The following is a 57671-nucleotide window of genomic DNA, read 5'->3' as shown; positions in this document are numbered from 1 at the left end:
GTCGCGGCGCGGCGCGGAGGGCCGCCACGGCACCGACCCGCGGATGCCCGACCCACGGTTCGGCGAGCAGCACCGCGACGACCGGATGGGCGACCCACGCCTGGCGGACGACCGGCGTCCCGGCAGCCGCGGTCATGACTGGGATGACGCCCCGCCGAGCGGAGCGTGGGAAGCCGTCATCGAGGCGGAGCGCGAGTACTACGACAGCGGCGATGACCACCGTGTGCCGTTCCCCCAGTTCTACCCGCGGCGGGTCTTCCCACTGACCGAGCAGCAGATGCTGATCGGCCGGCGCAGCGAGTCGCGGGGAATCAACCCGGAGATCGACCTCTCGGGCGCACCCGAGGACCCGGGCATCTCCCGCGCGCACGCAACCCTGGAGCGGATGCCCGACGGCACCTACGCGGTGCGGGACCCCGGTTCGACGAACGGGACGCGTCTCAACGACGAGCCTGACCCGATCGAGCCCGGTCGCGCGATTCCGCTGCGCGACGGCGACCGTGTCTACGTGGGCGCGTGGACGAGGATCACCGTTCGGGCGCAGTGAGCGCGGTGGATGTTCGGGCACAGTGATCTGTGCCCGGTATGACCGAACCGGCACCCGGATCCGTCCGGGTGCCGGTTCGTCGTTTCAGTGCACTTCGTCGTTTTCAGCGAGCTGCGTTGTCTCCGTGAGCTGCGTTGCTTCCAGTGAGGTCAGCGCCTGCTGCCTCAGGAGAGGTGCCAGCGCTGGCCTTCCGGGGTGTCCTCGATGACGACGCCGGACGCTGCGAGGCGGGAGCGGATGGAGTCCGCCTCCGTGTAGTCCCGCCGGGCCCTGGCCGACGAGCGCAGATCGAGCAGAATGCCCATGACGCTGTCGAGCGCCGGGCGCAGCTCGGCGCCGGCCGTGGGCCACTGCTCCACCGGGTCCAGGCCCAGGACGGTGAGCATCCGACGGGTCACGTCGACCCAGCCGGCCAGCTCCCGGCTGTGGGCCTTGGAGAGCACCTGGTTGCCTCGGCTGACCGCCCCGAACAGTGCGGCCAGCGCCCGGCCGACGGCGAGATCGTCGTCCATCGCCGCGGCGAACTCCGACCAGACCAGCTCCGGCGTGAGGTCGCCGTCCGCCGCGGCACCGGCCACGGTGCCTGGGCCCGCTGACCCCACCTGGCCCGCCTCGGTGCCTGCCAGCGCCGCGGCCTCCGCCGGCCCGCCCAGGATGTCCAGAGCGTTGCGTACGAAGGTCTCGACCCGGTCGTGCGCCGCGCCGGACTCGTCGAGCGTCTGCGGGCTGTACTCCAGCGACGAGCGGTAGTGCGCGGAGAGCAGGTGATAGCGCAGCACCTGCGGGCGAACCGTGGCGAGCGCGTCCGTCACGAAGAAGGAGTTGCCCAACGACTTGGACATCTTCGTCCCGCCGGTGGTGAGCAGGCCGATGTGCATCCAGTAGTTGGCCATCTCGCCGCCGGCCGGCCCGCCGGCCGCGCACACCGTCTGGGCCCGCTCGTTCTCGTGATGCGGGAAGACCAGGTCCAGCCCGCCACCGTGGATGTCGAAGACCCCACCGAGGTACTTGCCCGCCATCGCCGAGCACTCCAGGTGCCAGCCAGGGCGCCCCGGGCCCCACGGCGAGGACCAGGACGGCTCCCCGGGCTTGACGGCCTTCCACAGCGCGAAGTCGCGCGGGTCGGCCTTGCCCGGTTCGGCCTCCGGGGATGGATGCATCGAGGCGGGGCGCTGGTGCGAGAGCGCGCCGTAGTCCGCGAACGCGCCGACCCGGAACCACACCGACCCGGCGCCGGGGTAGGCGAACCCGCGCTCCACCAGCACGGAGATCATCTCCAGCATCTCCGGGATGTGCCCGGTCGCGAGCGGAGAGATCGTCGGTGGCAGCACGCCCACCGCCCGGTATGCCTCGTCGAAGGCTCTGGTCTGACGGGTCGCGAGCTCCCAGACCGTCGTCCCCGCCCGATCGGCATTGATGATGATCTTGTCGTCGATGTCGGTGACGTTCTGGACGAAGGTCACGGACAGCCCGCTCTGCGTCAGCCAGCGGCGCAGCAGGTCGAAGGCCAGCCCGGTGCGGATGTGGCCCACATGCGGCGGTGACTGGACAGTGGGCCCACATACGTACACACCCACATGACCGGGGCGCAGCGGCACGAACGGCCGCACGCGCCGGGTGCGCGTGTCATAGAGGCGAAGACCCATCTGTCAAGGGTAACGGCCTCGGCCATCGCCACGCCGAAGGGAGGCCCTCGAAACGGCTGCGGCGCCACCCATCCGGCGCCGCCATCCCGCGACCCGCCCAGGCTCAGCCGGTGGTGAGAACGCGCTCCGCGGCGACGCGGATCACCAGCCTGACCTCGTCCGGCCCATCCCAGCCGTACGGAGAGCCGTTGTACTTGACCGACAGGAGATCGATGAGCTCCTTGCCGCCCTGCTCGGAGAGCGTCGCGACACCGCGGATCTCCACATAGCTGTACGGGTCCTGCTGGTCGAGGAACATCAGCCCGACCCGTGGGTCCCGGGCGATGTCGCGTTCCTTCGCCCGGCCGCGCACCGTCGAGAGCAGCAGGTCGTCGCCATCGCGGGCGATCCAGAGCACGGTCAGACGAGGCGACCCGTCCGGCCGGATGGTCGCCAACGTCACGTACGTCGGAGCATCCGCGAGAGCCCTGACCGCCTCGGGAAGACGCGCCGCCATCACACTCCTCCGGGACTCGCTCACCGGGCACACCCTCTCATCCCGCTGGCACCAACCTACGTCTGATGCGGGTCAGGCATGCCCGAGTATGCGACAAAACGGGTGCCCACGGTGAGGCGCCCCCAGGGAAAGGCCGAAACCGGGCCGTCGGCGGATTCAGCCGCCCCGGGAGCGTCGGCCACCCGGGACCGTCAGAGCCGGGCCACCAGCGCCGTGGCGACCGCGGCGAGCCCTTCACCCCGACCGGTCAGGCCCAGGCCGTCTGTCGTCGTCGCAGAGAGGTTCACCGGTGCGCCCAGGGCCGCCTCCATCGCCTCCTGCGCCTCGAGACGCCGCGCAGCCATCCGTGGCCGGTTGCCGACCACCTGGACGGCAACGTTGCCGATCTGCCAGCCGCCCTCGGCGAGCAGGCGCGCCGTCTCGCCGAGCAGCGCCGCGCCGGACGCGCCGGACCACTCGGGACGACCGGTCCCGAAGACCGCGCCGAGATCCCCGATGCCCGACGCGCTGAGCAGCGCGTCGCACGCCGCGTGCGCGGCCACGTCGCCGTCGGAGTGCCCGGCGAGACCCGTCTCACCGGGCCAGAGCAGGCAGGCGACCCAGCAGTCGCGGCCCTGCTCGAAGGGGTGGACGTCCACGCCCGTGCCCACCCGGGGCAGCGCCGGCGCGGTCACCGGTGCCCGTCGCGGGGCAGGGAGTGCGCCAGCAGCGCCTCCGCCAGAACCAGATCAGCCGGCCGGGTCACCTTGAACGCCTCCTCGGCGCCGGGAATCGTCGTCACCGGCACACCCAGAGCTTCGACCAGACCCGCGTCGTCCGTGACGGGGAGGTCCCGGTTCGCGTAGGCAGCCCGCAGGATGTCCCGCCGGAAGCCCTGTGGGGTCTGCACCGCACGCAGGCCGTCCCGGCGCGGGGTGCGCACGACTCGGCCGTCCGCGTCGATCTCCTTGATCGTGTCCGCCACCGGCAGCACGGGGATCACAGCGGGATGACCATCGAGGACCGTCGTCGCGACCGCGTCCACCAGCTTGGCCGGGGTCAGCGGGCGCGCCGCGTCGTGAACGAGCACGACGCCGATGTCGTCATCCAGCGCGTCCAGCGCGACCCGGACGGAGTCCACCCGCTCCGCGCCGCCTGGCACGACCCGCACCCCGGAGCCGAGGAGCTGCCCCACCACGTCAACGAGGGTGGGCGGCGCCGCGACGACGACCTGGGAGACAAGCGTGGACGACAGCAGTGTCTCGACTGCTCGTAGCAGCATCGGGCGACCAGCAAGCGGCCGCAACGCCTTGGGCGTGCCACCACCGAGGCGCTCGCCCCGGCCCGCTGCCGGCACGACCGCCCCAACCCGAGAGTTCACCAACTAAGGCCTCCGCGGCGCCATGGATATATCGCCGCCCGGCGGTCCCGGGCGGGTGAGAGGCCCCCTTTCGGGGGCACTCCCACAGGTATGGATATCCGCCGCATCCAGGATTCGGTCGGAAACATCAAGCCTTGCGCTGACATCGAACGGTGCGCAATACCGCCCGGGTGTCACCGACCACACATGCCGGAGGTGGCCGGTATCAACCGGCGAGAACCTCGTCGAGCATGGCCTCGGCCTTGTCTTCATTGGTGCCCTCGGCGAGCGCCAGTTCGCTGACAAGAATCTGTCGAGCCTTGCTCAACATGCGCTTCTCACCCGCGGAAAGACCACGCTCGCGATCACGCCGCCAGAGGTCACGGACAACCTCGGCGACCTTGTTGACGTCACCGGAGGCAAGCTTCTCCAGGTTCGCCTTGTAGCGCCGCGACCAGTTGGTCGGCTCCTCGGTGTGCGGCGCGCGCAGCACCTCGAACACACGCTCCAAGCCGTCCTGACCGACGACGTCACGCACGCCGACCATGCCGACATTGTCGGCTGGAACACGGACAGTGAGGTCGCCCTGGGCAACCTTCAGGACGAGATAAAGTTTCTCTTCACCCTTGATGACGCGCGTTTCAATCGCATCAATCAGAGCAGCACCATGATGCGGGTAAACAACGGTCTCGCCGACTTGGAACGCCATGTGTCACGTGCCCCTTCCGCCTCTACCAGCGTAACACGCACGCATCGCCGCAGGTCAGACGCGCGCTGCAGGCGAGGGCGGGGAACAGCGCGATCGTCGTGTTCCGGCCACCCTCCGAGACGGACAGGTACAGCACGCGACCGGGCCGGCGCGCAGGCCGACCGGATCCCCGCAGGTCGGGGCCTATCAAGCGACCGAGGTGTCCGGCCGAGCGAAACAGATGGTGATGCGGCGGAAGTTGTCCGGTTGTTGGTATCAAGGGCGTCGTGACACTACCGCCGGCTGCCGAACGGTCGCGCTCGACCCGCCGTCGGCCCCGCGCGAGCCGCCCACGCCGCCGGGCGTGTCGACCACGGATCGCCCGGCCCGCCCGCTCCGCGGGCTCCGTCCACCGCGTACGCCCGGGAAGCGTCATGGACCGCCCGGTCGGCGTCGCACCGGCCCAGCAGGGCACGAAGGTCCGGCCCCGCGGCCGCGGCCTCCCAGCACTCTCCGGCACCGGCCGGCGGGGTACACGACGGACCACAGAAGGCGCGACGACGGCGTTGATCGCGGACGGCGGCGGCCCTCGCCGCGGGGTGGCCAAGGGCCCGCAATCCCTAGGCATTGCTGCCTTTTCCAACCGGACCGGCGGGGGCCGGCCGGCCTCCCCCGCGAGTGCCAGGCCCGCCTGAGCACCCCCGTCCGACGTCCCACCTTGGCCCGGCGAAGCGAGCCAGATCATGCGGCCGCCGGACCACGGCATCCGCATCGGCTTGCACCGGACGGGCCGGAAACGAAATGCTCTCGATCGCCCACCCCCCACGGCCGGCAGCCCTTCCGCCAGTTCCACCCGCCGGCCAGGTCAGCCCGCGGGCTGGTCAGCTCCACCCGCGGGCCGGGCGGACAGCAGCTGGACAGCAGTTGTCCGGGCCACAGCCGCGGGTTCCCGACGGCTCACACCGCTCGGCGTCGGCCGGTCCGGGCCTACGCCGGTCCGGCACGGGCCGTTCGGGCCCGCCGTAAGCCGTCCGATAGGTCCGTGAAGTCGCGCCCAACACGCTGGGGCCGCACATAGCGGGCCGAGGTGGCTAGTGTTAGCCCCGCACCCGCGGCCCGGCCTGGGTCTCGCGGGTGGCACGGGTGCGCTTCCGGTGTGCCATGGACTTTCCGCTGGTCGGATGTGTCCGCGGCCACACCGGCGCGCACCGGCCGCTGCGAATCCCCGCAACGGCCACCTGACCGGTCACGACCGTTCGGCACCGACGCGCAAGGCGCGCCGGTCCCTGCGCAGGAGGAGCCACCGAGCCGTGAGCCGCCGTCTGGGTGCTCGTTCCGCGATGTCCACCTTCGAGGGGACGTCGCCCGCCGAAGCCACCGACACCAGTGGTCCGCTGCACACCACGGCCGGGGCCGACGTAACCGTTGGTCTCCGCAGCCGTGCGCGTCGACGGGCCATCGTCACGTCATCTCTCGCCGCGGCAGCCATCGCCGCGTCCGCCCTCAGTGGGTGCGCCTCCGGGACGGACGCACTCACCAACGCCGCCCGCACCACGACCAACTCGGTGAGCGGGGCCGTCGGCTCCGTCACCCTGCGGAACGTGTACGTGGCAGGCCCCGCGGACAAGGGCGAGAGCGCGCAGATCATCTCCGCGGTGTTCAACGGAGGCGCCGAGGACGACAGCCTCATCAATGTGTCCTCTCCGTCCGCGAGTGGCGGTACCGCACCATCCCCGTCGATCATCCGACCCGGCGGCGGCAACATCTACATCGCCAACGGGTCCGCGCCGACGCTGACCGGCCTCACCGAGGATCTGGTGGTCGGCGACGAGATCCCGGTGACGTTCACGTTCGCCAAGTCGGGCAGCGTCACGCTCGACGTCCCGGTCGAGACGCCGGCCCCCGGCGCCTCGGCCGCGGCGACCGCGCCTGCCACGCAGGCCACCGCCGGGCAGACCACCGCGGCGACGGCGTCCGCCGGGGCGACATCGACCGAGCTGCCCGCCACCGGGGCCACGTCCGCCGCGGCGTCCGCACCGGCGAGCACCGAGGCGACTCCGACCCCCTGATCCACTGATCCGTCCAGCCCGGCCCGGGGTCAGTTCGAACCGGGCCGGGCTGGACCGGTGTCCTGCGTTGCTTCCACCCAGGAGTGGAGGATTGTGGTCGCCGATACGACCGAAATCCTCCACACTTCGGACCACGGCTTCGAGTTGCCGCCGCCGCCGGCATTGCTGATGAGCAAAATCTGAGGATTGTGGTCGCCGGAAAGGCGAAGATCCTCCGATCTTCGCCTTTGGCCCTCGGGTGCTGAGGCAGGGCGGCAGGGCGGCGGAGCGAAAGGGCAGCGCAGGGGCTGTCCGACCCGGGCTGTCGGACCTGGCGGCTACCGTGACGTCATGTCCTCTGTTGGTCCCACGGGGCGCCCGGCTGGTGGTCTCGGGCGGGCATCGTCCCGGAACGGCACGAGCTCCCGCAATCCCGCCGGGGGCTTCCGCTGTTCCGCGTGCGAGGCCGAGGCGGTCCGGTGGGCCGGCCGCTGCCCGCGTTGCCAGGCCTGGGGCACGCTGGAGGCACAGGCACCCGCCCCGCGAAAGCCCGGTGCGCCGATGGGCGGGCTGGGCGGTTCGACCCGGCTGGGCGCGGCCGCGCCGGTGACAGCCCCGGCCACGCCCGTCACCGCCGTCGATGTGACGGCTGCCCGCAGGCGCCCCACCGGCATCGGCGAGCTCGACCGGGTGCTGGGTGGCGGGCTCGTCCCCGGCGCGGTGATCCTGCTTGCCGGCGAGCCCGGCGTGGGCAAGTCCACCCTGCTGCTGGAGGTCGCCGCGCGCAGTGCCGCGGCGGGGTCTCGTGCACTGGTCATCACCGGTGAGGAGTCCGCCGCCCAGGTCCGGCTGCGGGCCGGCCGCACCGGCGCGCTGCATTCGGATCTGTGGCTGGCCGCGGAGACCGATCTCGGTGCGGTGTTGACGCACGTCGAGGAGGTCCAGCCCGCCCTGCTCGTCGTCGACTCGGTCCAGACGATCTCGTCGGCGAGCTTCGACGGCTCCGCCGGCGGGGTGACCCAGGTGCGTGAGGTCACCGGAGCCCTGATCCGCACCGCGAAGGCCCTGGGGCTGGCGACCGTGCTCGTCGGCCATGTCACCAAGGAGGGCGCGGTCGCCGGTCCGCGGCTGCTGGAGCACCTGGTGGATGTCGTCCTGCACTTCGAGGGCGAGCGGCACTCCACGCTCCGTCTCGTGCGCGCGGGCAAGAACCGGTACGGCCCCGCGGACGAGGTCGGCTGCTTCGAGATGCATGACTCCGGCATCCGTGAGGTCGCCGATCCCAGCGGGCTGTTCCTGTCCCGCTCGGGCGGTGCGGGGCCGACCTCCGTGCCCGGCACCTGCGTCACCGTGACCGTGGAAGGTCGCCGGCCGCTGGTCGCCGAGGTGCAGGCGCTGGTCGCCGAGGCGTCGGCACAGGTTCCACGGCGCGCGGTCTCCGGGTTGGACGCGGCGCGGGTGGCGATGATCCTCGCCGTGGTGGAGCGGCGGGCGCGGGTCCGGTTCGGGCGTGCCGACGTCTACACCGCGACTGTCGGAGGTGTCCGGCTCGCGGAGCCCGCGGCGGACCTGGCGGTCGCGCTGGCCACCGTGAGCGCGGCGCGGGACCGTCCATTGCCGGGCGATCTGGTCGCGATCGGCGAGGTGGGCCTGGCGGGCGAGGTCAGGGCGGTGGGCGCGGTCCGTCAGCGCCTGGCCGCGGCGGCCAGGCTGGGCTTCCGGCGCGCGCTCGTCCCGACCGGTTGCGGTGATCCGCCGGACGGGTTGTCCGTGCAGGAAGTACCGGACCTTATCGCGGCCATTGCTCACATGTACGACGAATGAACATGATTTGCAATTGCCGGATATGGTGAGATGGCGCCGTGGCTGCGCTCATCCACACGAGGCCTACCGATACCATCGCTGGTGACGAGCACGACACGACGGGGGCGTTCGACGGTCAGGACGTCGAAGAACAACGAGGGAGCCTGATGGCAGGAGCACCCGGGGATGACATCTTCCGGGCGACACTCGCTGCGGTCGCGCCCGGAACTCCGTTCCGTGATGGTCTTGAGCGCATCCTGCGTGGTCATACCGGAGCACTGATCGTGCTCGGCCACGACAAGGTCGTGGAGGGCCTGTGCACCGGCGGGTTCGAGTTGGACGTGGTGTTCTCCGCCACCCGCCTGCGCGAGCTGGCGAAGATGGACGGCGCGATCGTGCTCTCGTCCGATCTCACCCGCATCGTGCGGGCCGCGGTGCATCTGGTTCCCGATCCGACGGTCCCCACCGAGGAGTCCGGCACCCGGCACCGCACCGCGGAGCGGGTCGCCAAGCAGACCGGCCTCCCGGTGATCTCCGTCAGCCAGTCGATGCACATCATCGCCCTCTATGTGGTGGGCCGCCGCTATGTGCTCGACGGGGCGGCGGCGATCCTCTCCCGCGCCAACCAGGCGCTGGCCACACTTGAGCGTTACAAACTGCGACTCGATGAGGTGGCAGGCACCCTCTCGGCGCTGGAGATCGAGGATCTCGTCACCGTCCGCGACGCCATCTCGGTGAGCCAGCGGCTGGAGATGGTGCGCCGGATCGCCGACGAGATCGAAAGCTACGTCGTCGAGCTCGGTACCGACGGCCGGCTGCTGTCGTTGCAGCTCGAGGAGCTGATGGCCGGCGTCGAGACGGAACGTGAGCTGACCGTCCGCGACTACCTGCCGGTCGGCTCACGTGCGGGCACGGCGGCGCAGGTCCTCGCGGAGCTGTCGGCCATGTCCCCGACCGACCTGCTGGACCTCACCGTCATCGCCCGGGTGATCGGCTTCTCCGGCGGAGCGGACATCCTCGACCGCCAGATCAGCCCCCGTGGCTACCGGATGCTGGCCAAGGTGCCGCGGCTACCCCGGATGGTGGTCGACCGGCTCGTCGACCACTTCGGAACCCTGCAGAAGCTGCTGGCCGCCGGGGTGGACGACCTGCAGGCGGTGGAGGGAGTCGGCGAGGCGAGGGCCCGGGCCGTCCGCGAGGGCCTGTCCAGGCTTGCCGAGTCGAGCATCCTCGAACGCTACGTGTAGCCCGGCCGGCCGGCTTCTTCTCCGGCCGGGCCACACAGCGGGCCCGCAAGCCGGACAATTGTCGTCGCAGGTTTCCGGAATCATTCTTCTCCGGAAACATTGTTCTCGCGACGCGGGAATCCATTGCCCTGAATTTCGATGTGATCCGCTGCGTGGTCACAGCGCGGACGTCATGGCAAAGCCAGCGATGATGAACCGACCTTGATCAGGCGGTATCGACATCCTCTCCGCTCCGAAGGGCACGGCACCCGCGCGCACCCGAACACCTCCGCTACGTCAGGAGGTCAGGCCCGCCCGGTCCCGTTGTCGGCCCGCAGCGCCGCGACCAGCAGCTCGGCCAGGTGCACACCATGACGCCCGGTCAGCGAATCCAGCTGGGTCCGGCAGGAGAAGCCGTCCGCCAGAACCGTGGCCTCGGGTTTCGCGCGGACAGCCGGCAGCAGTTGCTGCTCGGCCACCTTCACCGAGATGTCGTGATGCCCGCGCTCGACCCCGAAGTTGCCCGCCAGGCCGCAGCAGCCGCCCAGCTGCTGGACGTCGGCCCCGGCGTCGGCCAGCAGCTGGGCGTCGGGCGACCAGCCCAGGACCGCGTGGTGGTGGCAGTGTGGCTGCGCGATCAGCGGTCCCATCGACGCGAGCGACGGTGGCCGGTAGTCCGGCGTCGACTCCAGCAGCTCGGCCAGGGTGCGCACGGCGTCCGCCACCTCCCGTGCCTCGGGCGTGGCCAGCAGCTCGACGGCGTCCGTCCGCAGCGCCGCGGTGCAGCTCGGCTCGACGCCGACGACCAGCCGGCCGGCGCGGACATGCGGCAGCAGCTCGGCGACGGTGCGCGCCATCTGCCGGCGCGCACCGGACAGCTGCCCGGTCGAGAACCAGGTGAGACCGCAGCAGACCTGCCGCTCCGGCAGCCGCACCGCCCAGCCGGCACGTTCCAGCACCTCGACGACGGCGTGCGCGGCCGGTGGGCTGAAGTGGTTGGAGAACGTGTCCACGAAGAGCACGACCTCGCCCCGCCGGCCGGCTTCGCCGGCATCCGTTCGGGCTGGCGGAGTCGGCGGGGTTCGCCGAACGGACGACCGGACAGACGACCGGAAGGTGCGTGTCGCCAGCCGCGGCAGCTCGCGGCGGCGATCGACGCCGGCCAGCCAGGCAACCAGCGGGCGCGCCCAGCCCCAGCCCGCCACCGTGTTCAGCACGCCTGCCGTGCCCGGCACCGCAGCCGCCAGCCGCAGCCAGCGCGGCAGCCAGCCGAGCAGGTAGTGCGCGCGGGGCCGCAGCCGGTGGCGGTACTTCTGGTAAAGCGCCTCCGCCTTGTAGGAGGCCATGTCGACACCGGTCGGGCAGTCTGAGGCGCAGCCCTTGCAGGACAGGCAGAGGTCGAGTGCCTCGTGCACCTCCGGCGCGGCCAGCCCCGCCGGCCCGAGGTTCCCGGCCACCGCGTCCTGCAGCACACGGGCGCGCCCCCGGGTGGAGTCCTTCTCCTCCCGGGTGGCGAGGTAGGACGGGCACATGACGTTGCCGGCTCCGGCGGGCCCGGCGATGCAGCGGCCCACCCCGGTGCAGCGGTGCACGGCCATGGACAGGTCGCCGCGGTCGTCGTGGTAGGCGAGCGCGAGCCCGTCACGGCGCGGCCTGGCGGCGGCGACGCGGATGTCGGCGTCGACCGGTGCCGGATCGACGATGACCCCGGGGTTGAGCAGGTTGTCCGGGTCGAACAGCGCCTTGACCCGGCCGAAAAGCTCGATCGCCGCCGGCGAGTACATGAGCGGCAGCAGCTCGCCGCGGGCCCGGCCGTCGCCGTGCTCGCCGGACATCGAACCGCCGTGCGCCGCGGCCAGCCGGGCCGCGTCGAAGAGGAACTCGCGGAACCGGGCCCGGCCGTCGGACCGGTCGAACGGGAAGTCGATGCGGATGTGCACGCAGCCGTCGCCGAAGTGGCCGTAGGGCACCCCGGTCAGCCCGTGGTCGGTGAGCAGCGCGCGGAACTCGCGCAGGTAGCCGCCGAGGCGCTCCGGCGGGACCGCGGCGTCCTCCCAACCGGCGTGCGCGGGCGTTCCGTCGGCGGTCCGGGCCACCAGGCCTGCCCCGTCCTCCCGGATACGCCAGAGCCGGGCCATCTGCGCGGCGTCGGTGATCACCCGATGCTCCAGCGCACCGGCCTCGGCTGCCAGCGCACGAGCCGTCTCCCCCAGCGCGCCGGGGTCGTCACCGGCCAGCTCGACGAACAGCCAGCCGTCACCACGCGGCAGCGGCGGGACGCTCGACGCCCCGCGGCCGCGGCGGACCACGTCGACGATGCTGACGTCCAGCCCCTCGCACGCCACCGGCCCGAACGGGAGGATCGCCGGCACGGCGTCGGCGGCAGTCGGCATGTCCGGGTAGCCCAGTGCCACCAGGATGCGGTGCGCCGGGTCGCGGACCAGCCGCAGCTGCGCCGCGAGCACGATCCCGAGCGTGCCCTCGCTGCCCACCAGGGCACGGGCGAGGTCGAAGTGCCGTTCCGGCAGCAGGTGCTCCAGCGAGTAGCCGGACACCTGCCGGCCGAACCGGCCCAGCTCGGTGCGCACCACGGCGAGCGACTCGCCGATCAGCTCGCGCAGCTCGCCGACGACCCGCGGCTCGCCCGACACACCGGATGAACTGGGCACACCCGGCAAGCCCGACGCACTCGGCGCACTCGGCGCACCTGACGCGCCCGGCACACCCAAGGTCGCGGTCATGCCCGGGGACGCGAGGCCGCCACAGGTGAACCGCTCCCCGGCACCGGTGAGGAGGTCGAGGCCCAGCACGTTGTCCGCGGTCCGGCCGTAGCCCAGCGCCCGCGAGCCGCAGGCGTTGTTGCCGATCATCCCGCCGATCGTGCACCGGTTGTGCGTCGACGGGTCCGGGCCGAACCGCCAACCGGCCGGGATCACCGCCCGCTGCAGCGCCGCCTGCACGATGCCCGGCTCGACGGTCGCGATGCCAGCCTCCGGGTCGACGTCGAGCAGCCGGTTCATATGCCGGTAGAAGTCGAGGATGATGCCGCTGCCCACGGCGTTGCCGGCCAGCGACGTGCCCGCCCCGCGGGAGGTCACCGGGATGGACAGCCTGCGGGCGACGTCGAGAACGGCCAGAACCTCGCCGGCGTCGCGCGGGTGGACGACGACCCGCGGCTCGACCCGGTAGAGGGACGCGTCGGACGAGTACAGCGACCTGGTCAGGGAGCTGTCGTCGAGATCGCTGACGCCGGCGCGGCGCAACGCGGCCCGCAGCTCCGGCCCACCGGCCCCGGTCGTTCCGGCCAGCCGATTCGGCCCGTCGGGCCGGCCACCGGTCGCCGCCTCAACGGTCACCGTGCGCATCAACGCATCCTCCTCCCACTCTCATGACCTCGGGTACCGGCCGATCAGGCAGGCATGCGGCCGGGCCGAGCAGCGTGTCGATGATTTCAGGACGCCAGTGCCCGGGCGACGCCGAAGCTGGCGGCGCGCAGCGCGGGTGCCAGCCGGGACGGGCGGAACCTCGCGACGGGAACCGAGACCGAGAGTGCCGCGACCGCCGCGCCGTCGACCAGCACCGGGACGGCGACGCAGCTCAGGCCCGGCATGGACTCCTGCTGCTCGTAGGCGATCCCGGCGATCTGCACCTGCTCGATCTCGATCCGCAGCCGGTCCGGGTCGCGCAGGGAGCTGGGGGTCAGCACCCGCAGCGGCCGGGAGAGCACCTCGGCCAGCAGTTCCTCGCCGCCGAACGCCAGCAGGGCCTTGCCGACTCCGGTGCAGGTCAGCGGCAGCGCACCGCCGACCTGTGAGGGCATCTCGCGGCGATCCCGGCCGTGGATCTTCTCCACGTAGACCGCGTCGAGGCCGTCCCGCGCCGCGAGGTGCACGGTCTCCCGGGTGGCTTCGAAGAGATCCTGCATGAAAGGGCGGGCGGCGTCCCGCAGATCCCGGCGCGGCGGGACGATCGCTCCGAGCTCGAAGAGCTTGGGGCCGAGCCGATAGCCCGCGGCGACCCGTTCGAGCAGACCGATCTCGACCAGCTCCGCGCTGAGCCGGTGCACGGTCGTCTTCGTCAGCCCCGAGCGCTCAACGAGTTCCGCCAGACGGAACGGTCCTCCGCTCGGGCGGAAGGCCTCCAGGATCCACATGGCCTTCTGCAGCATGCCACCGTCAGCGCTGTTCCGTGTCACGGAATCCAGTGTTGCTGGCGATCACGACGGGCGTCTATACCGGAGGCACCGCACCGACGCGTGAGGAGAACCAATGACCGGCTCGAACGGCACCATCGCCGCCGCGGCTGCCACCGCCGCCACCCGGGGCGACGCCGCCCCGAAGCGCGCCGACACCGCCGACACCGCCGACACCGCGGACGCGGCCGACAGCGCGGTGACGCGGGTCGCCGCGCTCCTCGCCGAGGCCGAGCGCAGCAGGCAGCCGTGTCCTCCGGTGCGCTCACTGCTGCCCGCCGGCGACATCGCCACCGCCTACGCCGTCGCGCAGCACAACGTCGACGCCGCGCTGGCCGCCGGCCGTCGCCTGGTCGGCCGCAAGATCGGCCTCACCTCGCCCGCGGTGCAGCGCCAGCTCGGCGTGAACCAGCCCGACTTCGGTGCGCTGCTGGCGGACACGGCGGTGCCCGACGGTGGCGAGGTGCCGGCCGGGCGGCTGCTGCAGCCGAAGATCGAGGCCGAGGTCGCCCTCGTCCTGGGCCGGGATCTGCCCGCCGGGCCGTACACCGTCGCCGACCTCATCGGTGCCTGCGACTACGCGCTGCCCGCACTGGAGATCGTCGACAGCAGGATCACCGACTGGGACATCACCATCGTCGACACCGTCGCGGACAACGCGTCCAGCGCGCTGTTCGTCCTGGGCGGCCGGCCGGTCCGGCTCACCGACGTCGACCTGCGCGAGGTCACGATGACGCTGCGCGCAGGGGACGAGGAGGTGTCCCGGGGCTGCGGGGCCGACTGCCTCGGCGGTCCGCTGAACGCCGCGGTCTGGCTCGCGAGCACCCTGCACACGATGGGCATCCCGCTGCGTGCCGGCGACATCGTGCTCACCGGCGCCCTCGGCCCGATGGTTCCCGTCACCCCCGGATCCGCCTTCGAGACCACGATCAGCGGCCTCGGCTCGGTCCGGGTCGCCTTCGCGACCTGACCGCGGCATCCGGAGCCTGATGCCCGGTGCCGGAGCCTGATGCCCGGTGCCGCGAGCCTGATGCCCGGTGCCCGCGCCATCTCACCGATCAACCCGGGTGCGGGCCGCGTCCGCGCTCCCGCGCCCCTTCCCACCGGAAGGACTGCCTTGGCCACCGCCACCAGCGGAACCGGAAAGACGAAGGTCGCCGTCATCGGCTCGGGGAACATCGGCACCGACCTGATGATCAAGATCCTCCGTACCTCCGAGGTTCTGGAGATCGCCGCGATGGTCGGCATCGACGCCGAATCCGACGGGCTGGCCCGCGCCCGCCGGCTCAAGGTCGCGACCACCCACGAGGGCATCGACGGGCTGCTGCGGATGCCGGAGTTCGACGACATCGAGATCGTCTTCGACGCCACGTCCGCCGGCGCGCACGCCCGCAACGACGAGCTGCTGCGTGCCCGCGGCCGCCGGGTCATCGATCTGACCCCGGCCGCGATCGGGCCGTACGTGGTGCCCCCGGTCAACCTGGACGCCCACCTGGACGCCCCCAACATCAACATGGTGACCTGCGGCGGGCAGGCGACGATCCCGATCGTCGCGGCTGTCAACGCCGTCACCCCGGTGGCCTACGCCGAGATCGTCGCGTCCATCGCGTCGAAGTCGGCCGGGCCGGGCACCCGGGCGAACATCGACGAGTTCACCGAGACCACGGCCAGCGCCATCGAGAAGGTCGGCGGTGCCGCCCGCGGCAAGGCCATCATCGTGCTGAACCCGGCCGAGCCGCCGCTGGTCATGCGCGACACCGTGTACTGCCTGATCGGCACCGGTGGCCAGGCCACCCAGGGCGCCGTCGTCGCCTCGGTGACCCGGATGGTCGACCGGGTGCGCGAGTACGTCCCGGGCTACCGGCTCAAGCAGCAGGTGCAGATCGAGAAGGTGTCGGCGGACGACCCGCTGCGCCAGCTCGCGCCGGACGGGTCCGAACCCGCCAAGGTCACGGTGTTCCTGGAGGTCACCGGTGCCGCGCACTATCTGCCCGCCTATGCCGGCAACCTCGACATCATGACGTCGGCCGCGCTGCGCGCCGGGGAGCGCCTGGCGCAGACCCTCACTCAGCGGGAAGGAGCGACCGCCCGATGACCACCCTTTCCGAGGGGACGTCCGCGGGGACGTCCACCGCCCCGGACACGTCGCCGGAACGCCCCGCCGAGCCGATCGTCCCCGAGTTGTACATTCAGGACGTCACCCTGCGCGACGGTATGCACGCCGTTCGCCATCGTTACAGCGTCCAGACCGCGCGGACGATCGCCGCCGCGCTGGACGCCTCCGGCGTCCGCGCGATCGAGGTGGCGCACGGCGACGGGCTCGCCGGATCGAGCATCAACTACGGCATCGGCGCGCACACCGACTGGGAGTGGATCGAGGCGGTCGCGGCCAGCGTCACCGACGCGATCCCGACCACCCTGCTGCTACCCGGGATCGGCACCGTGCGCGACCTGCGCCAGGCGCACGCGCTGGGCATCCGGTCGGTGCGGGTGGCCACCCACTGCACCGAGGCCGACATCTCCGCCCAGCACATCAGCGCCGCCCGTGACCTGGGCATGGACGTCGCCGGCTTCCTGATGATGAGCCACATGGCCGCCCCCGCCGAACTGGCGCGGCAGGCGAAGCTGATGGAGTCCTACGGGGCGCGCTGCGTCTACGTCACCGACTCCGGCGGCCGGCTCACCATGGACGACGTACGGGACCGCTTCCGCGCCTACGCCGACGTGCTCGACCCGGCGACCGAGACCGGCATCCACGCCCACCACAACCTGGGGCTGGGCGTGGCGAACACCGTCGTCGCGGTCGAGAACGGCGCCACCCGGGTGGACGCCTCGCTCGCCGGCCAGGGGGCCGGTGCCGGCAACTGCCCGCTGGAGGCGTTCATCGCGGTCGCCGACCTGATGGGCTGGAAGCACGGCTGCGAACTGTTCGGCCTGATGGACGCCGCGGACGACGTGGTCCGCCCGTTGCAGGATCGCCCGGTGCGGGTCGACCGGGAGACCCTCACCCTCGGCTACGCCGGGGTGTACTCCTCGTTCCTGCGCCACGCCGAGGCCGCCGCCACCCGCTACGGCCTGGACACCCGCACGATCCTCGCCGAGGTCGGCCGGCGCGGGATGGTCGGTGGCCAGGAGGACATGATCGTCGACGTGGCCCTCGACCTGGTGGCCCGCGCCGGCGCCTGACCAGGCCCCCGGCCGCGGCCAGGCCCCGGCGGCGGGAGTGGCACGATGGCGTCGATGACGACAACGACGCCAATGACCGCGGGTGCGGCCCCACCGGGCACCGGCCAGGCGCCCGCGAACCCCGTGCTCGCGGACCTCGTCGTGGACTGGTTCGGCGCCCACGCCCGGGACCTGCCTTGGCGCCACCCGGAGGCGGGTCCGTGGGGGGTGCTCGTCAGCGAGATCATGCTGCAGCAGACCCCTGTGCACCGGGTCCTGCCGGTCTGGGAGACCTGGCTGCGGCGGTGGCCCACCCCCGCCGGGCTCGCCGCCGAACCATCCGGCGAGGCGGTGCGGGAATGGGGGCGCCTCGGCTACCCGCGGCGCGCGCTGCGGCTGCATCAGGCGGCGGGTGCCATCGTCGAGCGGCACGGCGGTGCGGTTCCCGACCAGCTGGATGACCTGCTGGCCCTGCCCGGCGTCGGTACCTACACCGCCCGGGCCGTCGCCGCGTTCGCCTTCCGGCAGCGCCACGCGGTGATCGACGTCAACGTCCGGCGGTTCGTCGCCCGGGCGGTGGAGGGCACCGCCGCCGGCCCGACGGCGGTGTCCCGGCGGGACCTGGAACTGGTCGCCGACCTGCTGCCGGCGGATCCGGAGACCGCGGCCCGGGCCAGCGCGGCGTTCATGGAGCTGGGTGCGCTGGTCTGCGTCGCGCGGGCGCCCCGCTGCCCGGCGTGCCCCGTGCAGGAGCACTGCGGGTGGCTGGCCGCCGGCAGCCCGCCCTCCGACGCTCCGGCACGACGTCCGCAGGGGTACGCCGGCACGGATCGGCAGGTCCGCGGACGGCTGCTGGCAGTGCTCCGCGACGCCACCGGACCCGTCGAGCAGGAGCTGCTCGACCAGGTGTGGGACGAGCCCGTCCAGCGTGGCCGGGCCCTCGCCGGCCTGCTCGCCGACGGTCTCGTCGTGCGGTGCGCGCCAGGCGTCTACGCACTTCCGACCTGAGCCGGCGCCGCGGCGCTCCGAAATTCTCCGGCTCGGGAATTCTCCGGCTCCGGAGCTCTCAGCTGGGGTGAGCGCGGAAGCGGTAGCCGATGCCGCGGATGCTCTCGATCAACGGCGGCCGGGTCTCGCCGAGCACTCGGCCGACGGGCCGGCCGGCGGACGGCCCTGCCGGCGGCTCGGGGGCGCTCGGGTCTCCCAGCCTGCGGCGCAGTCTGCGGACATGCACGGCCAGCGTGTTGGGGTCGGTGTCGGGCGATCCCCAGACCTCGGTGAGCAGCATCTCCCGGGTGACCACCCGACCGGCGTGCCCGAGCAGCAGCCGCAGCAGCCGGAACTCCCGCGGCGGCATGTGCACGGTGCGGCCGTCGACGGTCACCTCGTGCGCGTCGACGTCCAGCACGACCGGGCCGGAGCGCAGCACCTCGGAACGCTCGATGGCGGACGGGACGGTTCCGGTTCCGGGCCCGGTCTGGGCCGGTACGGCCGCCCCGGCCCCAGTCCCAGCCCCGCCGACGGTGCCGGTGGCCATGGTCGGCGCCGCACCCAGGCCGGCCGGCCCGCCCACGGCGCCGACCATGGCGAGAACCTCGTGGATCCGGAAGGGCTTGCCCAGGCAGACCGTCGCCCCGGCCTCGAGGGCGGCCGCCGCCTGCTCACGCTCATCCGGGCCGACCGCGAACAGGATCGGCGTGGTGGTGCGGGCCTGCGCGGAGCGGACCGTCCGGACCACGGTCACACCATCGACAACCGGAAGGTTCGCGGTGAGAAGCACCGCGGACGGTGCGAGGCGCCCGATCTCCACCAGCGCCAGCGCCCCGTCCGCGACGACGGCGACCTCGATCCCCTGGTCCCGCAGCGCGGGCAGCAGTTCGTCGTCCGCCTCGTTGTCCGCTATGAGCAGCAGCGGACGGCGGCCGGGATCGGGCTCCGCCAGGATCGGCGCGCCGGCCCCCAGGGAGCCGGCCGCCGCCTGTGCTTCCGCGGATCCGGGAACCCCGGAGGGCCTCAGCCGAACCGCCCGGAGATGTAGTCCTCGGTCCGCTTCTCCTTCGGGTTGCTGAAGATCTGCGACGTGGTCGAGTACTCCACGAGCCGCCCCGGGTCCCCCGTCTTCTCCAGGGAGAAGAACGCGGTCGTCTCGCTCACCCGGGACGCCTGCTGCATGTTGTGGGTGACGATGACGATGGTGTAGCTGGACCGAAGCTTCTGGATGAGGTCCTCGATCGCCAGCGTGGAGATCGGGTCAAGCGCCGAGCAGGGCTCGTCCATCAGCAGCACCTGCGGTTCGACCGCGATGGCACGGGCGATGCACAGCCGCTGCTGCTGGCCGCCGGACAGGCCCGCGCCGGGCCGGTTGAGGCGGTCCTTGACCTCGTCCCACAGGTTCGCGCCCTTCAGCGACTCCTCGACCCGCTCGTCGAGCAGCGACTTCTTGCGCACGCCGTTGAGCTTCAGGCCCGCGATGACGTTCTCGTAGATCGACATCGTCGGGAACGGGTTGGGGCGCTGGAAAACCATGCCGACGTTGCGGCGCACGTTGACCGGGTCGACGCCGGGACCGTAGAGGTCCTCGCCGTCCAGGAGAACCTTGCCCTCCACCCGGGCCCCGGGAAGGACTTCGTGCATGCGGTTCAGCGTCCGCAGCACGGTCGACTTTCCGCACCCGGACGGCCCGATGAAGGCCGTGACGCTCTTCGGTTCGATCGTCAGGTTCACATCGGCTACGGCCTTGAACTTCCCGTAGTAGGCGGTCAGGCCCGAGATCTCGATACGGGTGGCCATTGCTACCTCGACTCAGCTGGTTGTGCGGTCGGTCGGTTCGTTGCGCTCGACGGGTTCTTCGACAGGGCTCCGGGTAGCGGGATCCCCGGGCGGGTGACGACGGCCATCAGGGGCTACTTGACCTTCGTCCGGCTCGCCACGAACCGAGCGATCAGGTTGAGCAGCATGATGATGATGATCAGGGTCAGTGCCGCGGCCCAGGCCCGGTCAATGGCGACCTGCTGGGGCTGCCCCGCCTGCGAATAGATATACAGCGGAAGGGCCGACTGCTCACCATCGAACGGGTTCATGTTGATCGAGTTGTCACCGAACACCGTGAGAAGCAACGGGGCCGTCTCACCGGCGACACGAGCGACTGCCAGCATGACGCCGGTGATGATTCCGGGCAGCGCGGTCGGAACCACGATCTTGAGAATCGTCCGCCAGCGGGCCACGCCGAGCGCGAAACTGGCCTCCCGCAGCTCGTCCGGCACGAGTTTCAGCATTTCCTCGGCCGAGCGCACGACCACCGGGACCATCAGGATCGTGAGGGCGAGCGAGCCGGCGAAACCGGTGAACGGCTGGCCGAGCGCCAGAATCCAGAAACCGAGCACGAACAGACCGGCGATGATCGACGGAAGACCCGTCAGCACGTCGACGAAGAAGCTGATCGCCCGGCTGACCCGACCCGTTCCGTACTCGACGAGGTAGACGGCGACGAGCAGGCCGAAGGGCACCGCCATGAGGCTGGCGAGCGCGACCTGCTCAAGCGTCCCGATGATCGCGTGGTAGATGCCGCCACCGGCGTCCCGCGCGCCGATGCCGCGCATCGAGTGCGTCAGGAAGTCCATGTCGAGGCGCTTGGCACCGCGCTCGATGACGGCGACCAGCACCGCGACCAGCGGGATGAGGGCGAGCAGGAAGGACCCGTAGACCAGCGTCGTGACCAGGCGGTCCCGCGCACGCCGGCCGCCCTCCACCAGGACGGAGGCGACGGTCTGGCCGATCGAGAACAGCAGCAGCACGATCAGCACGAACTGGATCCGGCTGTGGATGGATGTCACCAGGTAGAGCAGCGCCGTGAGGGCCACCGCGCCCACCGCGATGGCACCCAGGACGGGAGTCCGCAGCGTCTGCCCACGCAGGTTCAGCGACTGGTGCTCGGCCGAGGCGGCCGGCATGGTCGTGGCCGTCATGCCGCTCGGCCCGAGAACTCGCGACGCCGCGCGATGACGGCCCTAGCAATCATGTTGACCACCATTGTGACGACGAACAGCACAAGGCCGGACGCGATGAGCGCGCCGCGGCCGATGTCGTTGGCCTCGCCGAAACCGTTCGCGACGTTCGCCGCGATCGTGTTGCCCGCCGGCTTCAGGATGTTCCAGGAGATGTTGAAGGTGGAGGGAAGAACCAGGGCGACCGCGATCGTCTCACCCATCGCGCGACCCAGGCCAAGCATTGAGGCGCTGATGACACCCGGCTTGCCATAGGGGATGACCGCAGTCCGGATCATCTCCCAGCGGGTCGCGCCGAGTGCGAGCGCGGCCTCCCGGTGGGTGATGGGAACCTGCAGGAAGACCTCACGGGAAAGCGCCGCGATGATGGGCAGCACCATGATCGCGAGAACAACGCTCGCCAGGAAGACCGACCGGCCGACCGAGCCGTCGCCGACATCGAACAGCGGGATCCAGCCGAAGTAGTCGTTCAGCCACATCTGCGTCCCGTTGAAGTGCGGGGCGAGCACGAGCAGGCCCCAGAGGCCGTAGATGACGCTGGGCACCGCCGCGAGCAGATCCACGACGTAGCCGAGTGTGGTGGCCATCCTGCGGGGCGCGTAGATGGTGATGAACAGAGCGATGCCGACCGCCACCGGAATCGCGATGGCGAGCGCGATGACCGCGGAGAGCAACGTGCCGAACAGAAGCGCCGCCACACCGAACACGGGCGGCGTGTCGTTCGCCGACCATTCCTCGGTGGTGAAGAAGTTGCCCTCGTTGGCGCTCAGCGCGTCCCAGGCCTTCAGCACCAGGAACAGCGCGATCAGCCCGATGAGGACCAGCAGGCCGATGCCCGCCGTCCTGGTCAGGTTCTTGAAAAGGGTGTCGGCAAGGCCGATCTTCGGCCTGGCGCCCGGCTCCGGCGAGATCTCGCGGGGGGTGAGGTCCCCCTTTGTCTCGCTGACCGCCGCGCTCACGCTGGCTGCCGTTCTGTCGCTGGCCGTCGTGCTGTCGCTGGCCGCGGCGGTCTCGCTGACCGCCTCGCTCTCGCTGGGCGTCTCGCCGGGTGTCACGTCGGTGGACACCTCGTCGGGCTTCTCAGCGGTCGGCTGCGCGGGAACGCTCGACTCCGTCGCGGCCGGGGTGGTCTGAGAACCGGTCCCCCGCGTCCCGGCGTCTGCCGGGCTGTCCGGCTCCGTCGTCATCCCTACCTACCTCGACTCTTCCTCCCTCAGGGGTCGACGCACGAATCACGGCCCGGAAACGGTGATCGACAACCGATGACCAGCGACCGTGGACCCACGACGGCCCGGAGAACCACGGCTTCCGCGGCCGGGGCGTCAGGGCCCCGGCCGCGGAAGTGATGTGCTGTTAGAGCGTCACGCCGGGATGTTGATCAGGCGATCTTCTCGATGACGGCGCGCACCTTCGTCGCGATGCTGTCCGGCAGCGGCGCGTAGCCGAGGTCGGCGATGGCGGCCTGACCGTCCTCGGAGGCGGTGTAGGTCAGGAAGCTCTTCAGCAGCGGCGCGGCGGCGGCGTCGTTGCCAGTGGTGCACACGATCTCGTAGCTGGCGAGGTAGATCGGGTAGGCACCCTTCGTGGCGGTGGCGTAGTCGAAGGTGAGCTTGAGGTCGTCACCGTCGGCAACCTTGGCGGTGCTGATGCCCAGCGAGGCACCGTCAGTGCTCACCGCGACGAACTCGTCGGCAGCGTTACCGATCTTGGCGGTGGACAGACCCGCGTTCTCCGCGTAGGAGAGCTCCACGTAGCCGACCGCGTTGGCGGTGGACTTGACCGTCGAGGTCACGCCGTCGCTGCCCTTGGCACCCTGGCCGCCGGGGGCCTTCCAGTCGGAGCCGCCCTCGAAGGTCCAGTCGGCGGACGCGGCGCCCTTCAGGAACTTCGTGAAGTTGTCCGTGGTGCCCGAGCTGTCGGAACGGTGCACCGACTGGATCGGGGCGTCCGGCAGGCTCGCGCCGCTGTTGTCGGCGGCGATCGCCGGGTCGTTCCACTTGGTGATCGCGCCGGAGAAGATCTTGGCGACCGTGGCCGGCTTCAGCTGCAGGTCCTTGACACCGTCAAGGTTGTAGATGACGGCGATGGGGCCGACGACCATCGGGATGTCAACCGCGGCACCGCCGGTGCAGCGCGCGTCCGCCTTGGTCTTCTGGTCGTCCTTCAGCGCGGAGTCCGAGCCGGCGAAGGCAACCTGCTTGTCGATGAACTGCTGGCGCCCCGTCCCCGAGCTGGAGGACTGGTAGTTGATGGTGGCGCCGCTGCACTCGTCCTGGTACGCCTTGACCCACTCGTCCATCGCGTTCTTCTGCGCGGACGAGCCGCCGCCCGTGATCGACCCGGTGGCGCAGTCGATCGGGCTGGTGGTGGCCCCCGAGGACGGAGCAGCGCCCGTCGTATCCGGCTCGCTGTTGTCGTCCGAGCCACACGCGGCGAGTGAGAGCAGTGCCGCGGCGGCAAGGCCCGCGACTACCTGACGCTTGCCTAGGTTCACGAGCAATCCTTCGTCTTCGCGCCTCGCGGCGCCGATCTGGTCCCGCCCCCCGTTCGGGGTGCCGGCGAGAATCGAAGCGAGGCCGGATGAACGAACGGTGAACGTCGGCGAACATGAACCGCACTCCAACCAGAACACATTCGGTGTACCGAACTGCCCGTCCCGCCGGGTGTGCCACCACCCACACCGCAGGCACCAAAGGTAGTTGGGCGACGACTCGGCGCCACGATCGTCGGCCCCTCAGTGTTTTGGCGACCCGTCCGGCCGGACTTCCCAACACTCACATCGCGCACCAGCAACACCGTGCAACAGCGCCAACCCGACACCGGAACTCGCCGCCGGCACACACTGGATGCCCTTTCCTGTGATGTAAATCACTTTCGACGCGCCCCGTCGACGAGCGCAGGTCATCCAGGCGCTCACCGAATTCACTACGGGGGACGCCGAGCTCGTGGGCCGCGGCCACCTCCCGTTCACGAGACCACGGCCAGACACGATCTGCTGCACACTGCCCACAACCCGTAGCGAACGGATCAATCGGACGTCTGATCACGCAGGTGAACGGGACTTTCGTCCTGCGTCACCGGACGTCCAGCTCTGACCACAGATAGGCCCTTGCCTTCCCCGCCGAGCGATCGTTTGCTACAAAGCAAGAGATCGGTAGCTGACAGCATTGGGTCGCGCCCGAAGAGTCATCGGGTCGCATCCACTGAGTCGGGGAGGTGTTTTCAGGTACGCCCGGAAACACGCCAAGTGGTCAACGACCCAGCGCGACCCGACGCTGCACGGCGCAGCACAGCAGCGCAGCACGGCCGCGACACAGGGCATCCCCCGCAGAACCCCCAGCCCCGCTGGTGAGCCCCACGCGTGCCACTCCGCCGAAATCGGTGACCGCCAGCCACAGGAAGGCAGCCCGCACGATGAACACCGTCGACACCGGCGAGCTCATGCCGGAACCCAGACCCGTATCCGGTGGCCCGCCGCCGTCGCTGGCGGAGGTCGTCACGGTGCGGTCCGGATTAAACGTCGAGCACGAACTGATCCTCGCCCCCGGCGCGACGGCGGCCGACCTGACCAGCGCGATGATCCTGGTCCCGCCGAACGCGTCACTCGTCAGCCACCACGGCGACGTGGATCTCTCGCTCGTCTTCCGGGAGCCGCGGCACCCGGGGCACGGGGAGACCGCCGCCGCACGCTGACCGTCGATCCACTCACCTCTCGGCCCGCCGAGCCCTTGCTCCACTGAGTCCGCTGCTCCACTGAGTCCGCTGATCCGCTGATCCGTCCGGACCGGCCCGTCCACGGGGGGCGGGCCGCGTCCGTCGTTCCGCCGGGATGACGCAATATCGTGGACGACGTGGCTGTTATCACCCCCCGCTCCAACGACTTCCCACGCTGGTACCAGGACGTGATCGAGAAGGCCGAGCTCGCCGACAACGGTCCGGTCCGCGGCAGCATGGTCATCCGGCCGTACGGCTACGCGCTGTGGGAACGGATGCAGGCCGACATCGACGCCCGGATCAAGGCCGCGGGCGCGGTGAACGCCTACTTCCCCCTGTTCATCCCGGAGAGCTACCTGCGCCGGGAGGCCGAGCACGTCGAGGGGTTCAGCCCGGAGCTTGCCGTCGTCACCCACGGCGGAGGCAAGGAACTGGCAGAGCCGGTCGTCGTCCGCCCGACGAGCGAGACGGTCATCGGCGAGTACATGGCCAAGTGGACGCAGAGCTACCGCGATCTCCCGCTGCTGCTGAACCAGTGGGCGAACGTCGTCCGGTGGGAGCTGCGCCCGCGGCTGTTCCTGCGCACCAGCGAGTTCCTCTGGCAGGAGGGCCACACCGCACACGCGGATGAGGCCGACGCGGCCGCCTACGCCCGCCGGATCGCCCTCGAGGTGTACCGGGACTTCATGGTCTCGATGCTCGCGCTGCCGGTGTTCGTCGGCGCCAAGACCCGCAAGGAGCGCTTCGCGGGCGCCACGAACACGATGACCTGCGAAGGGATGATGGGCGACGGCAAGGCGCTGCAGATGGCCACGAGCCACGAGCTCGGCCAGAACTTCGCCCGTGCCTTCGACATCGACTTCCTCGGCGCCGACGGCGGCCGCCACCTGGCCTGGACGACGTCCTGGGGCAGCTCGACCCGGATGATCGGTGGGCTGATCATGGCTCACGGCGACGACAACGGGCTGCGGATCCCGCCCGCGCTGGCGCCGACCCAGGTGATCGTGCTGCCGGTTCGTGACGACGAGGCCGTGGTCGCGAAGGCCCGCGAGATCACCGACGCGCTCACCGCGGCCGGCGTGCGGGTCAGCCTGGATGCCCGGCCGGGGCTGTCGTTCGGCCGCCGGGTCACCGACGCCGAGCTCAAGGGCATCCCCGTCCGGGTCGAGATCGGCCCGCGCGACCTCGCCGCCGGCAACGTGACGCTGGCCCGCCGCGACACCGGGGAGAAGCACCCCGCGCCGCTCACCGAGGTCGCCACCCGGGTGCCGGCACTGCTTGACGACGTGCAGGCAACCATCTACGCGCAGGCGCTGGAGCTTCGGGAGGCCCGCACCGCGGACGTCACCTCGCTCGCCGACGCGGTCGAGGCGGCCGGGACCGGCTTCGCGCGGCTGCCCTGGCGGCTGGTCGGTGAGGACGGTGAGGCACGTCTTGCCGAGGAGTCCGTGACCGTCCGGTGTCTGCAGACCCCCGACGGCGAGCTGCCGTCCGCGGACACGGACGACGCCGATCTCGTCTGCATCGTCGCCCGCGCCTACTGACCGGCGCCGGCGACCGCGCCGGCCGGGACCTCACGTGGCGGTCCCGGCCGGACCCCGTCCGCCACCGCTCAAAGCCGCCGCTCGAAGCGTCGAGGGGTTTGGTCGTTCCGGCGACCAAACTCCTCGAGCCCTGCGCAGATGCAACTTCGGCCGCGGCAGCCGCGGCGATGTACGCCGGTCATGACAATCAGCGCGATATCTTCCGTGCGACCTGATCGCTTGCGGCACGCCCCCACATGCGATACGGGAATATTTTCCCGAAAAGTTGACGCACGGCTCAGCCGCCCAGGTGTCGCCGGCGTATTCCACCGGCTCCACCTAACACCGGGACCTGCCAGCGAAATTCCCGCGGACGTGAGGGCGATTTCCCCGGCGGCGGTCCCCCTGCGCCGCCGCGGTCACCGCCGGGCCAACGGGCCTGGCGGTGACCGCCGGGACACCGGACCTGGCGGAACGCTCATGGAGCGCAGGCTGTGGAGAGCAGCTCGCCGCTCTCGGGGCGCTCTCCGGGCGGGATCTGACGACGCCCCGCAGTAGATCCGCCGACTGATCAATTCCGGCCCGGCAGCCCGTCCCGGCCCCGCCGAGCCAATCAGTTGACTCCGAATTCGGCGCAAGTAGGATTAAGACACGAATGCGACGAGAGCGGTCAGGGCGCAAACGGGTCAGGCGCGGCTTTCCCGTGCCGTGATCCCGATCAGTCCACCTCTGGGCCCGCGTTCGCGAAAAGAGGTCGGGGTGCGGATCTTCAGACGCGATGTGGCGAACGCCTCGGGTGTTCGCCGAGGTCGCCGCGCGCACCTCGCGGAACATCACGAACCTCACCCTGGCTCCGGGCGAGCCAGTAGTGATCACTGACATCAACGAGGAGCGCGGCTGTGAAGCGGTTACTGATCGACGGGCAGCTGGTCGAGACCGAGCGGACGGTCGACTCGATCAACCCGGCCACCGGTGCGGTCGTCGGCACGGCCGCGGACGCGACACCTGAGCAGGTCACGGCGGCGGTCAAGGCCGCCCGGCGCGCGTTCGACGAGACGGACTGGTCGACCAACGTCGAGTTCCGCGTCCGTTGTCTGAACCAGCTCCACGAGGCCCTCGTCAAGCACATGGAAGAGTTCCGTGAGCTGACGATCGCCGAGGTGGGCCACCCGCGGCAGATCACCGACGGCCCGGCGCTGGGCTCGCCGATCGGCCTGGTCAAGTACTACGCGGATCTCCTCGGGGAGTACTCCTTCACCCAGGACCTGGGCGTCGCCGAGGCGTTCGGCCGGCCGAACAAGCGCTGGATCGAGCGGGAGCCGGCCGGCGTCGTCTCCGCGATCGTCGCCTACAACTACCCCACCCAGCTCGCCCTCGCGAAGCTGGCCCCGGCGCTGGCCGCGGGCTGCACGGTGATCCTCAAGGGCGCGCCGGACACTCCCCTGCTCGCGCTCGCGCTCGGTGAGCTGATCCTCAACGAGACCGACATCCCGGCCGGCGTCGTGAACGTCATCACCGCCGTGGACGTCGAGGCCTCCGAGGTGCTGACCACGCACCCGGACGTCGACATGATCACCTTCACCGGCTCGACCGCGGTCGGCCGGCGGATCATGGAGGTCGCGAGCCGCACGCTGAAGAAGACCTTCCTGGAGCTGGGTGGCAAGTCCGCGCTGGTCGTCCTGGACGACGCGGACCTCGACCTGGCCGCGATGATGGCCGCCTTCACGATCTGCTCCCACGCCGGCCAGGGCTGCGCGATCACCTCTCGCCTCGTCGTCCCGCGCGAGCTGCACGACGCCGTCGTCGAGAAGGTCACCGGCATGCTGGCCGCCGTGAAGGTCGGCGACCCGTCCGACCCGGAGACCTACATGGGTCCGCTGATCAGCGAGAAGCAGCGCGACAAGGTGGACGCGATCGTCCAGCGCGCGATCGCGGACGGCGCCACGCTGGTCGCCGGCGGCAAGAAGGTCGACCCGGGCTTCTTCTACGAGCCCACCCTGCTCGCGAACGTCGACCAGGACAGCGAGATCGCGCAGGAGGAGATCTTCGGCCCGGTTCTCGTCGTGATCCCTCACGACGGCGACGACGACGCGGTGAAGATCGCCAACAACTCGATCTTCGGTCTCTCGGGTGCGGTGATCAGTGCGAGCGACGACCGGGCGCTGGCCGTCGCGCGCAGGATCCGCACCGGCACGCTGAGCGTGAACGGCGGCATGTACTTCGCCCCGGACGCGCCGTTCGGCGGCTACAAGCAGTCCGGCATCGGCCGTGAGAGCGGCATCGCCGGGCTCGAGGAGTTCCTGGAGATCAAGACGATCGCCCTCCCCGCCTGAGGTCGGTGCCTGATGGCGGCTGGCGGTGCTCCGCGGAGCACCGCCAGCCGCCACAGCCTTTTCAGCCGCCACAGCACTTCCCGCGATGGCCGGGAGGGCGCTGTCAGGCCGGTGATGTTCCGGACTGGGTCTGGCTGCGGCCGCGTTCGGTGACAGCCGCGCGGCGGGCGGCGACATTGCTGGTGTCCGGGCGCCAGGTCTCCGCCAGCAGCCCCTCCGCCCGGTGCGCGTCGTCGAGCGTCGCCGCGTTCGCCACCTGCCGGTAGTGCGCCACCAGCCGGCGCACACCCCGAGCGTCGTTGCTGACGATGTCGCCGGCGAGCCGCTGCGCGAACGGCAGCAGCTCCTCGTGCGGCACGACATGGTTCACCAGGCCGAGGCGCAGCGCCTCCGGTGCCGCCACGTAGTTGCCGGTCAGCGACATCTCGATGGCTCGCCGAAGCCCGATCGACTGCGCGAGCAGAACGGTGATGCCGCCCCCGGGCATGATGCCGACGCGCGCGTGGGTGTCGGCGAACCGGGCCCGCTCGGAGGCGACCAGGAACGTGCACTGCAGGGCCAGCTCCAGGCCGCCGGTCGCGGCGACCCCGTTGATCGCCCCGATGATCGGCTTGTCGATGACGGGCAGGAACCGGTAGAGCCCGTTGTCGTAGCGCCCCTGCCCCTGGCCGGCTTCCCTGGGCGGCGTGGTGGACGGAGCCTCGCCCGACAGCTCCTTGAGGTCGACCCCCGCCGAGAAGGCCGGGTCCGCTCCGGTGAGGACCACCGCGTCCACATCAGGATCCGCCCCGGCCGCGAGGACGGCGTCCCACAGCAGGTGTAACAGCTCCCGGCTCAGCGCGTTGCGCGCCGCCGGCCGGTTGAGCGTCACCGTCGTGACCCGGTTCTGGGTCTCGACCAACACGACGGGCTCGTTTGCAGCTGGCATCTGAACTCTCCCCGATCAGGTCAGGTTGGTGACCCGGCCTGCGCCACGGCCGGCCCGCGAACCGCCGCGACGACGCCGCCGTCGACCAGTACGTCGATACCACTGACGAACCGGGCCTGCGAGGAGAGGAGGAAGGCGACCACGTCGGCGACGTCCTCGGACTGCCCACGCCGGCCCAGCGGCGTCCGGTCGACCAGCAGCTGCATGCTGCCGTGCTGCTCGGCTTCCTGGCGGCCCTGCGGGGTGTCGATGACGCCCGGGGAGACCGAGCAGACCCGGCCGCCGAGCGGGCCGACCCGCACCGCCTCCTGCTGGGCGAAACGATGCACGCCCCGCTTGGCCCAGGAGTAGGCCCAGCCCGGATCCTCGACCTGCTCGCCGAGCACGGCGCGGATCCGGTCGAGGAAGTCCTCGGCCAGCGGGTCGTCCAGGACGTCGTCGGCGGCATGCTGCCCGGCTGCGATCCCCAGCAGCGGCGCCATCGAGGCGAAGTAGACCGAGGCCGTGCCGGCGGTGGTGAGCGGGCGCAGAGCACGCGCCAGCGCCGCGGTGGCAACCAGGTCCACGGTGAAGATCCGGCGCCAGTCGGCCATCGTCGGGGAGATCCCGGCCGCGTGCGCGACCGCGCGCAACGCGCCCAGCTCACCGACCCGCGCGGCCAGCCGGGCGAGTCCCGCGGTGTCGGTGACGTCCAGGACGAATCCCTCCACGGCGGCGGGGCTCGTCGCGGCCAGTTCCGCCGCCACCGCGGCGATGGACGGGTCCCGATCCACGAGCAGCAGAATGTCGACCGCCGAGGCGAGCCGCCGGGCGCAGGCGAGGCCCATGCCACGCCCCGCCCCCGTCGCGATTCCGACCGTCGTCACGGCTGCACCACCACCCGCAGTGCCCCGGCCTCGCGGTCGGCCGCGACGCGGAAAGCCTCCGCGGCGTCTTCGAGCGGGAAGCGATGGGTGATGAGGGTCCGAGCGATCTCGGGGTCGGCGGCGAGCATCGCGGCGGCGTCGGCCATCTCCCGGCCGGTCTCATGCGCGCAGTAGCCCATCGAGGGCAGGAGCCTCGCCTCCCGGTGGAACAGAGTTCCCCAGTCGACCTCGACCTTGCCCAGCTGGACGCCGATGCACACCACGATGCCACCCGGCGCCACCAGCTCGACCGCGCGTGCCAGGCCGCTCGGCGTCCCGGCCGCCTCCACGACCACCTCGTACAGCCCGACGGGGCCGAGAGTCGCGCCGAGGCGCTCGGCGGCCTCCGCCTGGTGCGGGTGCCGGGCGTCCACGGCCACCTCCGGCGCGCCCTGGGCTCGTGCTCCCGCGACAGCCATCAGGCCCAGCGCGCCCGCGCCGACGACGGCGACCCTGGTGGCCGGCCCGGTTCCGGCGAGCCGCACCGCGTGCCAGGCGACCGAGGCCGGCTCGACCAGGGAGGCGTCGTGGAGGTCGAGCCCGGCCGGGATCGGGACGAGCCGCTCGGCCGGTGCCCGGAACTGCTCGGCCATCCCGCCGTCGGCGGTGGCTCCGAGTGCCCGCTGGCGGTGCGTGTCACAGAGGTTGTACCGCCCGGTCCGGCACAGCTCGCACTCCATGCAGCTCATGATCGCCTCGACGATCACACCGGACCCATCCTCGCGAACACCAGATAGCTCGTGGCCGATCACTCGCTGTAATCCAAAGCGGATATACATGAGGTCCGAACTACAGATGCTCGCGGACGCGATGGTCAACAACTCACCTGATCCCGGCGGCTCATCCAGGTCGACGACCGCCACGGCACCGTCCAGGGCCCGGACAGCTTTCATGAGGACTCCCTCGCGATTGACGCGCTATCTCACGCACGAGGGCGCGAACCCTCGCCCCGCACTTCCGGGAATCTGATTCTGCCATCCCAGAAGCATCTTCTCCAGACTGGGACCGCGCGCTCTGCCGCTCCATGGGCGGGCGGTCATCGAAGTCGACGCGGTCTCCCGGCCGACCACCACCGCACCTGCCGAGGGCCCTCGCGCTCGGGCCACGGCCGAAAATGGGAATCATGAAGCACGAGTACGAAGCCAAGTTCCTGGACGTCGACGTCGCGGACCTCCAGGCGAAGCTGGCAGGCCTGGGCGCCGTCCAGGCGTACGGGCGCACCCTCCTGACCCGGAAGATCTTCGAAGGCGGCGCCCTCGACGACAGCGCGTGGATCCGCCTGCGCAACGAGGGCAGCCGCATCACCCTGACCCTCAAGCAGGTCACCGACGCCACGAAGATCGACGGCACCACCGAGATCGAGACCGAGGTGACCGACATGCCCGCCACCGCCGAGATCCTCCGCCGCCTGGGCGTGCAGGAGGTCGGCTACCAGGAGAACTACCGCGAGGAGTGGCGCCTCGGCGAAGTCGTCTTCGACTTCGACACCTGGCCGGGCCTACCCACCTTCCTCGAGATCGAGGGACCCGACGAGGCGTCGGTCCGCCAGGCCACCGCGCTCCTCGCCCTCGACTACGCCGAAGCCCGGTTCGGCAGCGTCAACGGGATCTACCAGAGCGAGACCGGCCGCGACATCCGCACCGAGCCGACGCTCCTCTTCTCAGACACCGAGAAGCAGGGCTGAGGAACACGACACCAAGCCCGTGTCTCAGCCACGGGCGCGGCACGTTTGGGGCGGGTGGCGGAGATCTCCGTCATGCCAGCGAGAGAGCTGGGCCATCGTCGCGCCGGACAGCGCTTCTGCGAACTTCGGCTCGTACGACATGAACCCTTCCTCTCGTCTACCTGCGCCTGGGCGCGACCGTACTGCAACAGCCGCAAGCACATCGGCCGCGGCGGCTCAGATCTGTCAGCCTTGCGAGTCGCCCAGGCTGCCGCCGCAAGTCATCATGGGCGAAGCTAAGGTTGAGTCGCCACGATGCGTTTCGATGCGGACGGAGGCTGGCCATGGACGCGACGGCGCAGCCGTACCCCGAGCCCCACGAGTGGGTCGATGAACCCGATCCCGACACCAAACGCGCGATCGACGAAGCCCACGAGGACGTCGAGGCCGGCCGCACCGTCTTCTGCCTGTCCGATGCGGCGTTCGATGCCCTCCTGGACGAGCTGGACCAGCTGGCCGTCGAGGAGCACCCGAAGGCAAGCTGACGAGCCGCGCACCCACCACAGGCTCGGAATGATCGACGCACTATCGTGACGGCGTGCCCACGTACGAGCAGGTGGCGCGCTTCGTGGCAGAGTACGCGCGGCTGACCCCCGACCAGCGACGAGCGTTCCGCCGCGCGGTCGTACTGTTCCGCGAAGGGTTGGAGACGGGCCAGTTCCACCCCAGTCTCGGGGTGAAAGGCTTCCGTTCGGAGCCGGGCGTGTTCGAGCTGAGATGGGCGAAGGACGGCCGCGCGCTGTGGGAGTACGGCGATCCCGTCCCTGGCCGCGGCGGTCCTCATGTGCGCTGGCTGCGAATCGGCACCCACGACATCTACAAGAGCCGGTAGGGGCCGCCGCCCGGCGTTCGCGCTGAGGGTGAGAAGGCCCGTGGAGCTCGACGTACACCCACGGGTGAGCCTTGCTGCTGTACATGCGTCAGGGGCATGATCCCTATTTGGGATCATGCCCCTGAACTGGTCGGGGTGGCGGGATTCGAACCCACGACCTCTTCGTCCCGAACGAAGCGCGCTACCAAGCTGCGCCACACCCCGTGACCGTGGCTCAGTGTACTAGACCTGGCGAAGCAGGTGTGGCGGCGGGGGGCCGCAATCTTCTGTCGTCCAGCAGGTGCGGAGAGTCAGCGCCGGCCGGTGAGGGTCAGCAGCGTCGCCTCCGGCCGGCAGTTGAACCGCAACGGGGCGAACGGGGACGTCCCGAGCCCGGCGGAGACGTGCAGCCAGGAGCTCCGTCCGCCCGCCTCGTGCCGGGACAGGCCCCAGGCGCGGGCCCGGTCGATGCCGCAGTTCGTGACGAGCGCGCCGTAGGTCGGCAGCCGGATCTGCCCGCCGTGCGTGTGCCCGGAGAGGATCAGGTCCACCCCGTCGGCGGTGAAGGCATCCAGCACATGTGGCTCCGGGGTGTGGGTGAGCCCGAGGGCCACCTCGGCGCCGGGTTCCGGCGGGCCCGCGACCAGGGCGGTCCGGTCGCGGCGCAGCCTGGCGTCGTCGACGCCGCGCAGGTCCAGCACCCGGCCCGCGATCTTCATCGAGGCCCGGCGGTTCGTCAGCTCCCGCCAGCCGCTGGCCGTGGTGAGGGCCAGCGCGAACGCGTCCCAGTCGAGCGACACACCCCGCCGTGTGGGCGCGCTGTCGCGCTTGAGGTAGTGGTGCGGGCTCCTGAGCGTCGGCGTGTAGTAGTCGTTGTTCCCCGGGACGAACAGCCCGGGGAAGGCGAACAGCGGTTCGAGCGCGGCGATCAGCGGCGCCTGCGCCTGCGGGTACGAGAGCACGTCACCGGTCAGCACCACCAGATCCGGTACCAGCCGGGCCAGATCCGACAACCAGGCGAACTTGCCCCGCTGGTTCGGGGTCACATGCAGATCCGACAGGTGCAGCACACACAGGTCCGGCCGCCCCGGTGCCAGCACGGGCACCTCCCGTCGGCGCAGCGTGTAGGCGGTGCGCTCGTAGACCCCCGCATACAGCGCGGTTCCCGCGCCGACGGCCACGAGCCCCCGCACTGCCCGGCCCGGCCCACGTGCCGCGCGGGCTTGCCCCGGCACCTGACGCCCCGCGGACGCCTGACGCCCCGCGCTCCCCTCACGTCTCGCTCGCATCGCTCCAGTCTCGCCCAGCAACGGGGCGGTCCGGCGCACTGCCTCGCGACGTCCACGACCCGCGTCCGAAAACCGCGTGGCTGCCGACCCGGACGAGCCATAGGCTTCATGACCATGAGCACACTCAAGGAGCGGCTGCGCGACGATCTCACCGGCGCGATGCGCGCTCGGGATGAGCTGCGGCTTTCGACGCTGCGCCTTGCCCTTGCCGCGGTGAAGGACGCGGAGGTGGCCGGGGACGCCGCCCGCGAGCTCGGGGACGCCGAGGTCGAGAAGATCCTCGCCCGGGAGGTTCGCAAGCGCCGGGAGGCCGCCGAGGCGTTCGCCGCGGCGGGGCGGGCCGAGCAGTCCAGCCGGGAGCAGGCCGAGGGCGAGGTGCTCGCCGCCTACCTGCCAAGCCAGCTGGGTGACGAGGAGCTGCGCGACATCGTCGACAGTGTGCTGGCGGAACTCGGGGTCACCGACCTGAAGGCCATGGGCCAGGTGATGAAGGCCACACAGGCCCGAGTAGCTGGTCGAGCCGACGGAAAGCGGGTTTCCGAGCTCGTCCGAGCCCGGCTGAGCGCTTCGTGACCCACCCGGGCCAGGAGCCGACTAGTCAGTAGACGCAGAATCCAGGCAACTGAATCACCGGCCGCGCGACCGGTCCGTGACCGGCCGGGCGGCTGGTCGGGTGGCCGGCCGGGCGACCGGCTGGCCACCCGACCACCCGACCACCGGGCGACGGTCAGCCGGTCAGCCGGTCGCGCATGTCCGGAAGGGTCACCGTCGGCGGCCTGACCTCGCCGGGGCGTGGGTTTATCCCGTTCGGCAGCTGCATCGCCCCGGTGAGACCGCCTGACACCTGAAGCACGATCTCGGTGTCAATCGAGACCTCTCCGCCGGGTGCCGGCGACATACCGACGACGATTCCAGGAGCGGCCAGGTTCGGCACGGTCTGGGACCGGACCCGGAATCCCTGCGCGCGCAACGCGGCCTCGGCGACCTGCTGGGCCTGCCCGCGTACGTCCGGCAGAGGCTTCTTCGGTACCGCCGGCTGGGTGTTGTCCGGCGGCGGAAGCGCGACGACGGGCAGGCCCAGGCCGTCGATCGTCCGGGTCATCGTGCGTGCCCAGATCTGGGCCGGAAAGCCACCGCCGAAAACGTGTCGACTGCCCAGCACGTCGACCAGCGGATGGTTTGTGGGGCTGCGCGGGTCGGCCAGGTTGACAGCGGTGGCGAGCTGCGGGATGAAGCCCGCGAACGACGCGGTGCTGAAGCCTTCCGCGGTACCGGTCTTGCCGGCAGCCGGGCGACCGAGCTTCGCATTGCCCGAGGCCGTTCCATGATTGATGACGCCCTGCAGAACCGAGGCCACGGTGTCCGCGATACCGGGGTCGAGCACCTGCTCGCACGCCTTTCCGGTGTCGAATGCCAACGGCCGGTCCGCGCCACCGACCCGCTGCGAGACCGACAGCACCACATGGGGATCGCACCGGTTTCCGCGGGCGGCCAGCGTCGCGTAGGCGGTGGCCAGGTCAAGCGTGCTGATCTCGTTGGAACCGAGAATCACCGACCCGTCCACGGTGCTGACGCCGTTCACGTTCTTGCATTCGGGGTCGTTCTCCCCCACCGGCCGGATGCGGCAGGAGGAGACCCCCAGCCGGCGGGCCATCTCGGTGGTTTTCAGCACGCCGAGCTGCTCCGCCAGCTGGATGTAGTAGGTGTTGACCGAGTTCCAGGTCGCCGTGCTGAGCGAGTAGAAGCCGTCCTCGCTCGGGTCGGCGTTGCCATAGCAGCCGGAGTCCGGGTTATGCAGCTTCTGCGACGGGTAGCACACCGGCGAGTGGAAGGTCGTCGACAGCGGGAAGTGGTTCTCCAGCGCCGCCGCCAGGGTGAACACCTTGAAGGTCGAACCGGGCGAGAAGAGGTCCTCGTCGACCGGATAGATCTCCTTGGTGTGCACGAAGTCGCTGGTGCGCTCCGGTGGGAGGTTGTCGCTCGGCTCCCCGTACTCCCGGTTCACGGCGAACGCGAGCACGTTCCCGGTGCCGGGCTGCATCATGACGACGCTGGCGGCCACCCTGTTCCCAGCCGGGATCACCTCTGCCGCAGACGTCTGCGCGGCGCCCTGCGCGACCGGGTCGAGGGTGGTCCGGATCGTGAGGCCACCCTCGAACAGCAGGCGCCTGGCGTCCTCGGGGGTCGCGGCGAACTTCCGGTCGGCAAGCAGTACCTCGCGCACGTAGGCGCAGAAGAACGGCGCGGACGAGTCCTGGCAGGCGTCGACCGACCGGGCGGGCCGGTTCAGCACGACATCCTCCCCACGGGCCGACTGCCAGACCGCGGTGTCGATATGGCCGAGCTCGTGCATTCGGGCGAGGACGGTGTTCCGGCGCTCCTTCGCCGCCTGCGGATGCAGCACCGGATTGTAGGCCGTGGGGTTCTTGACCAGCCCCGCGAGCATCGCCGACTGGGTGAGCGTGAGCTTGCTGACGTCGACGTTGAAGTAATGGTGCGCGGCCGCCTGGACTCCGTAGGCGCCATCACCGAAGTAGGCGATGTTGAGATACCGCTCGAGGATCTCGTCCTTGGTCAGGTGGTCTTCCAGGTAGAGCGCGTAGCGGGCCTCGCGGAGCTTGCGGTCCACCGTCTGCTCGGTGGCCTGCGCCTTTTCCTCCGCAGTGGTGGCGGACGCCAGCAGGACGTTCTTGACGTACTGCTGGGTCAAGGTCGAGCCGCCCTGGGTGACCTCACCCGACTCCTGGTTCTTCAGATAGGCGCGGATCATTCCCCGGTAGTCGACACCCGAGTGCTCGTAGAAGCGCGCGTCCTCGATGTCGATGATCGACTGGCGCATGAACTGCGGCACCTGGTCGAGATTGACCAGCTCACGGTCCTGTTCTCCCCGGAGCACCGCGATCTCGTTTCCGGCGGCGTCCAGGATCCGCGACGGCTGCGCCAGCGGGGGCACCGTGAGATTCGCCGGCAGCGAGAGGAAATGGTCGGCTCCGCTCTTGGCGGTCACCCCGGCCAGGCCAACGACAGGCAATGCCAACATGCCGACCACAACACCGGCGCAGGCGCTGGCGGCGACCAGCCCGAGAAGCCGGGTCGGCGTCACCCGGCGCCGACTCGCCGAAGGTGGCCCGATACGCCCGGGCATAGGGGCGATTCCCTGGCTCCGGCCGCCCGCGACGCGCCTTCGCAGCGTGCTCGCCGCACCCGGGCGCTTCACGGGCAGGCCCGGTGAAGGGCGCGGGTCGCCCGATCGACCCGAGTGGGACGTGACGGCGCAGCCCACTCCGACATCAGCGCGGGCTCGACTGTTGCCAAAACACCCGGCAACTGCCCCTCACGGGCTGTTCGGCCTGGTATGAACACTGAGCCGGAATCCTCCGCTCGAGTCCCGCCGCTGCCGTTGACGATGCCTGCTTTCGGCAGGTTTTCGCGCCGGCCGCGACCGAGGCGCTGATCCAGTACTGCGCTGCGCCAGCACTGCGTTGATCCAATACCTGAGCCGGCTCAAGCGCCACCTCATCGAACTAAGACTACGACGCCACAGCAGAGTCACGGCGGCGTCACAGAAGTGACACACAGCTGTCACAGACCGCACTACCGCGGCGATCGGGATCAATGGCCCGGACTAGTCATTTGGACAACCACCCGTGTGGGGTCTGTGCCGTGGCCACGCCACTCCGTACGGTTTCGGTTCAACGCCACGTCACCACCCGCACGGGCCCCTGACCCGGACTCGAGAAGAAAGGCAGGTGGCATGACCAGAAGCCTGACCCCGACCGTCAGCCTGTCACGCCTTACCAGTACGACCCGGCTCGTCGGCTCCACCGCCGACGGCGACTGGACGGCTCACGCCGCCTGTCGTGACCTCGATCCGGACGAGCTGTTCGTCCAGGGGGCAGCCCAGAACCGGGTGAAGACCAGGTGCTTCGGGTGCGTGGTTCGCACCGAGTGCCTCGCGGACGCCCTCGACAACCAGGTCGAGTTCGGCGTCTGGGGCGGGATGACCGAACGGGAGCGCCGCGCTCTGCTGCGCCGCCGGCCGGACGTCACCTCCTGGCGGAAGCTCCTCGCGGATGCCCAGGCGGACCACCGGTCCGCGTCCGCAGGCTAGTTCAGGGCCCCACCCGGGGGTGTCCGACGACAGCGGGGTCGAACGGACACCACCACACTGAGCAACGACGGTAACTCACAGTTGTTTCCATCCGAGTCGTGTATAGCCCGGATGGGCGGTGAAATCTCCACCAGTGGCGCTGGTCCCCTCCAGGATCTCGGACCTCACGCTTCCGTGAGTAGCCCGAATGGGCGGAGGGCCCTTTTGGACCCGGGTTCACATCGCACCGGCGCGATTCCCGGGGCCGTAATCAGATCCAATGATCTTTTCCTGTCTCACGGTCCGCACTCAGGGATGCCGTGAGTCCGCTCAGGTGCCCGCGGCGTCGCGACCGTCACCTGCCAGCGCACGACCTATCTCCCGCAGCCCGGCAAGATCGTGGATGTCCTCGGAGAGTGCCTCGACCTCGACGAGCGCGGTGTCGGGATGCACGTTGGTGAAGCGTTCACGCAACCGGATCTCCCGCTCCGAGAGCCGGGCCCGATCGGCATGGATGCGCAGCACCGCCGCCGCCAACGGATGCTCGCCGTGGTCCGTCAACGTCTCGGCGCCGGCCAGCCCCCGTTCCACCGTCAGACCGGCCGTGTCACAGAAGTGCATCCGGTTGACGATGCAGCCGGCGAGCGGCATCCCGTCCGCGTCGAGCCGATCCACGAAGTAGGACGCCTCCCGCAGCGCCGCCGCCTCCGGTGCGGCCACCACCACGAACGAGGTCCCGGGCGCGGCCAGCAGGCGGAACGTCTCGTCCGCACGGGCGCGGAAGCCCCCGAACATCGTTTCCAGCGCGGCCACGAACTGGCTCACGTCCGCGAGGAGCTGGGCACCGATCACTTTGGTGATGACCTTGGTGAACATGCCCAGGCCAGCACCGATGACCTTCGCGTACGCCCGGCCACCCGCCTTCGCGGGCGCCAACAGCACCCGCAGCAGCCGGCCGTCGAGGAAATCGCCCAGGTGCCCCGGTGCGTCGAGAAAATCCAGCGCGGAACGCGTCGGCGGGGTGTCGACGACGATCAGATCCCAGGTTCCGCTGGCGTCGAGCTGGCCCAGCTTCTCCATCGCCATGTATTCCTGGGTGCCGGCGAAGGAGGACGACAGCGACTGGTAGAAGGGGTTCGCCAACAGCGCCTCGGCACGCTCGGGTGTGCTGTGGGCGAGGACGATCTCGTCGAACGTCCTCTTCATGTCGAGCATCATCGCGTCCAGCCGGCCGCCCGCCGTACCGTCCACTCCGGCGACCTCGCGCGGGGTGTTGTCCAGTGCCGTGAGGCCGAGCGACTGGGCCAGGCGCCGCGCCGGATCGATGGTCAGCACCACCACCTGCCGGCCACGCTCGGCGGCGCGCAGCGCGAGTGCAGCGGCCGTCGTCGTCTTGCCAACGCCACCGGACCCGCAGCACACGATGATCCGCTCGGAGTCGAGCATCGCGTCGACATCCAGGCGTGGCACACCCACGGGATGCGGCCGCGGGCGTGGCCGGCCCGCAGCCGCCCGCCGCGACCGCCGCGCGGCCGCCGACTTCGCGGTGCCAGCCGGCTTCGCCGCACCAGCAGACTTCGCGGTACCAGCAGACTTTGCGGTACCAGCCGACCTCGCCGCACCAGCAGACTTCCCAGCGCCAGCCGACCTCGCCGCACCAGCAGACTTCCCAGCGCCAGCCGACCTCGCCGCACCAGCAGACTTCGCGGCACCAGCAGACTTCGCAGCGCCAGCGGGCTTCGCCCTACCGCCCGGCTTCGCTGCACCGGCCGGCTCGGCTGCACCAGTTGGCTCCGCTGCATCAGCTGGTTTCGCGGTAGCAGTTGGTTTCGCGGTAGCAGCTGGTTTCGCGATACCTGACGGCTTCGCCGCTCCTGTGGGCTTCGCACCACCGGCGGGCTTTTCCGCGCCTGCGGGTTCGTCGTGGGTGGGGCTCACGGGCTCATCCGGTGCGCCCGCAGGATCTCGGCGATGCGGTGGACCGTGCCGACATCCACACCGTCCGCGACCAGCGGCACCTCGCACACCGGCCGGCACAGCTGCGCGATCTGGGCCCGCTGGGCCGACTCCAGCGCGACCCGCTCGGCATGCTGGGCGGCCTCCCAGGCCAGGTTCGCGAGCAGTTCCTCAGTCGGATCGATGCCGGCCTCCTTGACCCCGGTCGCGAGTGCCTCGTAGTCGAGCTGGCCGCGCCTGGCCAGCTCGAGCTCGGCGGGCGCGAGCAGCGGGGTACGCACCATGTTCACCACGACAGCCCCGACCGGGAGACCCACCTCACGCAGCTCGTGGATCCCGTCGACCGTCTCCTGGACGGGCATCTCCTCCAGCAGTGTGACCAGGTGGACCGCCGCCCGCTCCGGTGCCAGCACCTTCATCACGGCCTCCGCCTGGGCCCGGATCGGACCCATCTTGGCAAGCCCGACGACCTCGGCGGACACGTTGAGGAACCGCGCGATCCGGCCGGTCGGGGGTGCGTCGAGCACGACCGCGTCGTAGGCGAGCCCGCTGGGGCGGGTTCCGTCCGGCCGGTTCACGGCCTCCTTCACCTTGCCCGTGAGCAGCACGTCGCGGACCCCGGGGGCGATCGTCGTGGCGAAGTCCACCGCGCCGACCCGGCCGAGCGCCCGGCCGGCCCGACGCAGGTTGTAGAACATCTCCAGATATTCGAGAAGTGCCTCGTCCGCGTCGATGGCGAGGGCGAACACCTCGCCGCCGCCGGGCGCGCTCGCCACCTTCCGCTCCCGGTACGGCAACGGCGGGGTATCGAACAGCTGCGCGATCTGCTGGCGGCCTTCGACCTCGGTGAGCAGCACCCGCCGGCCGCCGGTGGCCAGTGCCACCGCGAGCGCGCCCGCGATCGTGGTCTTACCGGTGCCACCCTTGCCGGTGACTATGTGCAGCCGGCGGTCCCAGAGAGCAACGGCCGTCTCCCGCGGCTTGTCGTCACCGGTCACGTGCTCGACCGTACCCGGGGCCGACAGATCCTGACCGCCGCACCGGCCGCGCATGCTCCCGGACGGCATGCCCAGCTGATCCGGTGCACCCACCCGGGTGCCGGCCCGGTGATGCTCTAGGGTCCATGGTCATGCAGACCAAGTGGGAGTACATGACCGCGCCGCTCCTGATCCACGCCACCAAGCAGATCCTCGACAACTTCGGCGCGGACGGCTGGGAGCTCGTCCAGGTCGTGCCCGGGCCCAATCCCGAGAGCCTGGTCGCGTACTTCAAGCGGCCCAAGGCCCAGTAGGGCGTCCGGCGGTGAGTTCTTCGGCCCTCCCCCCAGACGCCGCTGACACCGCGAAGCCGTCCGAGCGGCTCGCGGAGCTCGGGCTGCTCCTGCCGGCCGTGCCCAGCCCGGCCGGGGCGTACGTCCCGGCCGTCCGCGACGGTGATCTGGTCTGGACCGCCGGCCAGCTCCCCCTGGTGGGCGGCAAGCTCGCGGCGACCGGCCTGGTGGGTGACGAGATCAGCACCGAGCGGGCCGCCGAGCTGGCCCGGGTGTGCGCGCTGAACGCGCTGGCCGCCGCGGCGGCCGTGGCGGGCGGCCTGGACTCACTGGTCCGGATCGTGAAGGTGGTCGGGTTCGTGGCGAGCGCGCCGGGTTTCGCCGACCAGCCGACCGTTGTGAACGGCGCCAGCGAGCTGCTGGGGGCGGTCTTCGGCGACGCCGGGCGGCACGCCCGGTCCGCCGTCGGGGTCGCGGCACTCCCGCTGTGGGCCCCGGTCGAGATCGAGCTGGTCGCCCGCGTCAGAGGCTGAGCCCGACATCAACACGCCCGGCGTGTCTACCATCAGGGAATGGTTGATCATCGGTCGGCCCTGATCGCCCGGTTCGGCGCCCCTCGCCGGGTGAGCTCCGAGGAGGCCGCCTCGTTGGCGCGGCTCGCCGCCGCACCCACGGTCCCGCGGGACGCCGCGACGGTCATCCTGCTGCGTGACGCGCCGGCCGGCGGCGGAGTCGAGGCCTACATGATCCGCCGTACCGTCGCGATGTCGTTCGCCGGCGGGATGTACGCGTTCCCCGGCGGTCGCGTCGACCCCGCCGACAGCGACGAGATGCTCGCCTGGACCGGGCCACCGGTCGATGTGGTCATGCCGGGCCTCGACCGGGATCCCGCCCGTGCCCGGGCGGTGGTGTGCGCCGCGGTCCGGGAGACCTTCGAGGAGTGCGGGGTGCTGCTCGCCGCCCCACCGCAGGCGGCCTCCGACGGGCCGGCCCCCGCCTCACCGGCCGGGGTCGGGACCGAGATCGAGACCGGGACGACGTTCGCCAGCGATCGGCAGGCGATGGAGGACCGCCGGCTCACCCTCGCCGACCTGCTCACCCGCCGATCGCTGGCACTGCGCGCGGATCTGCTGGGCGCCTGGACCCGCTGGGTCGCCCCGGAACTCGAGCCGCGCCGCTACGACACCCGGTTCTTCGTCGCGGCGCTGCCGCCCGGGCAGGAGCCCGGCATCGCCTCCTCCGAGGCGGACGGAGCGCTCTGGATCCGCCCCGCGCAGGCACTCGACCAGTTCTACGAAGGTGCCCTGGCGATGCTGCCGCCGACCGTCTTCACCCTGGCCGAGCTCGCCGAGTTCGACGACGTCGCGGGCGTTCTCGCGGCCGCGGCGGCCCGGGACCTCGCCCCGGTCATGCCACGGATCTCCGTCGCCGACGGGCTCTGGCGCCTGCTGTTCCCTCACCTCGACCGCGAAACCGTCGAGCGATGATCGCTACCCGCGAGGTCACCCGGCTGGCATCCGTCCAGCTCGCGCCGAACCCGGGGCCGATGACACTGGAGGGCACGAACACCTGGATCCTGCGTGCTCCCGGCGAGCCGGGCTGCGTTGTGGTCGACCCGGGCCCCGACCACGACGAGCACCTCGCGCGGGTCGCCGCCGCCGGCCCGGTGCACGCCATCCTGCTGACGCATGGCCACGACGACCACAGTGCGGGAGCGGCGGCGCTGCACGCCCTGACCGGCGCGTGGGTCCGGGCCCTCGACCCGGCGCACCGCCTCGGCTCGGAAGGTCTGGGTGCCGGGGACGTCGTCGCCGCCGCCGGGGTGGAGCTGCGGGTGCTGGCAACACCCGGGCACACGGCCGACTCCCTGTCGTTCGTCCTCACCGGGGACGACCAGCACCCGGCGGTGCTCACCGGGGACACCATCCTCGGGCGTGGCAGCACGGTGGTCGCGCATCCCGACGGCCGCCTCGGCGACTACCTCGAAAGCCTGCGGTCGCTGCGCGAGCTCGGTGACATGACGGTGCTGCCTGGCCATGGTCCGGAGCTGCCGGCCGCCGGCCGGGCCGCGCAGGCCTACCTCGATCATCGGGCCGCCCGCCTCGACCAGGTCAGCGCGGCGCTGTCCGAGCTGGGCCGGCCGGCCGGCGAGGTCACGCCGTCGGACGTCGTGCGTCTCGTCTACGCCGACGTCGACCGGGCGCTCTGGCCCGCGGCCGAGCTGTCCGTCCGGGCGCAGCTCGAGTACCTGCGCTCGCGGTAGGCGCACCACCAGTTCACCCGGCCGCCCGTTCACCCGGCCGCCCGTTCGCCCGGCCGCCTGGCCGCCTGGCCGCCTGGCCGGGCGTGACGTCCACCACGGCCGCAACGGTCCGCGTGCCTCGCCGCGGCAGCTGGCCGGGTGCTCGGTGCCGTCGGCGACCCATGAACGGATTCCGGGTACCCCCGGATCGGGGCCAACGGAGTGACCTGCGCCACAATGGGGGTCAGCGGCAGCACTGTCCTGGCTCTGGCAAAACCGCCCAGGTCAACCATCCGACACAGCTTGATCCAGAAAGGGAGACGAAGGCCACTAAACTTTCCGGCGGAGGAGACCGCTCGTGCGCTTTGTAGCCATCTGGCCCACTGGTAACGCCCACGGATCCGCGTACTCGCGACCCGTCACTCTTCGCACACGTTCCGGCTACGGTCGCTGCCTGGCTTCCCACTCCAGTGGCCCGAGCGGCTCCAGCGGCCCGGCCTTCACCCGGCGGAGAGGAACCGGTCCAGAATGGTGATCAGCTCCCCCATGCCCGGCCCCCTGGTCTGCCCCAGATGCGGCACACCGACGGTTCCCGGCGGGCGGTTCTGCTTCAACTGCGGCCTGCAGTTCACTCCGGCGGACACGCCGCGCGCCGAGTCGGCGGAGCGGCGGGTGGTCACGGTGCTGTTCGGTGACCTCTCCGACTTCACCGCCTGGGCCGAGGACCGCGATCCCGAACGGGTCGGCGAGGTGACCGACCGCGTGCTCGCCGCACTCGCCCGAGACGTGGACGAGGTCGGCGGGCGGGTCGACAACCTCAGCGGAGACGGAATCATGGCCGTCTTCGGGGCCCCGACAGCGCACGAGGACGATCCCGAGCGCGCGGTGCGGGCAGCCGCCGCGATGCAGGAGACCGTCCGTCGCCTGATCATGGACGAGAGCGGCGACAGCGGCTCGCTCGCGCTGCGGGTCGGCATCAACACCGGCGAGGTGCTCGCCGGTGTCCAGGCCGCCCTGTCGTACACGGTCATCGGGGACACGGTGAACACCGCCGCGCGGCTTTCCGGCGCCGCGGCCGTGGGCACCGTCTACGCGGGTCGTGACACGGTCGCCGCCACCCGGCTGGTGGCGACCTGGCGTGACCTGCCGCCGCTGGTCCTCAAGGGCAAGCGCGAGCCGGTGCCCGCCTACGAGCTCGTCAGCCTGCGCCCGTCCAACATCGCCCGGCCGGGGCTCGCCGACGACGCGACCTTCATCGGGCGCGAGCGGGAGCTCGCGGAGCTGCGCGGGTACTTCACCGGAGTGGTCGACAGCGGCCGCCCGGATATCGTCGTGATCACGGGTGAGGCCGGGATCGGCAAGACCCGGCTCGCCCGCGAGCTCGCCGACGGCGCCGCCACGACCCACGGCGCGGCGGTGCTGTGGGGCCGCACCGTCCGTCACGGCGATGTCCGCGACCTCGCTCCGCTGATCGATCTCATCCGCGGCCTCTGCGGCATCACCGACGGCGACAGCCTGGACCGGGTGGCCGACCGGGTCCGTCGCAAGGTCGCCAGCCTCACTCATCCGATCTTCGGGACGAAGCTTCCGTCCGGCATCGGTGACCGGCTGCTCGGCATGCTCGGCGTGCCACCGGACCGCCGGCCCGGCACCGGCGGGGTGACGCCGCCAGGCGATCCGGCCGGGCGGGCGTCGCAGGGCGAGGTGCTGCAGCGGTCCGTCGACGACGCGGTGGAGACGGTCGGCCTGCTCCTGAGCGCGGTGGCGGTCCAGGGGCCGGTGCTCGTGATCATCGATGACCTGGAATGGGCGACCAGCCGGCTGACGACTGCGCTGCGCCGGCTCACCAGCGCGCTCACCGGCCCCGTCATGCTCCTGCTGCTCGACCGGGAGAATCCCCGGTTCGCCGACCTGGCGACCGCGCACCGGCTCGCGCTGAGCCCTCTGCCGGAGGACGCCGCCCGCACGCTGCTCAAGGAATACCTGGGCGAGCCGGGCCTGTCCCGGGCCAACCAGGCCGGCCTGCTGGCCCGGGTGCACGGCAACCCGTTCTTCCTCACCGAGCTGCTCAACCTGCTGGTCGACCGCGGTCTCCTGCACCAGGTGCCAGACCCGGACGGGGACGGCCTGCGGTGGGTGCTCGAGGGCTCACTGGTCGAGACCGTGCTGCCGGCCGGAGTCCAGTCGGTGCTCGCCGCCCGGATCGACGACCTCGACCCCTCCGCCAAGGCCGCGCTGCGGGCGGCGGCCGTGCTCGGCCCCCGTTTCCCCGCCGAGGCACTGCCGGCGGTCGGTGAGCGGCCCGCAGCCGAGATGGAGCGGGCGCTGTCGGTCCTCACCGAACGCCAGCTCGTACGGCCACCGCGCCAGGGCGAGACGCTGTGGCGATTCGTCCATCCGATGGCCAGGGACGCGGCCTACTCGGGGCTGCCGAAGGTCGAACGTGCCCGCCGCCACGCAACCGCCGCCCGGTGGGGCGTCACCGCGATGATCGGCCCCTCCCGCGAGGTGTCGACCTTCGTCGCCGCGCACGCGCTGCGGGCCTACGACCTCGCCGCGTCGATGGCACTGCCGGCGGAGGACCCGGCGTGGTCGGCACGCGAGGCCGGGTTCCACGCCCATGTCCGGCTCGCGCGTTCGGCGCTCGCCCGCGACGACCACCGTGCCGCCGCCGATCTGCTCGCCAACGCCCGCCGCCTCGGGCGCGGCGTCATCGACGGTGATGAAGACATCAAGGTGCGGATCCTGCACGCCGAGGCACTCGTCTGGCTGCGCCGCCTCGACGAGGCGGAGCGCGCGCTGCGTCCGGCACTGCGTCTGAACACCCCCAGCCTGCGGGCGTCGGCCTACGCCGTGCTCGGTGAGCTGCGGCAGAAGCAGGGGCGCGGCGAGGAGGCACGGCAGTCCCTCATCACGGCGCTGGACGCGGCGCACCGGGCCGGCGACGACCGGGCCGTGGCCGCCTCGCTGCGCCGGCTGGGGCTGCTGGAGTACTCGGCCGGCCGCATCCTGGCCGCCGAGGAGCGCTATCGCGAGGCGCTGACCCTCGCCCGCCGGGTCGACGATCCGCGCGGAGTCGGCTGGGCCCTGCAGCACCTCGCCTGGAGCGCCACCACCCGAGGGGACTACAGCCGGGCCGAACGCACCCTTCGCGAGGCCTCCGCGCTCTTCGAGCGGCTGGAGGACGCCGGGGGCCTCGGCTGGTGCTCGGGCACCGAGGCGCTCGTCCTGCTGCTGTCCGGCCAGCTCACGCGCACCCGCAAGGTCTCCCGGGTCCTCATCAACCTCGCGGAGTCGATGCGGGAGCGCTGGGGCCAGGCCATCTGCCTGACGATCGACGCGGTCGCCGCGGCCGAGCTCGGCGACATCGAGACGGCGGAGAGCGAGGCGGCCCGCGCCGCGGAGCTGTTCGCCGAGACGGGCGACACGTGGGGGCACACGCTCACCCTCATCGCCCGCGGCCTGGCCGCCCGCGGTGCCGGCGAGCCGCAGCGCGGGGCGGAGCTGCTGACCGAGGTCTGCGCGGACGCAGCCGCCACCGGCCATGTGCTCATCGGCGCGTTCGCCCAGGTCCTGCTGGGTCTGACGAGGCTGGACGCCGGCGAGGTGGACGCGGCGGAGGAGGCCGCCAAGAGCGCCTTGGCCGACCTGGACCGGCTGGAGCTGCGCCCGCACGCACACCTCGGAGCGAAGGTGCTGGTGGCCCAGATCGCCCGCGCACGCGGGCGGCTGGACGAGGCGATCACCGGGCTGCGTGACGCGCTCGCCGTCAGCGAGCCGGCGACCCTGATGTTCCCGCGCCGGCAGGCCTACGCCCACCTCGCGGGCACGCTGCTGGACGCGGGCGAGCCGGACGAGGCCCTGAGAGTGGCCCGGCGCGCGGTCAGCGTGGATGCGGAGGACGTCCGCGCGCAGGTGCTGGCCTATCGGGCGCTCGGCACCGTGCTCGCCGCGCATGGCGACGTCGAGGGCAGCCGTGAGGCCTACCAGCAGGCGCTCGCCGCGGCGACCGCCACCGGCGCGGTCAGCGAGGCCCCGCAGACCCGGCGGCTGCTCGCCACACTGCCACCACCGGCATCCGGCGACGCCGAACCGGGCGGCGTCGGACCCCGCGACACCGGGCAGAGCGACACCGGGCACGGCGATGACAAATCTGGCGATGACGGACCTGGCGACGACAAGCCCGGCGACGACGAGTCCGACGTCGTCGCCGTCACGGCTGGGAGTGCGCCGCTCCCGGATCCGACGACCTCGGCGGATCCGGGAGACGGGCGCGCGACGAACATGCCGGCTCCACTACCGGCGGTGAGTTCAGCGGGCTCGGCGGGCGAGCCGCTCACGGTCGAGCAGCACGACGGCGCGTGAGTCCAGCCGAAGCCACCCACGAGTGGCGAAATCGGCCAGAGCTTTGTTCACCGTCTCCCGCGAGGCACCGACCAGTTGTGCCAGTTCCTCCTGCGTGAGGCCGTGTTCGACGCGGACCCCAGCGGCCTCGTTGCCGGGCTGGGCCGGCTCACCGAAACGATCGGCCAGATCGAGCAGCGCCTTCGCGACGCGACCTGGCACATCGGTGAAGACCATGTCCGCCATCGTGTCGTTGGTCCGCCGCAGGCGACGGGCCAGCACACGCAGCAGCAGCGCCCCGGCTTCGGGCCGGGAGCGCAGCCACGGCCGCAGCGCGGTGTGATCCAGCGCGACGAGCGACGCGTCGGTCACGGCGGTCGCTGTAGCGGTGCGCGGTCCGGGATCGAACAGGGAGAGCTCACCGAAGAGGTCTCCCGGCCCCATCACGTACAGCAGGTTCTCCCGCCCGTCGGCGGACTGGCGTCCTATCTTGACCTTGCCGGAAAGAACCACGAAAACGCGGTCACCGACATCCCCTTCGCGAAACAGCACATCGCCACGGGTCACGTCCTGCCGGTCCAGGTGATCGGAAAGCGCCTGGCGGTCGGGCTCGGACAACCCGGCGAACAGCGGAACGCGGGCTAGCAGATCGTCCACGAGCTGAGCATGCCAGGGTGCGGGGCGTTGGGCACGGCCAGGGACCCCCATCGGCCTGGTCAGGTCACGCAGATGTACCCGAATACTCCGTTTCTGATACGCAAAGTGACCGTGGACGCACCACCAAAGTGGCGAGAGTCACAATCCGCCTAGCACGGTCGATTTCGGGGCCCGCACCCGCCCCAAGCGGCGCGATCGGGCCAGACGCGGCACAGGTCACATCGGCACAGTCCGGAACAACTGCTGGACATCCATGATCGACAGGGCCGAGAGCGGCCTGAACCCCCTTGACTCCGCCGGCAACCGACACCAGCCCCACCAACGGTGGGTTCGGACGGACCGAGGGCTCGGGCGGACCGAGGGCTCGGACGGACCGAGGGGCCGGGCAGGCCGAGGGTTCAGCAGAGTGGCAGGTTCGCCGGGGTGGCGGGTTCAGGCGGCCCGGTGCTTGCCAGGCGGAGTGCGGCGCAGCCGGCGCCGGTAACGCTCCAGAGCCGCGGGCATGCCCTGCTGGACGAAGGTCTCGACCTCGTCCGGGCGGGCGCTGTCGAAGAAGCCCTCGATGCCCTTGCCGACGTCGGCGGCGTTGAGGGGACGCTCGACCCGCTCCATCGCGAGCAGCAGCCCGAGCAGCAACAGGGGGACCGTAACCGCGGCAAATGCAATCATGGCCATCCCATGGTCCCCGATGACGCCGCCCGCCACGCGTGCGGGGGGTCGACGCGCCCGCACGGGCCACGATCAGACACCGACCGGCGCGGGCGGCCCGGCAGATACTCTGCGAGGTATGGGTATCACCGTCGACGCGACTGCAGAGACGGCCCTGGCCCGCACCCGACGAGCGCGACGCATCGTGCGCGCCCTCGGTGAGCTCCACCCGGACGCACGCATCGCGCTGCACTTCGGCAATCCGCTGGAGCTGCTGGTGGCGACGGTTCTGTCGGCCCAGTGCACGGACAAGAAGGTCAACGAGGTCACTCCCGCCGTCTTCGCCCGTTACCGCAGCGCCGCCGCCTACGCCGCGGCGGACCGCGACGAGTTGGAGGGCCTGCTGCGCCCCACCGGCTTCTTCCGGGCGAAGGCCAACTCGCTGATCGGCATCGGCGCCGCTCTCACCGAGCGGTTCGCCGGCGAGGTGCCGGGCCGGCTGGCGGATCTGGTGACGCTGCCAGGCGTGGGCCGCAAGACCGCGAACGTCGTCCTCGGGCACGCTTTCGGCGTCCCCGGGATCACGGTCGACACCCACGTCGGCCGGCTGTCCCGGCGTTTCGCGCTCACCTCCGAGACGGACCCGGTCCGGGTCGAGACCGACCTCGCGGCACTGATCGAGCGGCGGGACTGGACGATCGCCTCGGATCGGATGATCTTTCACGGCAGGCGGATCTGCCATGCCCGGCGGCCCGCGTGCGGGGCCTGCGCGATCGCCCGGATGTGCCCGTCCTTCGGCACCGGCCCGACCGAGCCCCTGCAGGCCGCGCGGCTGGTGCGCGGCGACGCGGAGGCCGCCCGGTGAGCACCCCGGATCAGACCGGCCTCACGCCGGGCCCCGCGCCGCGACGCGCGCCGGCGAACGTGTCCGCCGCCGGTGGCACGCCGGTCCCCGGGTGGCTGGCGGGGCTGGTCGGCGCGGTCGGCGCGGGCATCCCGGTGCAGGTGCGCCAGCCTGGTGCAAACCGGCCGGGCGGGCGGCAGGCCGCCGTCCTGATCCTGTTCGGAGAGGGCCCGGACGGGCCGGACGTCCTGCTGCTGAAGCGGGCCGCCGACCTGCGCAACCACGCCGGGCAGCCCGCCTTCCCCGGAGGCAGCGCCGACGAGACGGATGTGTCGCGCGCCGCGACGGCGCTGCGCGAGGCGGAGGAGGAGGTCGGGCTCGACCCGTCCGGTGTCGAGATCCTCGCCACCGTCAGCCCGCTCTACCTGGCCGCGAGCCATTTCCATGTGACGCCCGTGCTGGCCTGGTGGCACACCCCGAGCGCGGTGGTGGCCGTGGACCCGGCGGAAACCTCGTCCGTCGCCCGCGTCCCCGTGGCCGAGCTCGCCGACCCGGGTAACCGGATCCTGCTGCGCCATCCGGCCGGTTTCGGCAGTCCGGCGTTCCGGGTCCGCGGCATGACGGTCTGGGGATTCACCGCCGGCATTCTCGACGCACTGCTGCGGGCCGGTGGGTGGGAACGCCCCTGGGACACCGCCACCCCCGTCGACGTACCGGAGATCACCGCGGCGATCTCGAAGGCGATGGCACTCCCCCGAGCGGTGGTAGAGCCCCGCATCTCCCCTGACGAAGCGGGCGGTACGGTCGGAGGATGACCTCAAGATCCGCCCGGAACGGGCTGGTCGCACTGGTTGCGGCCGTGACGCTGTTCACCGCCCTGACCGGCTGCGGCGGCGGTGGAGGCGACGACATGGCGCACGGCGGGCCGTCCGCCACCGCGACCCTGACGGCCACGGTCAGCGACGGCGTCCAGGTCTTCGATGTCGTCGGTCAGGTGAACCAGACCTTCTCCGCCGGTGAGCTCATCGCCCACCCGGGAACGATCCGGGTCAACTTCTCCGTGCCGAAGGGTTCGGCTCCGCACAACTTCGTCATCGACACGCTCCCCGGCGCGACCACCAGGATCGTCGCGGCCGGCCAGTCCCAGTCGGTCACCTTCACCGCGTCCAAGCCCGGTCGATATCCGGTGGTCTGTACCCTGCATAAGGGAATGACCGCCACTCTTGTGATCCTCTGAACTGCGATCCTCCGAACACGATGGTGATCTTCTGAACCTCGACGCGGGCCCCTGGTGAACCTTCTCGACCTCGTTCTGATCGCGCTGACCGTGATGTTCGCGATCTCCGGATATCGCCAGGGATTCGCGGTCGGCGCGCTGTCGTTCATCGGCTTCCTCGGCGGCGGTTTTCTCGGCGCCAAGATCGCAAGCCCGTTCGCCGAGCTCATCGGCCGTACGGACGACGGCGCGCTGGTCGGTCTCGTCGTGGTGGTGGGGCTGGCCCTGACCGGGCAGATCATCGGGACGGCGCTCGGGACGGTCGTGCGCGGCCGGCTGACCTGGCGGGCCGGTCAGCGGGTCGACGCCGTCGCCGGTGCCGCCCTGTCCGGCGTGTCCGTCCTGCTCGTCGGCTGGCTGCTCGCGACCACGGTGGACCGCTCGCCGTTCCAGACCCTCGCCCGGGCCGCGCGCGGCTCGGAGATCCTCGGCGCCGTCGACGCCCAGATGCCCGACGACGTCCGCCACACCTTCTCCGACCTGCGCCAGCTCATGGACGACCAGGGCTTCCCCGAGGTCTTCGCCGGTCTGAACGGAGAACGCATCGTCGCGACCGACCCGCCGGACGCGGCGGTCGTGAGCGCCACCGAGGTCCAGAACGCGGCGTCGAGCATCCTGAAGATCCGCGGCCAGGCGCCGTCCTGTGGGAAGCAGGTCGAAGGCACCGGATTCGTCTTCACGCCCCAGCACGTCATGACGAACGCACACGTCGTGGCGGGTGTGAGCGAGGTCGTCGTCGAGGTCGGCGCCCAGGCGCTGCCGGCCGAGGTGGTGGAGTTCGACCCCGATCGGGACGTCGCCGTGCTGTACGTGCCGAACCTGCGCCGTGCGCCCCTGCGGTTCCAGACTTCGCCACCAGGTGAGGCCGGCGACCCGGTGGTCGTCGCCGGTTATCCCCAGGACGGGCCCTACACCACCGAGCCCGCGCGCATCCGCAACGAGCAGACGGCCAGCGCGCCGGACATCTACTCACGTGGCACGGTCCGACGCGAGATCTTCGCGATCCGCGGCCAGGTGCTGCCGGGCAACTCCGGCGGGCCGCTGCTCTCCGACACCGGTGCTGTCCTCGGCGTGGTCTTCGCCGCAGCGACGGACGACGACGACACCGGTTACGTGCTCACCGCGCAGGAGGTGAGCGTCCCGGCCCAGCGCGGCGCCCAGGCCACCGTCCCGGTCAGCACTCAGGGCTGCGACTGACCCCGCCGTTGCCGCCGTTCCCGCTGTGGGTCTCCGCGAGCCAGGCGACCAGGTCACGGGTGATGGTGTCCGGGTCCTCCTCATGCGGGAAGTGCCCGAGGCCGTCATACAGGCGCCACGTGTACGGCGCGGCCACGTGCCGTTCCGACCCGGCCGCGGTCGACGGCAGGAAGCACCGGTCGAGGCTGCCGTGCAACTGCAGGGTGGGCACTCGCACCGGTGTCCGCAGCAGCTCGACGAAGCGCGCTCCGTCCGGCCGCAGCTGGGACCGCACCACCCACCGGTGGTACTCCAGCGAGCTGTGGGCCACGCCGGGGATCCGCATGGCGCCGCGATAGCGTGCCTCGGCCTCCGGCGTCGGGTAGCCCGGACCTCCCCAGCCGCGTAGGAGCTCGGCGACGTAGGCCGCTCCCTCCGCGACCAGGCGGCGTTCCGGCACCCACGGCAGCTGGAAGGCGGCCAGGTACCGGCTGGCCAGCCCCTGGCCCCGCACGTCGGCGACGATCCGGCGCCGCACCCGTAGCGGATGCGGCATGCCGATCACCGCCAGCCCCCGCACCACCCGCGGCCGACGAACCGCCGTCGTCCAGCCGAGCAGGCCGCCCCAGTCGTGGCCGACGATCACCGCGTTGCGCTCGCCGAGTGCCCGCACCAGCCCGGCGACGTCATCGGCCAGGGTGAACGCGTCATAGCCCCGCGGCGGTTTGTCACTCGCTCCGTACCCGCGAAGATCGGCGGCGACCACCCGGTAGCCGGCGGCGGGCAGATCCCGCAGCTGACTACGCCACGTCCACCAGAACTGCGGGAAACCGTGGAGAAGGAGGACCAGTGGACCCTCGCCCGCCTCGGCCACATGCAGCCGGGTTCCGTTGGTCGAGACGTCCCGGTGGCGCCACGGCCCGTCAACGAGCACGGCCGCGGGCTCAGAGATGGCATCCTCCATCATCTCCAAGGATGGCAGACCCGCTGCTTCTTCCGACGGGTGGTCGGTGCGCCGGGCCCGCCCGGCTTCCGCCGCCGCCGCGCTCGGCCTGTTCGGCTGACGCCAGGCCCAGCAATCGCCGCGCCCGGCTACTCCGCTGCCGCCGGTCCCGCCACGACCGGTCCCGCCACGATCGGTCCCGCCACGACCGGTCCCGCCGCCGCGCTGTCTGGCCCCGCCGGGGCGCTTCCCACCTCGGCCGTGCCATGGCCCTTTCGGGCGGCCCCCGACCGGCCGGTTGGCCGGCGCAGCCAGGCGATGTCATCGCGCACCGTCTGAATGGTCCGTTCGGGGGGTGAAAGCTTCTTGAAGCGGGTGAGCGCGAAGACCACCAGCAGCCCGGCCAGGGCCAGATAAAGCACGGCCGTCAGCAGGTAAGCCCAGAACCGCTCCATCCCCGCCCAGGTGAACAGCTCACCGAGGAAGATCGTCCCGGCGATCAGTGCGCCGAACCCCAGGCCGGCCGCCACCACCAGGAACCCGGCGCCCAGACCCGCGGACACCGCCTGCCTGGCGAGCTCGGCCTTCGCGAGCTCGATCTCCTGGCGGATCAGCAGCGACATGTCCCGGGTCGCCAGTGCGACCAGCTCCCCCAGCGTCGGCTCCCGCCCCGCTCGTGAGCTGTCGGTCCTTGTCGGCACGCCGGCTCCTCCCTCTCAAAGCCGGCCCGTGACACCGCCGATCGGGTCCGGTGCCGGCGCGCTTGCGGGGGCACGCGGCGGCGCTGCGTGGCCGCCCCGTCCGGATCCCCTGTGAGCAGTGTGGCCCGCGGCGGCGGAACACGGGAGGCGACGGGCCCGATCGAACGGTGTGATCCGAGGGACGATTCGCCCTTTCGGCGGTCATGACGAAGTCGGGAGCCGTCCTCGGCACACCCGGGCGAGGTAGCGTCTGCCGGGTGACAGCACCTTCGTCGGCATCAGTCGTCGGTAGCGACCCGCTCGCCAGTGTTGCGGCGATCCCCGGTGTCGACGAGGCCGCCACGGCCGCGCGCGCGGGCGTGGACGCACTGCTGCGGCACCGCATCCTGCGCCGCCGCAGCGCCGAGGTGACCGCCGAGGCCTCGCTGCGCGCCGCCCGGGCGTCCGCCGCGTTGGAAGGGCACGACGTCCCACTCGACGTGCTCAGAGCCCACCTCGGCGACCATGAGCTCGCCCTCGATGCCGATGCCGGTCCCAACACGGGTGCCGGTGCCGCCGTCCCGGCCGGGCTCACCGACGGGCGCGTCAGCGGACCGGCCGACGGCACCGACAGCCGGTCGCTGGCCGTGACGCTGGGGGCCGTCCGGCTCTACGCGGAGCTGGGCACGCTGTCATCCGCGTGGGAGCGCGCACCGCGCCAGGCCCTGGCACGCATGCACGTTCTCGCCGGTCGAGGCCTTCTCCCGGACGAGGCGCTGGGCCGGCCGCGGGTCGACGTTCGGGGGCCGGGAACCGCCGGCACCGCGGAGCTGGCTGGCCCTTGGGGCGAGCCGACGGTGTCCGCCATGGAGATGTCAGTGCGGCTCGACGGGCTCACCGCCGTGCTGACCGCCCCGACCCGCGCTCCCGCGATCGTGGTCGCCGCGATCATCCATGGGGAGCTGCTCGCGATCCGGCCGTTCGGCGTGCTCGACGGCATCATCGCCCGCGCCGCCGCCCGGCTCGTCCTGATCAGCCGAGGCCTCGACCCGAAGGCCCTGGTCGCGATGGACGTCGGCCACCTCGAGCTGGCTCACGGCAGCGCGGCCGCGGCCCTGGGCGGAGCCGGAGCCCCGTCCGCGCCGTCCGCTGCCAGCGCGGGCAACGACACCGGTGCCGGCACCGGCACCGGCACCGTTGATACCGAGGAGACCTACAGCGCCGCTCTTGCCGCGTATGTAGCGGGCGGGGCGGACGGGGTGGGTTCCTGGGTGCGGCACTGTGCCCGCGCGGTCGGGCTCGCGGCCCGGGAATCACTCGCGGTGTGCGAGGCGCTCTCCCGCGCCTGAGAACCTCTACTCCTCGAACAGCCGCTGCCAGGCGAGACCTGAGGACTGTGGTCGCCAGGACGAGGTCGCCACGGCAACGAAGATCCTCGGATCGCCCTGTTTGGCGAGTCGCAATCGTGAACGATTTTGGTCGTCGGGACGACCAAAATCCTTCTTTCTTGCGGGTCGACAGTCGGCTCCACGCCCCTCCTTTTGCGGTGAATTGCCGATACCGGATGGCGGTACGAGACCCTCCCTCGATGGGTGACCCGGAGCCGCGGCTCGAACGCCGATGATCTCCATCGGCGTCCGGTCCCACCTCGGTACCGACGCGGGCCGGCCCTTATAACACGGCCCGGCCCCCACCAAAGATCCACATTGCCCGGCCCGGCTGGCGCATGGTGGCCGCACACAGCCACCCGCGCCGAAGGGACGGCCCGCCATGACCCCCGCGAAGCCGATCACGCCAGCCGACGACACTCCCCGTGGACGCCCGCTGGTCGTCACCGATTCGCACGAGCTTCTCGACGACCTGCTGCGGCTCGCGGCCGCGGCGGGCACGACCGTGACGGTCGCGCCGACGGCCAGGGCCGCCAGCCGGTACTGGGCCAACGCACCGCTGGTCGTGGTAGGCGCCGACCGCGCCGCGGCCTGTGTCGCCGCGAATCTGCCGCCGCGGTCGGACATCGTGCTCGTCGGAACCGATGTCGACGACCGCCGGACCTGGAGTCTGGCGCTTCTGATCAATGCCGAACACGTGATCTTCCTTCCCGCGGCCGAGACCTGGCTCGTGAACGTCCTCTCCCGTGCGGCGGACACCGCCGGCCGCCGGTCGCTGACCCTCGGCGTGCTCGGCGGGCACGGCGGGGCCGGCTCCACCACCCTGGCCGTGACGCTGGCCCGCGCCGGGCTGCGGCGCCAGGTCCGCTCGGCGCTGCTGGAGATCGACCCGTTCGGCGGGCTCACGGTGGGCGCGGACACGCACTGGGGCTCCGGTCTCGGATCGGAGGCCAGCCACGGCGACGGGCCCTCGGCAGGCATCCCTCGGTTCCATCCGGCGGGCGCGGGCTCGGCGGTGCGCCACGCTGCCGGCGGCGATCTGTCCGCGGCGCAGGCACGCCCGCCCCAGGCCCGGGGCCCCCACCCCTGGGCACGTCCAGGGACCCGGCGCCGTCCCCTCACACCGGCAGGCACTGTCATCGGGGACGCCGCGCGTGCGGAGCCACCGCACCCACGGCCAGCCGACGACGAGGACGACGATGACTTCCTCGAACACTTCCTTGCCGGGCCGCCCATGTGGGGCGGCGATCTGCCGGTGCTCTCCTGGGACCGCGACGAGATCCCCGTACTGTCGCCGCCGGCCATCAGCGCCATGTTCGCCACCGCTCGCGGTGGAGCTGACCTGATCGTCGCCGACCTGCCTCGCTCCGCCGATGCCGGGGCGGACGTCGGGCTTTTCCTCTGCGAGACGGTGCTGCTCGTCGTGACAGCCGAGCCCGCGACAGCCGCGGCGGCGGCTCAGGTCGCCAGGTACGTGGCGCGTACCTGCTCGGACGTACGGCTGGTCGTTCGCCTCCCACCGGCGGGCATGCTCCCACCGCCAGGCGCGCAGCCATCCGGCCCGGCTCGCGGCGGTTCGCCCGGCAGCGGCTCACCCGCCGAGCGGAACGAGCCGGACGAGTCCCTGCACCCGGCGGTGGCCCGCATCGTCGCCACCGTGGGACTTCCGCTGGCCGGTGTGATCCACCACGAACCGGCCGCGAACCCCGTGGTCATGGCCGGCCATGACCACCAGGAGACACCCGGCTCCGAAGGAAAAGGAAACCGTCCGGCCACG

Annotated in this window: 50 protein-coding genes and 1 tRNA gene (2 of these 51 cut by a window edge); 27 read left to right on the top strand and 24 right to left on the bottom strand. The window is 71.4% G+C overall.

What is annotated here, in order from left to right; all coding sequences use genetic code 11:
- Positions 1–547, top strand: the 3' portion of a protein-coding gene (locus AWX74_RS24785; protein ID WP_091281568.1) for an FHA domain-containing protein. Its footprint begins 1058 nt before the window's first position; the window shows 547 of its 1605 coding nt (coding positions 1059–1605); its start codon lies off the left edge, out of view; the stop codon is at positions 545–547.
- Positions 548–711: 164 nt separating this feature from the next.
- Here AWX74_RS24785 and cysS read toward each other — a convergent pair whose 3' ends face one another.
- The 5 genes from cysS to AWX74_RS24760 form a co-directional block, all read right to left on the bottom strand.
- A complete protein-coding gene (cysS, locus tag AWX74_RS24780; RefSeq protein ID WP_091281566.1) occupies positions 712–2193 on the bottom strand; it encodes a cysteine--tRNA ligase in 1482 nt (493 codons plus the stop codon).
- Positions 2194–2296: 103 nt separating this feature from the next.
- Positions 2297–2689, bottom strand: coding sequence for a PPOX class F420-dependent oxidoreductase (locus AWX74_RS24775; protein ID WP_006545250.1), 393 nt, complete (start codon positions 2687–2689; stop codon positions 2297–2299).
- 191 nt (positions 2690–2880) lie between these two features.
- Positions 2881–3363, bottom strand: a complete 483-nt coding sequence (gene ispF, locus AWX74_RS24770) for a 2-C-methyl-D-erythritol 2,4-cyclodiphosphate synthase (RefSeq protein ID WP_091281564.1) — start codon at positions 3361–3363, stop codon at positions 2881–2883.
- Positions 3360–4049: a 2-C-methyl-D-erythritol 4-phosphate cytidylyltransferase gene (gene ispD / locus AWX74_RS24765; RefSeq protein ID WP_006545252.1), complete on the bottom strand. Its 690-nt coding sequence runs from the start codon at positions 4047–4049 to the stop codon at positions 3360–3362. The genes ispF and ispD overlap by 4 nt, the downstream gene beginning before the upstream one ends.
- A gap of 205 nt (positions 4050–4254) precedes the next feature.
- On the bottom strand, positions 4255–4737 hold the full coding sequence (locus AWX74_RS24760) for a CarD family transcriptional regulator (protein ID WP_006545253.1): 483 nt from the start codon (positions 4735–4737) through the stop codon (positions 4255–4257).
- 1289 nt (positions 4738–6026) lie between these two features.
- On the opposite strand from AWX74_RS24760, the gene AWX74_RS24755 reads away from it, so the two are divergent.
- From AWX74_RS24755 to disA, 3 genes are all read left to right on the top strand, one after another.
- Positions 6027–6785: a copper chaperone PCu(A)C domain-containing protein gene (locus AWX74_RS24755; RefSeq protein ID WP_091281562.1), complete on the top strand. Its 759-nt coding sequence runs from the start codon at positions 6027–6029 to the stop codon at positions 6783–6785.
- Positions 6786–7115: 330 nt separating this feature from the next.
- Positions 7116–8588, top strand: coding sequence for a DNA repair protein RadA (gene radA, locus AWX74_RS24750; protein ID WP_091281560.1), 1473 nt, complete (start codon positions 7116–7118; stop codon positions 8586–8588).
- A gap of 146 nt (positions 8589–8734) precedes the next feature.
- Positions 8735–9814 (top strand): DNA integrity scanning diadenylate cyclase DisA, encoded by a 1080-nt coding sequence (gene disA, locus AWX74_RS24745; RefSeq protein WP_006540211.1) that lies wholly within the window; start codon positions 8735–8737, stop codon positions 9812–9814.
- Positions 9815–10098: 284 nt separating this feature from the next.
- On the opposite strand, the gene AWX74_RS24740 is transcribed toward disA, so the two are convergent.
- Both AWX74_RS24740 and AWX74_RS24735 read right to left on the bottom strand, forming a co-directional pair.
- Complete coding sequence (locus AWX74_RS24740; RefSeq protein ID WP_091281558.1) at positions 10099–13158, bottom strand: FAD-binding and (Fe-S)-binding domain-containing protein; 3060 nt, start codon at positions 13156–13158, stop codon at positions 10099–10101.
- Positions 13159–13244: 86 nt separating this feature from the next.
- Entirely contained in the window at positions 13245–13988 is a 744-nt protein-coding gene (locus tag AWX74_RS24735) for an IclR family transcriptional regulator (protein ID WP_235498201.1), read from the bottom strand.
- A gap of 73 nt (positions 13989–14061) precedes the next feature.
- Here AWX74_RS24735 and AWX74_RS24730 point away from each other — a divergent pair, with 73 nt between their 5' ends.
- The 4 genes from AWX74_RS24730 to AWX74_RS24715 all read left to right on the top strand — a co-directional run bounded on the left by AWX74_RS24730 (position 14062) and on the right by AWX74_RS24715 (position 18158).
- Complete coding sequence (locus tag AWX74_RS24730; protein ID WP_226931182.1) at positions 14062–14955, top strand: 2-keto-4-pentenoate hydratase; 894 nt, start codon at positions 14062–14064, stop codon at positions 14953–14955.
- Between the two features lie 147 nt (positions 14956–15102).
- The gene (locus tag AWX74_RS24725) at positions 15103–16080 is read left to right on the top strand and encodes an acetaldehyde dehydrogenase (acetylating) (RefSeq protein WP_091281684.1); all 978 of its coding nucleotides are present in this window, start codon (positions 15103–15105) and stop codon (positions 16078–16080) included.
- Entirely contained in the window at positions 16077–17171 is a 1095-nt protein-coding gene (gene dmpG / locus AWX74_RS24720) for a 4-hydroxy-2-oxovalerate aldolase (protein WP_091281556.1), read from the top strand. The genes AWX74_RS24725 and dmpG overlap by 4 nt, the downstream gene beginning before the upstream one ends.
- A gap of 45 nt (positions 17172–17216) precedes the next feature.
- Complete coding sequence (locus tag AWX74_RS24715; RefSeq protein WP_091281554.1) at positions 17217–18158, top strand: HhH-GPD family protein; 942 nt, start codon at positions 17217–17219, stop codon at positions 18156–18158.
- Between the two features lie 58 nt (positions 18159–18216).
- Here AWX74_RS24715 and AWX74_RS24710 read toward each other — a convergent pair whose 3' ends face one another.
- The 5 genes from AWX74_RS24710 to pstS all read right to left on the bottom strand — a co-directional run bounded on the left by AWX74_RS24710 (position 18217) and on the right by pstS (position 23648).
- On the bottom strand, positions 18217–19113 hold the full coding sequence (locus AWX74_RS24710; protein ID WP_165615776.1) for a response regulator transcription factor: 897 nt from the start codon (positions 19111–19113) through the stop codon (positions 18217–18219).
- Positions 19114–19163: 50 nt separating this feature from the next.
- Positions 19164–19940, bottom strand: coding sequence for a phosphate ABC transporter ATP-binding protein PstB (pstB, locus tag AWX74_RS24705; protein ID WP_006540217.1), 777 nt, complete (start codon positions 19938–19940; stop codon positions 19164–19166).
- 113 nt (positions 19941–20053) lie between these two features.
- The gene (pstA, locus tag AWX74_RS24700) at positions 20054–21115 is read right to left on the bottom strand and encodes a phosphate ABC transporter permease PstA (RefSeq protein WP_091281550.1); all 1062 of its coding nucleotides are present in this window, start codon (positions 21113–21115) and stop codon (positions 20054–20056) included.
- Positions 21112–22341: a phosphate ABC transporter permease subunit PstC gene (pstC, locus tag AWX74_RS24695; RefSeq protein WP_165615771.1), complete on the bottom strand. Its 1230-nt coding sequence runs from the start codon at positions 22339–22341 to the stop codon at positions 21112–21114. The genes pstA and pstC overlap by 4 nt, the downstream gene beginning before the upstream one ends.
- Before the next feature lie 191 nt (positions 22342–22532).
- Entirely contained in the window at positions 22533–23648 is a 1116-nt protein-coding gene (gene pstS, locus AWX74_RS24690) for a phosphate ABC transporter substrate-binding protein PstS (protein ID WP_091281546.1), read from the bottom strand.
- A gap of 920 nt (positions 23649–24568) precedes the next feature.
- On the opposite strand from pstS, the gene AWX74_RS24685 reads away from it, so the two are divergent.
- From AWX74_RS24685 to AWX74_RS24675, 3 genes are all read left to right on the top strand, one after another.
- Positions 24569–24847 (top strand): hypothetical protein, encoded by a 279-nt coding sequence (locus AWX74_RS24685; RefSeq protein ID WP_091281543.1) that lies wholly within the window; start codon positions 24569–24571, stop codon positions 24845–24847.
- A 158-nt stretch (positions 24848–25005) separates the two neighbouring features.
- Positions 25006–26412: a proline--tRNA ligase gene (proS, locus tag AWX74_RS24680; RefSeq protein ID WP_165615775.1), complete on the top strand. Its 1407-nt coding sequence runs from the start codon at positions 25006–25008 to the stop codon at positions 26410–26412.
- An 878-nt stretch (positions 26413–27290) separates the two neighbouring features.
- Positions 27291–28724 (top strand): aldehyde dehydrogenase family protein, encoded by a 1434-nt coding sequence (locus AWX74_RS24675; RefSeq protein WP_091281537.1) that lies wholly within the window; start codon positions 27291–27293, stop codon positions 28722–28724.
- A gap of 103 nt (positions 28725–28827) precedes the next feature.
- On the opposite strand, the gene AWX74_RS24670 is transcribed toward AWX74_RS24675, so the two are convergent.
- Genes AWX74_RS24670 through AWX74_RS24660 form a run of 3 tightly spaced genes read right to left on the bottom strand, consistent with a single transcriptional unit; the run spans position 28828 to position 31450 of the window.
- Positions 28828–29652: an enoyl-CoA hydratase gene (locus AWX74_RS24670; protein WP_091281534.1), complete on the bottom strand. Its 825-nt coding sequence runs from the start codon at positions 29650–29652 to the stop codon at positions 28828–28830.
- Between the two features lie 20 nt (positions 29653–29672).
- Positions 29673–30518: an SDR family oxidoreductase gene (locus AWX74_RS24665; protein WP_091281530.1), complete on the bottom strand. Its 846-nt coding sequence runs from the start codon at positions 30516–30518 to the stop codon at positions 29673–29675.
- Positions 30515–31450 carry a zinc-dependent alcohol dehydrogenase gene (locus AWX74_RS24660; protein ID WP_091281528.1) on the bottom strand — a complete coding sequence of 312 codons (936 nt, stop codon included), beginning with the start codon at positions 31448–31450 and terminating at the stop codon, positions 30515–30517. The genes AWX74_RS24665 and AWX74_RS24660 overlap by 4 nt, the downstream gene beginning before the upstream one ends.
- 230 nt (positions 31451–31680) lie before the next feature.
- Here AWX74_RS24660 and AWX74_RS24655 point away from each other — a divergent pair, with 230 nt between their 5' ends.
- The 3 genes from AWX74_RS24655 (at position 31681) to AWX74_RS24645 (ending at position 33112) form a co-directional block, all read left to right on the top strand.
- Positions 31681–32241: a class IV adenylate cyclase gene (locus AWX74_RS24655; protein ID WP_091281676.1), complete on the top strand. Its 561-nt coding sequence runs from the start codon at positions 31681–31683 to the stop codon at positions 32239–32241.
- A 323-nt stretch (positions 32242–32564) separates the two neighbouring features.
- The gene (locus AWX74_RS24650; RefSeq protein WP_006543091.1) at positions 32565–32765 is read left to right on the top strand and encodes a hypothetical protein; all 201 of its coding nucleotides are present in this window, start codon (positions 32565–32567) and stop codon (positions 32763–32765) included.
- Between the two features lie 83 nt (positions 32766–32848).
- The gene (locus AWX74_RS24645; protein ID WP_242666393.1) at positions 32849–33112 is read left to right on the top strand and encodes a hypothetical protein; all 264 of its coding nucleotides are present in this window, start codon (positions 32849–32851) and stop codon (positions 33110–33112) included.
- A gap of 127 nt (positions 33113–33239) precedes the next feature.
- On the opposite strand, the gene AWX74_RS24640 is transcribed toward AWX74_RS24645, so the two are convergent.
- Positions 33240–33316, bottom strand: a tRNA-Pro gene (locus AWX74_RS24640).
- A gap of 86 nt (positions 33317–33402) precedes the next feature.
- Positions 33403–34326, bottom strand: a complete 924-nt coding sequence (locus tag AWX74_RS24635) for a metallophosphoesterase (protein ID WP_423212974.1) — start codon at positions 34324–34326, stop codon at positions 33403–33405.
- A gap of 168 nt (positions 34327–34494) precedes the next feature.
- On the opposite strand from AWX74_RS24635, the gene AWX74_RS24630 reads away from it, so the two are divergent.
- Entirely contained in the window at positions 34495–34953 is a 459-nt protein-coding gene (locus tag AWX74_RS24630) for a GatB/YqeY domain-containing protein (RefSeq protein WP_054569036.1), read from the top strand.
- Between the two features lie 154 nt (positions 34954–35107).
- On the opposite strand, the gene AWX74_RS24625 is transcribed toward AWX74_RS24630, so the two are convergent.
- Complete coding sequence (locus AWX74_RS24625; RefSeq protein ID WP_091281668.1) at positions 35108–37420, bottom strand: penicillin-binding protein; 2313 nt, start codon at positions 37418–37420, stop codon at positions 35108–35110.
- A 714-nt stretch (positions 37421–38134) separates the two neighbouring features.
- Here AWX74_RS24625 and AWX74_RS24620 point away from each other — a divergent pair.
- Positions 38135–38491 carry a WhiB family transcriptional regulator gene (locus AWX74_RS24620; protein ID WP_054569035.1) on the top strand — a complete coding sequence of 119 codons (357 nt, stop codon included), beginning with the start codon at positions 38135–38137 and terminating at the stop codon, positions 38489–38491.
- A gap of 309 nt (positions 38492–38800) precedes the next feature.
- Here AWX74_RS24620 and bagB read toward each other — a convergent pair whose 3' ends face one another.
- On the bottom strand, positions 38801–39946 hold the full coding sequence (gene bagB, locus AWX74_RS24615) for an ArsA family ATPase (protein ID WP_241840172.1): 1146 nt from the start codon (positions 39944–39946) through the stop codon (positions 38801–38803).
- 458 nt (positions 39947–40404) lie between these two features.
- Positions 40405–41424 carry an ATPase BagA gene (gene bagA, locus AWX74_RS24605; protein ID WP_091281665.1) on the bottom strand — a complete coding sequence of 340 codons (1020 nt, stop codon included), beginning with the start codon at positions 41422–41424 and terminating at the stop codon, positions 40405–40407.
- Between the two features lie 131 nt (positions 41425–41555).
- Here bagA and sp36 point away from each other — a divergent pair, with 131 nt between their 5' ends.
- The 5 genes from sp36 (at position 41556) to AWX74_RS24580 (ending at position 48303) form a co-directional block, all read left to right on the top strand.
- Entirely contained in the window at positions 41556–41717 is a 162-nt protein-coding gene (gene sp36, locus AWX74_RS24600) for a Sp36 family protein (protein ID WP_006540237.1), read from the top strand.
- Positions 41718–41728: 11 nt separating this feature from the next.
- Positions 41729–42229, top strand: coding sequence for a RidA family protein (locus AWX74_RS24595; protein WP_091281517.1), 501 nt, complete (start codon positions 41729–41731; stop codon positions 42227–42229).
- Between the two features lie 39 nt (positions 42230–42268).
- Positions 42269–43183, top strand: a complete 915-nt coding sequence (locus tag AWX74_RS24590; RefSeq protein WP_091281514.1) for an NUDIX hydrolase — start codon at positions 42269–42271, stop codon at positions 43181–43183.
- Complete coding sequence (locus AWX74_RS24585; RefSeq protein ID WP_091281510.1) at positions 43180–43959, top strand: MBL fold metallo-hydrolase; 780 nt, start codon at positions 43180–43182, stop codon at positions 43957–43959. Before AWX74_RS24590 ends, AWX74_RS24585 begins: the two co-directional genes overlap by 4 nt.
- Positions 43960–44466: 507 nt before the next feature.
- Positions 44467–48303, top strand: coding sequence for a tetratricopeptide repeat protein (locus tag AWX74_RS24580; RefSeq protein ID WP_091281506.1), 3837 nt, complete (start codon positions 44467–44469; stop codon positions 48301–48303).
- Here AWX74_RS24580 and AWX74_RS24575 read toward each other — a convergent pair.
- On the bottom strand, positions 48250–48939 hold the full coding sequence (locus AWX74_RS24575) for a Crp/Fnr family transcriptional regulator (protein WP_018637435.1): 690 nt from the start codon (positions 48937–48939) through the stop codon (positions 48250–48252). The two genes, AWX74_RS24580 and AWX74_RS24575, sit on opposite strands and share 54 nt — an antisense overlap.
- Before the next feature lie 432 nt (positions 48940–49371).
- Positions 49372–49608, bottom strand: a complete 237-nt coding sequence (locus tag AWX74_RS24570; protein ID WP_035951342.1) for a hypothetical protein — start codon at positions 49606–49608, stop codon at positions 49372–49374.
- 118 nt (positions 49609–49726) lie between these two features.
- On the opposite strand from AWX74_RS24570, the gene nth reads away from it, so the two are divergent.
- Genes nth through AWX74_RS24550 form a run of 4 tightly spaced genes read left to right on the top strand, consistent with a single transcriptional unit; the run spans position 49727 to position 52904 of the window.
- A complete protein-coding gene (gene nth / locus AWX74_RS24565; RefSeq protein WP_091281504.1) occupies positions 49727–50452 on the top strand; it encodes an endonuclease III in 726 nt (241 codons plus the stop codon).
- Positions 50449–51246, top strand: coding sequence for an NUDIX hydrolase (locus tag AWX74_RS24560; protein WP_091281500.1), 798 nt, complete (start codon positions 50449–50451; stop codon positions 51244–51246). Before nth ends, AWX74_RS24560 begins: the two co-directional genes overlap by 4 nt.
- Positions 51243–51668 carry a cupredoxin domain-containing protein gene (locus AWX74_RS24555; protein ID WP_091281497.1) on the top strand — a complete coding sequence of 142 codons (426 nt, stop codon included), beginning with the start codon at positions 51243–51245 and terminating at the stop codon, positions 51666–51668. Before AWX74_RS24560 ends, AWX74_RS24555 begins: the two co-directional genes overlap by 4 nt.
- 54 nt (positions 51669–51722) lie before the next feature.
- On the top strand, positions 51723–52904 hold the full coding sequence (locus AWX74_RS24550) for a MarP family serine protease (protein WP_091281496.1): 1182 nt from the start codon (positions 51723–51725) through the stop codon (positions 52902–52904).
- On the opposite strand, the gene AWX74_RS24545 is transcribed toward AWX74_RS24550, so the two are convergent.
- Together AWX74_RS24545 and AWX74_RS24540 are read right to left on the bottom strand one after the other, a co-directional pair.
- Positions 52882–53847, bottom strand: coding sequence for an alpha/beta fold hydrolase (locus AWX74_RS24545; protein ID WP_091281662.1), 966 nt, complete (start codon positions 53845–53847; stop codon positions 52882–52884). The genes AWX74_RS24550 and AWX74_RS24545 overlap by 23 nt on opposite strands.
- Before the next feature lie 128 nt (positions 53848–53975).
- On the bottom strand, positions 53976–54527 hold the full coding sequence (locus tag AWX74_RS24540) for a phage holin family protein (protein ID WP_091281493.1): 552 nt from the start codon (positions 54525–54527) through the stop codon (positions 53976–53978).
- Between the two features lie 203 nt (positions 54528–54730).
- On the opposite strand from AWX74_RS24540, the gene AWX74_RS24535 reads away from it, so the two are divergent.
- Positions 54731–55855 (top strand): Fic family protein, encoded by a 1125-nt coding sequence (locus tag AWX74_RS24535; RefSeq protein WP_091281491.1) that lies wholly within the window; start codon positions 54731–54733, stop codon positions 55853–55855.
- A 421-nt stretch (positions 55856–56276) separates the two neighbouring features.
- Positions 56277–57671 carry the 5' portion of a septum site-determining protein Ssd gene (gene ssd, locus AWX74_RS24530; RefSeq protein ID WP_091281488.1) on the top strand. 189 nt of this gene lie beyond the right edge of the window, so only the first 1395 of its 1584 coding nucleotides appear in the window; its start codon is at positions 56277–56279; its stop codon lies beyond the right edge, outside the window.

It is taken from the genome of Parafrankia irregularis, from assembly GCF_001536285.1.
GTDB classification, from domain to species: domain Bacteria; phylum Actinomycetota; class Actinomycetes; order Frankiales; family Frankiaceae; genus Parafrankia; species Parafrankia irregularis.
Note: the sequence above shows the minus strand (reverse complement) of the source record. Positions and strands in the feature narration are given on the sequence as shown.

What these genes read in the sequence shown, in the direction of transcription:
- AWX74_RS24730 (WP_226931182.1), top strand. Translation starts at nt 14,062, where the DNA reads ATGACCGGCTCGAACGGCACCATCGCCGCCGCGGCTGCCACCGCCGCC.
- AWX74_RS24630 (WP_054569036.1), top strand. Translation starts at nt 34,495, where the DNA reads ATGAGCACACTCAAGGAGCGGCTGCGCGACGATCTCACCGGCGCGATG.
- pstA (WP_091281550.1), bottom strand. Translation starts at nt 21,115, where the DNA reads ATGACGGCCACGACCATGCCGGCCGCCTCGGCCGAGCACCAGTCGCTG.
- AWX74_RS24535 (WP_091281491.1), top strand. Translation starts at nt 54,731, where the DNA reads ATGACGAAGTCGGGAGCCGTCCTCGGCACACCCGGGCGAGGTAGCGTC.
- AWX74_RS24555 (WP_091281497.1), top strand. Translation starts at nt 51,243, where the DNA reads ATGACCTCAAGATCCGCCCGGAACGGGCTGGTCGCACTGGTTGCGGCC.
- AWX74_RS24650 (WP_006543091.1), top strand. Translation starts at nt 32,565, where the DNA reads ATGGACGCGACGGCGCAGCCGTACCCCGAGCCCCACGAGTGGGTCGAT.
- AWX74_RS24545 (WP_091281662.1), bottom strand. Translation starts at nt 53,847, where the DNA reads ATGGAGGATGCCATCTCTGAGCCCGCGGCCGTGCTCGTTGACGGGCCG.
- radA (WP_091281560.1), top strand. Translation starts at nt 7,116, where the DNA reads ATGTCCTCTGTTGGTCCCACGGGGCGCCCGGCTGGTGGTCTCGGGCGG.
- pstB (WP_006540217.1), bottom strand. Translation starts at nt 19,940, where the DNA reads ATGGCCACCCGTATCGAGATCTCGGGCCTGACCGCCTACTACGGGAAG.
- AWX74_RS24660 (WP_091281528.1), bottom strand. Translation starts at nt 31,450, where the DNA reads ATGAAAGCTGTCCGGGCCCTGGACGGTGCCGTGGCGGTCGTCGACCTG.
- AWX74_RS24685 (WP_091281543.1), top strand. Translation starts at nt 24,569, where the DNA reads ATGAACACCGTCGACACCGGCGAGCTCATGCCGGAACCCAGACCCGTA.
- AWX74_RS24740 (WP_091281558.1), bottom strand. Translation starts at nt 13,158, where the DNA reads ATGCGCACGGTGACCGTTGAGGCGGCGACCGGTGGCCGGCCCGACGGG.
- AWX74_RS24580 (WP_091281506.1), top strand. Translation starts at nt 44,467, where the DNA reads ATGGTGATCAGCTCCCCCATGCCCGGCCCCCTGGTCTGCCCCAGATGC.
- AWX74_RS24655 (WP_091281676.1), top strand. Translation starts at nt 31,681, where the DNA reads ATGAAGCACGAGTACGAAGCCAAGTTCCTGGACGTCGACGTCGCGGAC.
- nth (WP_091281504.1), top strand. Translation starts at nt 49,727, where the DNA reads ATGGGTATCACCGTCGACGCGACTGCAGAGACGGCCCTGGCCCGCACC.
- dmpG (WP_091281556.1), top strand. Translation starts at nt 16,077, where the DNA reads ATGACCACCCTTTCCGAGGGGACGTCCGCGGGGACGTCCACCGCCCCG.
- AWX74_RS24625 (WP_091281668.1), bottom strand. Translation starts at nt 37,420, where the DNA reads ATGTTGGCATTGCCTGTCGTTGGCCTGGCCGGGGTGACCGCCAAGAGC.
- AWX74_RS24715 (WP_091281554.1), top strand. Translation starts at nt 17,217, where the DNA reads ATGGCGTCGATGACGACAACGACGCCAATGACCGCGGGTGCGGCCCCA.
- AWX74_RS24590 (WP_091281514.1), top strand. Translation starts at nt 42,269, where the DNA reads ATGGTTGATCATCGGTCGGCCCTGATCGCCCGGTTCGGCGCCCCTCGC.
- AWX74_RS24670 (WP_091281534.1), bottom strand. Translation starts at nt 29,652, where the DNA reads ATGCCAGCTGCAAACGAGCCCGTCGTGTTGGTCGAGACCCAGAACCGG.
- cysS (WP_091281566.1), bottom strand. Translation starts at nt 2,193, where the DNA reads ATGGGTCTTCGCCTCTATGACACGCGCACCCGGCGCGTGCGGCCGTTC.
- AWX74_RS24570 (WP_035951342.1), bottom strand. Translation starts at nt 49,608, where the DNA reads ATGATTGCATTTGCCGCGGTTACGGTCCCCCTGTTGCTGCTCGGGCTG.
- AWX74_RS24585 (WP_091281510.1), top strand. Translation starts at nt 43,180, where the DNA reads ATGATCGCTACCCGCGAGGTCACCCGGCTGGCATCCGTCCAGCTCGCG.
- sp36 (WP_006540237.1), top strand. Translation starts at nt 41,556, where the DNA reads ATGCAGACCAAGTGGGAGTACATGACCGCGCCGCTCCTGATCCACGCC.
- pstC (WP_165615771.1), bottom strand. Translation starts at nt 22,341, where the DNA reads ATGACGACGGAGCCGGACAGCCCGGCAGACGCCGGGACGCGGGGGACC.
- AWX74_RS24775 (WP_006545250.1), bottom strand. Translation starts at nt 2,689, where the DNA reads ATGGCGGCGCGTCTTCCCGAGGCGGTCAGGGCTCTCGCGGATGCTCCG.
- disA (WP_006540211.1), top strand. Translation starts at nt 8,735, where the DNA reads ATGGCAGGAGCACCCGGGGATGACATCTTCCGGGCGACACTCGCTGCG.
- AWX74_RS24620 (WP_054569035.1), top strand. Translation starts at nt 38,135, where the DNA reads ATGACCAGAAGCCTGACCCCGACCGTCAGCCTGTCACGCCTTACCAGT.
- AWX74_RS24760 (WP_006545253.1), bottom strand. Translation starts at nt 4,737, where the DNA reads ATGGCGTTCCAAGTCGGCGAGACCGTTGTTTACCCGCATCATGGTGCT.